General features: G+C 65.9%; 55 protein-coding genes, 4 tRNA genes and 1 pseudogene (1 of these 60 only partly in view). 42 read left to right on the top strand and 18 right to left on the bottom strand.

Translation table 11 applies throughout. The features are described from left to right. The 10 genes in view from ACFWP0_RS09095 to ACFWP0_RS09050 are tightly spaced (at most 40 nt apart) and all read left to right on the top strand, a layout consistent with a single transcriptional unit that may run on beyond the window. Positions 1-670, top strand: partial view of a phage tail tape measure protein gene (locus ACFWP0_RS09095; protein WP_377841362.1) — the 3' end only. The gene continues 947 nt to the left of window position 1, outside the view; only the last 670 of its 1,617 coding nucleotides appear in the window; its start codon lies off the left edge, out of view; it ends in the stop codon at positions 668-670. After that, a complete protein-coding gene (locus ACFWP0_RS09090) occupies positions 670-1,212 on the top strand; it encodes a phage baseplate protein (protein WP_377841360.1) in 543 nt (180 codons plus the stop codon). Before ACFWP0_RS09095 ends, ACFWP0_RS09090 begins: the two co-directional genes overlap by 1 nt. Continuing rightward, complete coding sequence (locus ACFWP0_RS09085; RefSeq protein WP_377841359.1) at positions 1,209-1,517, top strand: hypothetical protein; 309 nt, start codon at positions 1,209-1,211, stop codon at positions 1,515-1,517. Before ACFWP0_RS09090 ends, ACFWP0_RS09085 begins: the two co-directional genes overlap by 4 nt. A gap of 40 nt (positions 1,518-1,557) precedes the next feature. After that, positions 1,558-2,334 carry a baseplate hub protein gene (locus ACFWP0_RS09080; RefSeq protein WP_377841357.1) on the top strand — a complete coding sequence of 259 codons (777 nt, stop codon included), beginning with the start codon at positions 1,558-1,560 and terminating at the stop codon, positions 2,332-2,334. Continuing rightward, positions 2,319-3,026 (top strand): Gp138 family membrane-puncturing spike protein, encoded by a 708-nt coding sequence (locus tag ACFWP0_RS09075; RefSeq protein ID WP_377841355.1) that lies wholly within the window; start codon positions 2,319-2,321, stop codon positions 3,024-3,026. Before ACFWP0_RS09080 ends, ACFWP0_RS09075 begins: the two co-directional genes overlap by 16 nt. Further along, the gene (locus ACFWP0_RS09070; protein WP_377841353.1) at positions 3,023-3,367 is read left to right on the top strand and encodes a hypothetical protein; all 345 of its coding nucleotides are present in this window, start codon (positions 3,023-3,025) and stop codon (positions 3,365-3,367) included. The genes ACFWP0_RS09075 and ACFWP0_RS09070 overlap by 4 nt, the downstream gene beginning before the upstream one ends. Further along, positions 3,360-4,550 carry a baseplate J/gp47 family protein gene (locus ACFWP0_RS09065; protein WP_377841351.1) on the top strand — a complete coding sequence of 397 codons (1,191 nt, stop codon included), beginning with the start codon at positions 3,360-3,362 and terminating at the stop codon, positions 4,548-4,550. Before ACFWP0_RS09070 ends, ACFWP0_RS09065 begins: the two co-directional genes overlap by 8 nt. Beyond that, positions 4,547-5,197, top strand: a complete 651-nt coding sequence (locus tag ACFWP0_RS09060; protein ID WP_377841349.1) for a DUF2612 domain-containing protein — start codon at positions 4,547-4,549, stop codon at positions 5,195-5,197. The genes ACFWP0_RS09065 and ACFWP0_RS09060 overlap by 4 nt, the downstream gene beginning before the upstream one ends. Then, the gene (locus ACFWP0_RS09055) at positions 5,198-6,172 is read left to right on the top strand and encodes a hypothetical protein (protein ID WP_377841347.1); all 975 of its coding nucleotides are present in this window, start codon (positions 5,198-5,200) and stop codon (positions 6,170-6,172) included. It begins immediately after the preceding gene. A 2-nt stretch (positions 6,173-6,174) separates the two neighbouring features. Then, positions 6,175-6,576: a tail fiber assembly protein gene (locus tag ACFWP0_RS09050; RefSeq protein ID WP_377841345.1), complete on the top strand. Its 402-nt coding sequence runs from the start codon at positions 6,175-6,177 to the stop codon at positions 6,574-6,576. A 12-nt stretch (positions 6,577-6,588) separates the two neighbouring features. Here the strand turns inward: ACFWP0_RS09050 and ACFWP0_RS09045 are convergent, their stop codons facing one another. Together ACFWP0_RS09045 and ACFWP0_RS09040 are read right to left on the bottom strand one after the other, a co-directional pair. Continuing rightward, positions 6,589-7,506 (bottom strand): SGNH hydrolase domain-containing protein, encoded by a 918-nt coding sequence (locus ACFWP0_RS09045; RefSeq protein WP_377841859.1) that lies wholly within the window; start codon positions 7,504-7,506, stop codon positions 6,589-6,591. Between the two features lie 78 nt (positions 7,507-7,584). Then, positions 7,585-8,625 (bottom strand): annotated as a pseudogene (locus ACFWP0_RS09040) (acyltransferase family protein); the annotation flags it as partial. Between the two features lie 148 nt (positions 8,626-8,773). Between ACFWP0_RS09040 and ACFWP0_RS09035 the strand changes: the two are divergent. From ACFWP0_RS09035 to ACFWP0_RS09025, 3 genes are read left to right on the top strand one after another with little or no spacing between them, the layout of a single operon-like run. Next, on the top strand, positions 8,774-9,058 hold the full coding sequence (locus tag ACFWP0_RS09035; RefSeq protein ID WP_104145880.1) for a hypothetical protein: 285 nt from the start codon (positions 8,774-8,776) through the stop codon (positions 9,056-9,058). Beyond that, positions 9,055-9,549 (top strand): lysozyme, encoded by a 495-nt coding sequence (locus tag ACFWP0_RS09030; protein ID WP_377841343.1) that lies wholly within the window; start codon positions 9,055-9,057, stop codon positions 9,547-9,549. The genes ACFWP0_RS09035 and ACFWP0_RS09030 overlap by 4 nt, the downstream gene beginning before the upstream one ends. After that, the gene (locus ACFWP0_RS09025; protein ID WP_377841342.1) at positions 9,528-10,010 is read left to right on the top strand and encodes a hypothetical protein; all 483 of its coding nucleotides are present in this window, start codon (positions 9,528-9,530) and stop codon (positions 10,008-10,010) included. The genes ACFWP0_RS09030 and ACFWP0_RS09025 overlap by 22 nt, the downstream gene beginning before the upstream one ends. Here ACFWP0_RS09025 and ACFWP0_RS09020 read toward each other — a convergent pair. From ACFWP0_RS09020 to egtD, 4 genes are all read right to left on the bottom strand, one after another. Further along, positions 10,007-10,225, bottom strand: a complete 219-nt coding sequence (locus ACFWP0_RS09020) for a hypothetical protein (protein WP_377841341.1) — start codon at positions 10,223-10,225, stop codon at positions 10,007-10,009. The genes ACFWP0_RS09025 and ACFWP0_RS09020 overlap by 4 nt on opposite strands. 203 nt (positions 10,226-10,428) lie before the next feature. Next, positions 10,429-10,505, bottom strand: a tRNA-Met gene (locus ACFWP0_RS09015). 148 nt (positions 10,506-10,653) lie between these two features. Beyond that, positions 10,654-11,970: an ergothioneine biosynthesis protein EgtB gene (gene egtB, locus ACFWP0_RS09010; RefSeq protein ID WP_377841339.1), complete on the bottom strand. Its 1,317-nt coding sequence runs from the start codon at positions 11,968-11,970 to the stop codon at positions 10,654-10,656. Positions 11,971-12,005: 35 nt separating this feature from the next. After that, the gene (gene egtD / locus ACFWP0_RS09005; protein WP_377841338.1) at positions 12,006-12,983 is read right to left on the bottom strand and encodes an L-histidine N(alpha)-methyltransferase; all 978 of its coding nucleotides are present in this window, start codon (positions 12,981-12,983) and stop codon (positions 12,006-12,008) included. A 362-nt stretch (positions 12,984-13,345) separates the two neighbouring features. Here egtD and ACFWP0_RS09000 point away from each other — a divergent pair, with 362 nt between their 5' ends. After that, positions 13,346-13,681: a YqjD family protein gene (locus ACFWP0_RS09000; protein WP_377841336.1), complete on the top strand. Its 336-nt coding sequence runs from the start codon at positions 13,346-13,348 to the stop codon at positions 13,679-13,681. A 54-nt stretch (positions 13,682-13,735) separates the two neighbouring features. Continuing rightward, positions 13,736-15,184, top strand: coding sequence for a phosphatidylserine/phosphatidylglycerophosphate/cardiolipin synthase family protein (locus ACFWP0_RS08995; RefSeq protein WP_377841857.1), 1,449 nt, complete (start codon positions 13,736-13,738; stop codon positions 15,182-15,184). A 19-nt stretch (positions 15,185-15,203) separates the two neighbouring features. Here the strand turns inward: ACFWP0_RS08995 and ACFWP0_RS08990 are convergent, their stop codons facing one another. The 5 genes from ACFWP0_RS08990 to ACFWP0_RS08970 form a co-directional block, all read right to left on the bottom strand. Further along, the gene (locus ACFWP0_RS08990; protein WP_377841334.1) at positions 15,204-16,868 is read right to left on the bottom strand and encodes an FMN-binding glutamate synthase family protein; all 1,665 of its coding nucleotides are present in this window, start codon (positions 16,866-16,868) and stop codon (positions 15,204-15,206) included. A gap of 102 nt (positions 16,869-16,970) precedes the next feature. Next, positions 16,971-18,194 (bottom strand): YeeE/YedE family protein, encoded by a 1,224-nt coding sequence (locus ACFWP0_RS08985; protein WP_377841333.1) that lies wholly within the window; start codon positions 18,192-18,194, stop codon positions 16,971-16,973. Positions 18,195-18,350: 156 nt separating this feature from the next. Continuing rightward, a complete protein-coding gene (locus tag ACFWP0_RS08980; protein WP_377841855.1) occupies positions 18,351-19,631 on the bottom strand; it encodes an arsenic transporter in 1,281 nt (426 codons plus the stop codon). Positions 19,632-19,640: 9 nt separating this feature from the next. After that, complete coding sequence (locus ACFWP0_RS08975) at positions 19,641-20,585, bottom strand: AEC family transporter (RefSeq protein WP_377841332.1); 945 nt, start codon at positions 20,583-20,585, stop codon at positions 19,641-19,643. Between the two features lie 33 nt (positions 20,586-20,618). Continuing rightward, positions 20,619-21,512, bottom strand: coding sequence for a DMT family transporter (locus ACFWP0_RS08970; protein ID WP_377841330.1), 894 nt, complete (start codon positions 21,510-21,512; stop codon positions 20,619-20,621). Between the two features lie 118 nt (positions 21,513-21,630). Here ACFWP0_RS08970 and ACFWP0_RS08965 point away from each other — a divergent pair, with 118 nt between their 5' ends. Continuing rightward, on the top strand, positions 21,631-22,074 hold the full coding sequence (locus ACFWP0_RS08965; protein ID WP_377841329.1) for a GNAT family N-acetyltransferase: 444 nt from the start codon (positions 21,631-21,633) through the stop codon (positions 22,072-22,074). Between the two features lie 138 nt (positions 22,075-22,212). Here ACFWP0_RS08965 and ACFWP0_RS08960 read toward each other — a convergent pair. Continuing rightward, a tRNA-Leu gene (locus ACFWP0_RS08960) sits at positions 22,213-22,297 on the bottom strand. Between the two features lie 150 nt (positions 22,298-22,447). Here ACFWP0_RS08960 and ACFWP0_RS08955 point away from each other — a divergent pair. After that, positions 22,448-23,059 carry a tRNA-uridine aminocarboxypropyltransferase gene (locus ACFWP0_RS08955; protein WP_377841327.1) on the top strand — a complete coding sequence of 204 codons (612 nt, stop codon included), beginning with the start codon at positions 22,448-22,450 and terminating at the stop codon, positions 23,057-23,059. A gap of 193 nt (positions 23,060-23,252) precedes the next feature. On the opposite strand, the gene ACFWP0_RS08950 is transcribed toward ACFWP0_RS08955, so the two are convergent. After that, positions 23,253-23,337 (bottom strand) — tRNA-Leu (locus tag ACFWP0_RS08950). 211 nt (positions 23,338-23,548) lie between these two features. Between ACFWP0_RS08950 and rnr the strand changes: the two genes are divergently transcribed. The 12 genes from rnr (at position 23,549) to ACFWP0_RS08890 (ending at position 36,160) form a co-directional block, all read left to right on the top strand. Then, entirely contained in the window at positions 23,549-26,014 is a 2,466-nt protein-coding gene (rnr, locus tag ACFWP0_RS08945; RefSeq protein WP_377841325.1) for a ribonuclease R, read from the top strand. 140 nt (positions 26,015-26,154) lie between these two features. Next, the gene (gene rlmB / locus ACFWP0_RS08940; protein WP_377841323.1) at positions 26,155-26,892 is read left to right on the top strand and encodes a 23S rRNA (guanosine(2251)-2'-O)-methyltransferase RlmB; all 738 of its coding nucleotides are present in this window, start codon (positions 26,155-26,157) and stop codon (positions 26,890-26,892) included. A gap of 51 nt (positions 26,893-26,943) precedes the next feature. After that, positions 26,944-28,188 carry a cystathionine gamma-synthase family protein gene (locus tag ACFWP0_RS08935; protein ID WP_377841321.1) on the top strand — a complete coding sequence of 415 codons (1,245 nt, stop codon included), beginning with the start codon at positions 26,944-26,946 and terminating at the stop codon, positions 28,186-28,188. Between the two features lie 58 nt (positions 28,189-28,246). Beyond that, the gene (locus ACFWP0_RS08930) at positions 28,247-28,927 is read left to right on the top strand and encodes a Fe2+-dependent dioxygenase (protein WP_377841320.1); all 681 of its coding nucleotides are present in this window, start codon (positions 28,247-28,249) and stop codon (positions 28,925-28,927) included. Positions 28,928-29,283: 356 nt separating this feature from the next. Next, complete coding sequence (locus tag ACFWP0_RS08925; protein WP_003812968.1) at positions 29,284-29,556, top strand: HU family DNA-binding protein; 273 nt, start codon at positions 29,284-29,286, stop codon at positions 29,554-29,556. 143 nt (positions 29,557-29,699) lie between these two features. Further along, a tRNA-Val gene (locus tag ACFWP0_RS08920) sits at positions 29,700-29,775 on the top strand. A gap of 267 nt (positions 29,776-30,042) precedes the next feature. Then, positions 30,043-30,840 (top strand): energy transducer TonB, encoded by a 798-nt coding sequence (locus ACFWP0_RS08915; protein WP_377841319.1) that lies wholly within the window; start codon positions 30,043-30,045, stop codon positions 30,838-30,840. A 1-nt stretch (position 30,841) separates the two neighbouring features. Next, the gene (locus ACFWP0_RS08910; RefSeq protein ID WP_377841317.1) at positions 30,842-31,825 is read left to right on the top strand and encodes a MotA/TolQ/ExbB proton channel family protein; all 984 of its coding nucleotides are present in this window, start codon (positions 30,842-30,844) and stop codon (positions 31,823-31,825) included. After that, positions 31,825-32,319 carry an ExbD/TolR family protein gene (locus tag ACFWP0_RS08905; RefSeq protein WP_377841316.1) on the top strand — a complete coding sequence of 165 codons (495 nt, stop codon included), beginning with the start codon at positions 31,825-31,827 and terminating at the stop codon, positions 32,317-32,319. The genes ACFWP0_RS08910 and ACFWP0_RS08905 overlap by 1 nt, the downstream gene beginning before the upstream one ends. A gap of 65 nt (positions 32,320-32,384) precedes the next feature. Beyond that, on the top strand, positions 32,385-33,056 hold the full coding sequence (locus ACFWP0_RS08900; RefSeq protein WP_377841315.1) for a response regulator transcription factor: 672 nt from the start codon (positions 32,385-32,387) through the stop codon (positions 33,054-33,056). A 66-nt stretch (positions 33,057-33,122) separates the two neighbouring features. After that, positions 33,123-34,235: a sensor histidine kinase gene (locus tag ACFWP0_RS08895; protein ID WP_377841313.1), complete on the top strand. Its 1,113-nt coding sequence runs from the start codon at positions 33,123-33,125 to the stop codon at positions 34,233-34,235. Next, the gene (locus ACFWP0_RS08890) at positions 34,232-36,160 is read left to right on the top strand and encodes a potassium transporter Kup (protein ID WP_377841312.1); all 1,929 of its coding nucleotides are present in this window, start codon (positions 34,232-34,234) and stop codon (positions 36,158-36,160) included. Before ACFWP0_RS08895 ends, ACFWP0_RS08890 begins: the two co-directional genes overlap by 4 nt. 227 nt (positions 36,161-36,387) lie before the next feature. Here ACFWP0_RS08890 and argG read toward each other — a convergent pair whose 3' ends face one another. Together argG and ACFWP0_RS08880 are read right to left on the bottom strand one after the other, a co-directional pair. Then, a complete protein-coding gene (gene argG / locus ACFWP0_RS08885; protein WP_171663195.1) occupies positions 36,388-37,728 on the bottom strand; it encodes an argininosuccinate synthase in 1,341 nt (446 codons plus the stop codon). 65 nt (positions 37,729-37,793) lie between these two features. Then, positions 37,794-38,726, bottom strand: a complete 933-nt coding sequence (locus ACFWP0_RS08880) for a LysR substrate-binding domain-containing protein (protein WP_377841310.1) — start codon at positions 38,724-38,726, stop codon at positions 37,794-37,796. A 97-nt stretch (positions 38,727-38,823) separates the two neighbouring features. Between ACFWP0_RS08880 and ACFWP0_RS08875 the strand changes: the two genes are divergently transcribed. From ACFWP0_RS08875 to ACFWP0_RS08860, 4 genes are all read left to right on the top strand, one after another. Further along, positions 38,824-39,690, top strand: a complete 867-nt coding sequence (locus tag ACFWP0_RS08875; protein ID WP_377841308.1) for an amidohydrolase family protein — start codon at positions 38,824-38,826, stop codon at positions 39,688-39,690. Positions 39,691-39,761: 71 nt separating this feature from the next. Further along, entirely contained in the window at positions 39,762-40,715 is a 954-nt protein-coding gene (locus ACFWP0_RS08870) for a Bug family tripartite tricarboxylate transporter substrate binding protein (RefSeq protein WP_377841307.1), read from the top strand. A gap of 2 nt (positions 40,716-40,717) precedes the next feature. Further along, on the top strand, positions 40,718-41,248 hold the full coding sequence (locus ACFWP0_RS08865) for a carboxymuconolactone decarboxylase family protein (RefSeq protein WP_377841305.1): 531 nt from the start codon (positions 40,718-40,720) through the stop codon (positions 41,246-41,248). Positions 41,249-41,260: 12 nt separating this feature from the next. Beyond that, positions 41,261-41,821, top strand: coding sequence for a hypothetical protein (locus ACFWP0_RS08860; RefSeq protein WP_377841304.1), 561 nt, complete (start codon positions 41,261-41,263; stop codon positions 41,819-41,821). Between the two features lie 90 nt (positions 41,822-41,911). On the opposite strand, the gene argF is transcribed toward ACFWP0_RS08860, so the two are convergent. Both argF and ACFWP0_RS08850 read right to left on the bottom strand, forming a co-directional pair. Further along, complete coding sequence (argF, locus tag ACFWP0_RS08855; protein WP_377841302.1) at positions 41,912-42,853, bottom strand: ornithine carbamoyltransferase; 942 nt, start codon at positions 42,851-42,853, stop codon at positions 41,912-41,914. Between the two features lie 56 nt (positions 42,854-42,909). Beyond that, positions 42,910-44,091 (bottom strand): aspartate aminotransferase family protein, encoded by a 1,182-nt coding sequence (locus ACFWP0_RS08850; RefSeq protein WP_377841300.1) that lies wholly within the window; start codon positions 44,089-44,091, stop codon positions 42,910-42,912. 180 nt (positions 44,092-44,271) lie between these two features. Here ACFWP0_RS08850 and ACFWP0_RS08845 point away from each other — a divergent pair, with 180 nt between their 5' ends. Next, positions 44,272-44,562 (top strand): DUF3579 domain-containing protein, encoded by a 291-nt coding sequence (locus ACFWP0_RS08845; protein WP_013392635.1) that lies wholly within the window; start codon positions 44,272-44,274, stop codon positions 44,560-44,562. A gap of 81 nt (positions 44,563-44,643) precedes the next feature. Here ACFWP0_RS08845 and ACFWP0_RS08840 read toward each other — a convergent pair whose 3' ends face one another. Beyond that, on the bottom strand, positions 44,644-45,363 hold the full coding sequence (locus tag ACFWP0_RS08840) for a GntR family transcriptional regulator (protein ID WP_377841298.1): 720 nt from the start codon (positions 45,361-45,363) through the stop codon (positions 44,644-44,646). Positions 45,364-45,611: 248 nt separating this feature from the next. Between ACFWP0_RS08840 and ACFWP0_RS08835 the strand changes: the two genes are divergently transcribed. From ACFWP0_RS08835 to ACFWP0_RS08800, 8 genes are all read left to right on the top strand, one after another. Beyond that, complete coding sequence (locus ACFWP0_RS08835) at positions 45,612-46,349, top strand: aspartate/glutamate racemase family protein (RefSeq protein ID WP_377841296.1); 738 nt, start codon at positions 45,612-45,614, stop codon at positions 46,347-46,349. 86 nt (positions 46,350-46,435) lie between these two features. Further along, positions 46,436-48,013: an ABC transporter substrate-binding protein gene (locus tag ACFWP0_RS08830; protein WP_377841295.1), complete on the top strand. Its 1,578-nt coding sequence runs from the start codon at positions 46,436-46,438 to the stop codon at positions 48,011-48,013. An 81-nt stretch (positions 48,014-48,094) separates the two neighbouring features. After that, positions 48,095-49,087 carry an ABC transporter permease gene (locus tag ACFWP0_RS08825; RefSeq protein WP_377841293.1) on the top strand — a complete coding sequence of 331 codons (993 nt, stop codon included), beginning with the start codon at positions 48,095-48,097 and terminating at the stop codon, positions 49,085-49,087. After that, positions 49,077-50,018: an ABC transporter permease gene (locus ACFWP0_RS08820; protein ID WP_377841292.1), complete on the top strand. Its 942-nt coding sequence runs from the start codon at positions 49,077-49,079 to the stop codon at positions 50,016-50,018. The genes ACFWP0_RS08825 and ACFWP0_RS08820 overlap by 11 nt, the downstream gene beginning before the upstream one ends. 31 nt (positions 50,019-50,049) lie before the next feature. Further along, positions 50,050-51,243: an amidohydrolase family protein gene (locus ACFWP0_RS08815; protein ID WP_377841290.1), complete on the top strand. Its 1,194-nt coding sequence runs from the start codon at positions 50,050-50,052 to the stop codon at positions 51,241-51,243. Beyond that, entirely contained in the window at positions 51,243-52,730 is a 1,488-nt protein-coding gene (locus tag ACFWP0_RS08810) for an amidohydrolase family protein (RefSeq protein ID WP_377841288.1), read from the top strand. Before ACFWP0_RS08815 ends, ACFWP0_RS08810 begins: the two co-directional genes overlap by 1 nt. Next, positions 52,727-53,755, top strand: coding sequence for an ABC transporter ATP-binding protein (locus ACFWP0_RS08805; protein WP_377841286.1), 1,029 nt, complete (start codon positions 52,727-52,729; stop codon positions 53,753-53,755). Before ACFWP0_RS08810 ends, ACFWP0_RS08805 begins: the two co-directional genes overlap by 4 nt. Then, the gene (locus ACFWP0_RS08800; protein WP_377841284.1) at positions 53,745-54,725 is read left to right on the top strand and encodes an ABC transporter ATP-binding protein; all 981 of its coding nucleotides are present in this window, start codon (positions 53,745-53,747) and stop codon (positions 54,723-54,725) included. Before ACFWP0_RS08805 ends, ACFWP0_RS08800 begins: the two co-directional genes overlap by 11 nt. Positions 54,726-54,739 lie beyond the last annotated feature (14 nt).

Below are 54,739 nucleotides of genomic sequence, written 5' to 3'. Positions count from 1 at the left end.
CGTGGCGCTCTTCGCGCTGCTGTACGACGACGTGATGAACTTCCTGGAAGGGAACGATTCACTCATCGGGCAGATCTCGGAGAAGTATCCGATCGTCGGGGAGACGGTCAAGGCGATGGCGCAGGCCGTAACGGCCGCATTCGACTGGGTCAAGGAAGCCTTGGCCGGCGCCTATGACTCGGTCAAGGTGTTCGCGTCGGGCGCGGTGAATTCTTTTGCCGTCATGGGTAAGTCGATAGGCGCCATCTTCCAGGGCGTCGTCGGCGTCGTGAAAAGCGCCTGGACATACATCAGCGGGGTATTCGACAGCGTCTCGTCGGTCATTTCAAGGATTGGGAAGTGGCTGGGATTCGGCAGCGGCGACGACATCGAGGTTTCGGCGTCGACTGTCTCCAAGGGCGTATCGGACGCCGAGGCCAAGGCGGCCGAGAACATGAAGGCGGCGCAGGCGCAGCTTGACCAGGCGTCGGCGAACCCCATGAACTCGATCACGTCGAACGCGATCTCGAACGCCAGCAACACGCACACCGAGACGAACGTCCAGGTCGGCCAGGTCACCGTACAGACGCAGGCAACCGACGCCCAAGGCATCAGCCAGTCGATCGGCGGCGGGTTGAAGGACGAACTCAAGAACTTGCAGGCTGATTCTGCCAGCGGGGTGAAACGGTAATGCAGCTATCAGACAGCCTGTCGACATCCACCCAGCAGCAGGTGACGATCCTCGATGCTGAGAGCTTTGAGACCCTGTTTGCGTCCGCCCATCCGATGCGGGTGGCGGTGAGGGAGGCAAAGCGGGCGACCAAGTTCGCGGTCGAGGATGGCAGCGAGCGGTCGGACCACGTCGTGCGCGAGTTGGTGGAGATCCAGATCGATTTCCTGCTGACCGACGACACGCGCAACCAGTTCGAATCCCTGCGGCAGGCGTTTGACCAGAACAAGCTTCTGACGGTCCAGACGAAGGTCGAGTCCTACGAAAGCATGCTGATCGTGGAGATGCCGCATGACGAGACGCCAGAGCTGGGCATGGCCATCAATGTGCCGGTGCGGCTGCAGGAGTGGCTCGAGGTCAAGCCAGAGTTCGGCGAGCTGCCGCCGGCGAAGGTGGAAAACAAGAGCCAGTCCAGCACGGTTAAGCGGGGCCAGCAGACGTCGGAAGAGTCCGGCGCCAGCACCGAGCGGAAGGGCAGCGTCTTGAGCGGGGTGTTCAAGTGAGAGACATCACCTTGTTGGCGGTGCCGAACCAGACATTCTCGGCCACGATCAATGGCGTCTTGTGGGAGCTGGCCATTAAGGTCGCGCGCGGAACGATGCTGGCTGACGTCCGGCGCGATGGCGTGGACTTGGTCCTGGGCCAGCGAATCATCGCTGAATACCCAATCCTGCCTTACCGCTACCTCAGCCACCAGGGCAACTTCGCCATCCTGACCCGGGACGGTGAACTGCCATGGTGGGAGGAGTTCGGGCGGTCGCAGTCGTTGATCTACCTGGAACCGGCGGAGGTCGGCATCGATGATTGACCTACGCGCTATCCGAATCGGGATCGAAGTATCTGGCCGGATGAACTACTACAGCGCCGCAGATGGCATGCGGATCAAGGCCAGCGGCACCAAGTACGCCAACGCGACGCAGAACGAGTGCAGCGTGACCATCTCGAACCTGCGGCGCGAGACGCGTGACTTCCTGCTGACCGAGACGAGCCCGTTCAACAAGAACCGGACGCCGAAGCGGCTGGTCGTGGAAGTTGGCCGCGTTTCGACGGGGTTGTTCAAGGTCTACACGGGCGACATCATCAGCGCGGAGCCGAGTAGCCCGCCGGACGTGGACATCGTCCTGAAATCCAAGACGGGAAATGCGGCGAACGGCTTGGTGGTGTCCAAGAGCGCGCAGGCAACGTCGAGACTGTCGGCGATCGCCGCGGCGGTGGCCACGGACATTGGCGCCACGCTCGTCTTCCAGGCGCTGGACAAGCTCATCGGCAATTACACCTATACCGGCGGCGCGCTGGGGCAGGTGAACCGCCTGGCCGAGGCTGGTGGGGTCCGGGCCTTTGTGGACGACACCCGGCTGATCGTGCAGGACTTTGACAAGGCGGTCAGCGGCCGGGTCAAGATCCTGAACATGAACAGCGGCATGGTGGGCATCCCGAAGGCGACGGAAAAGGGCGTGGAGGTGACCTACCTGATCGACGGCGAGTCGGTCCTGGGCGGCACGCTGCGCCTGGAGAGCAAGTTCAACCGGTCGCTGAACGGCGACTACAAGATCGATCAACTGAAGTTCGACGTGGCAAGCCACGAAGACCCCTTTTTCTATCAAGCGACATGCAGCCGACTGTAGCCCCCGATATCGACGGCGCCGACGATGGAAGCCTGTCGGGCGTCCTGAAGTCGTGGATCCGTTCGTTCATTCGCGAGAACCTGGATGACATGCTGCCCGCGCAGGTTGTGTCCTATGACGACGCCTCGAACCGGGCGGTAATCAAGCCGCTCATCATGGTCGGCACGACGGACGGGCGCAAGATCGCGCGCGGGAGCATCCCGAACATCCCGGTCTTTCGCTTCGGCGGCGGGGGTTTCTTCATGCGGTTCCCGATCAAGCCGGGCGATTTCGGGTGGCTGAAGGCGAACGACCGCGACGTGTCCCTGATGTTCCAGCGGGGCGGCAGGGAAGACTGGCCGAACACGGAGCGGCTGCATTCGTTCTCGGACGCCATGTTCTTTCCTGACACCATCAAGGACTGGGCGATCGCCGGGGAGAACGCCGACGCCCTGGTGCTGCAATCCCTGGATGGCTCGGTCTGCATCTCGCTGCACGCGGGCGAGGTCCGGATCAAGGCGCCCAAGGCGAAAGTGGAGATACCCGAGACGGAATGGATCGGGAACATAGAGTTCAAGGGGAACGTCGCCACCAGCGGCGGGAACGTGGCGATGGCCGGCGGCACGCTCACACACAACGGCAAGAACATCGGCAGCACGCACACGCATAGCGGCGTGCAGACCGGTGGCGGCAACTCGGGAGCGCCGAATTGATCTCGTTCCAAACTGATGACGACAACGATTTCGTGACGCTGCCCAATGGCAACCTGGCGCTGGTGACGGATCGAGACGCCGTGGCTCAGGAAGCCAAGCATTTCGCGGCCACGGCGCGCGCGGAGATGATCCACGCCTACGACGAGGGCATCCCATTCCTGCGGGAAGCATTCAGCAAACAGCCGAACCTGGCGCAGTTCGAAGCGTCCTTGCGCCGGCGGCTTCTGGGCGCGCCGGACGTCACGGGCATCGTTAGCCTGACCACCCAAATCGAAGGCGAGACGCTGAAGTACACGGCGACGCTCCAAACCACATACGGCACGGTAACGATCAATGGCTGATTACAGTTTCATCGCGAACCGCGGCGTCATCGTCGTGGACACGGCCACCACTCGGGGCCAGGTGGAAGCCGAGTTTCGGGCGGTGTTCGGTGAGGACATGCCGACGGATCCGGCGACGCCACAGGGCATGCTGATCACCCGCATCACCGAGGAGCGGGACGCGATCGCCCGGAACAACGCCGAGCTGGCCAACCAGATCAACCCGAATCTGGCCGGCGGCGTGTTTCTGGACTCTCTCGTCGCGCTGACCGGTGGCAGGCGCCGTAGCAGCGTGAGGTCGCTGATCGTCGGCGCGCTGCTCGGTGGAATCCCCGGCACGAACGTGCCCGCCGGCTCGCTCGCCGAGACCGCGCAGGGAGAGCAGTTCGAACTGGTCACGACGGTCGTGCTGGATTCGGCCGGCGCCGCCTCGGGCAATCTGCGCGCGCTGCAGGACGGCGAGATCGTAGTGCCACCTGGCGGCCTGAACACGGTCGCGTCGAGCGTTCTGGGGTGGGAGACGATCACCAACCCCGTGGCAGCGATTCCGGGGCAGGTGGAGGAGAACGATGTTCTCTTGCGGCGCCGGCGCGCGCAAACGCTGGCGCTGCAGACGACATCGATCAACGAGGCGATCGTGTCGCGGCTCTACAGCATCGAGGCGGTTCGCTCCTGCTACTACCTGGAGAACTACGCCGACTTCGATCAGGTGATCGACGGTATCCCCATGCGCAAGCACAGTATCTGGGCATGCGTGGAGGGTGGCACGGATCAAGAGGTGGCGCAGGCGCTGTTCGAGACCAAGACCGTCGGCGGCGGCTACAACGGCGCGGTCGTTGTCCAGGTTCCGGATCCGGTGAACGGCCGGCTGTACGAGGTGAAGTTCGACCGGCCTGAGGAAATCGCCCTTTTGATCCGGGTGACCGTTCGGGACAGCTCTCTGGACGTCCAGCAGCTGATCCCGGACTTGATCATGAACTACGTCAACGGCGACATCGAGGGCGATGTCAGTTTCGTTGTCGGTAGCGACGTCTCGACGTTCGAACTGGCCAGCGCTATCAACCAGCAGGAACCGACCATCTTTGTGAAGAAGGTAGAACTGTCGGTCGTCGGCTCAGGCACCTGGTCGCCAGACACGATGGAAATCGCGCCCAACGAGATCGCGCGCACGCAGCGAAGTTCCATCCAGGTGGTGATTGCATGAGCGGAACCCAACAATTCGACTTCTCAGTCGACCTAATGCGGTCCATCCTCTGGCAGTACGAAGGCGCCCCGCGCGCTGTCGCGCTGGCGCGGAACGACCAGGTGTGGATCGATGACCACCAGTCAGAGTTCTGGAGAAACTGGCACCGGGACGTCTTCGACCTGGACACGGCGAACGAATTCGGACTTTCAGTCTGGGCCCGGATCCTCGGCGTGTCGCTTGAGATCGGTGCACCGCGGCGGGTGGAAGGTGTGTTCGGGTTCGGGGTGAACAATGCGAACTTCGAGAACGGCAACTTTGGGCGGGCCAGCGACGGCCAGGTAAGCCTCGACATTGAGTCTGCCCGAAAGCTGCTGAAGCTCCGATGGTTCCAACTGACCATGCGGCCAACGGCGCCGAACATCAACCGTGCGTTGGAAAGCGTTTTCGGGATCGGGTCCGCCTTCGTGGCGGATAGCTATGACATGAGCTTGGTGACCTTCTTCTTCTCCCAAGCGCCCGACTACAGGCTGCGGCGCCTGCTTGAGAGGACCGACATCTTGCCGCGGCCCTCAACGGTGGGAGTTGGTTGGAAGGTGCAGATCAAACCGTCGTGGGGCTTCGGCCCCGCACACCTCAATTTCGAAAACGGAAACTTCGGAGCATAAATGGCTACCCGCATCTACAAAACCCCGTTCGCCGCAACTGGCGACAAAGAGGCGCTAGCGACGGCGGACCAACCTGATGGGAAGGTCTCGCTGCAGGCGGGCTGGACGCCCGACTACGAGTTGCCCAACGACAACCCGAACTATCGCCCCGTTGGTCGGGCGGAGATGAACGGCGTCATCAACGAGTTGACGCTTGCTCTTGGTGAAATGCAACTGCATGGCTTCGCCAAATGGCAGACGATCGATGGTGGTTGGCCCTTGGCGGCATACGTGAGCCACAACGGCGTTGTGTACCGTTCCACGGCGGACAGCAATACCGTTGAACCCGCGCCCGGGATTTCGGCATGGTCTCCGTTGCCCACGCGGTCCGGCGCCGCGATGCTGGCCTCCTACGCCACGGCGGGCACCTTCTCGTTCACTGTCCCTGCTGGTGTCTATCGGATCCTGGCTGAGGGCTGGGGTGGTGGCGGTGGCGGCGGCGCCGGTGGCGGGCTCAGCTCCGGCAACGGGGCTGGCTCGGGTGCCTACGGTCTGAAGTGGATCGATGTCACCCCTGGCCAAGTCATTAGCATCGTCGTTGGTGCTGCCGGGGCTGCCGGCCCGTCGGCCGGCATCGGCGGAGGCGCGGGCGGGGCGTCGTCGGTCGGCGCGTTTATGTCCATTCCGGGCGGCGCGGGTGGTGCTGGTGGAGGCACGGGTGGCGGAATCGGCGGCGCTGCCGCGACGGGCGCGGATTTCACCATCCCGGGCAACAACGGCGTGGGCCCGTCAATCTCGAACGCCTCCGGAACGCTCGTCTACGGATGGCCGGGAGGGTCCGCGCCTCGCGGAGCCAGCAACGCACCCGGCCCGGGCATCGCCGTCGGACAGCAAGGGCGCGGTGCGGGCTGCGGTGGCGGCGGTGGCGCGGGTGGATCTTCGACGCAATCGATCGGCGGCGCGGGTGTCGCCGGCCAAGTTCTGATCTGGGGCTGAGTATGCGAACCTATGCGAGAGTCAGTGAAGGCCTTGTCGTTGAGCTGTTCAGCACCGATCAGGAAATGGCCGAGTTATTTCATCCGGCGCTGGTATGGGTAGATGTGAGCGACCTGGCTCCTAAACCCGCAGAGGGCTGGTCCTACGAGGGCGCTCGATTTCTCTCGCCGCCTCCGCTTGGCGAAGAGGCCGTCGCTGCTCAGGTCGACGCCACGAAGTCGGCTCTGATGAGCATGGCCGCGTCGGCTATCGCTCCGCTGCAGGACGCGGTGGATCTGGGGATTGCGACCGAAGAGGAAGCGGAGTTGTTGCGTCAGTGGAAGACGTACCGCGTGCTACTGAACAGAGCAGCGGAGCAAGAGGGGTATCCAGGCGAGGTAAAGTGGCCTGTGTCCCCCTCTTAACACGGCTCTAATTCACCGAGCGGCGACACCGTGGGAGACGTTGGAAAAGATCTGTTGAGCAACTATGGACGAGCCGAACACAGAAAGATGGTCGTCATCTCGGTAGGCTAGTTTTCCGTCTCTCATGGCCCAGCAATATTCATCGTCGCATAGGATCCGGCTCGGGTCGACGACCTTCACTGTCGGGAAGCTTGCGGCGACTTTTTCGACTATGGCTCGATAGGCGGTATTCCGCAGATCGTATTCAGACCTTGGGATAGCGCACGGGTCCTTAGGTTTTCCCGTAATTGACCATGGTCGGGCGGGCACGCAAGCGCGAGGGTTAAATCCCATTTCTGGAACGTCAATCACGAATATGATCGTCTTTCCGGACTTCGATAGGCGTGAGAATGTCTTGCGCATACCGGCTTCAAACACCTCGCTGAAGTTGGCCGCATTGGGTGCGTCTGGCGAAGTCAGCACCCAATCATATCCCTCGTTATAGCCCTTCCCCGTGATGTATAAGGGCCCCCGAGAAGACAGGACTATCGTTCGGACAGAGGGATGGTTTTCGCTAAATTCCAACGCGCGATTCGTATAGTCCGCGCAGTAGTCCGTCTTGCCCCGCTCGAAAGAGGACACGTCGAAGAACGGGGTGCAACCACCCCTGGCGAAATTGACCACCACGTCGTCGTTGGAATCCGCAGCCTGGGCGAGCCCGGGATAGAGGGCGTTGCTATGCGAGTCCCCCAAAAGGGCGATCGTCGGTTCGGCGCGCTTCGAGAGATTGCAGTGCTCGCCGGCCAATTGGGGAAAAGCATTGGCGCAATCTTGGTTGAAGATCAGACCATCCCATCCGAACTGTAAATTGGCTTCAATGAGTCGCTCTTGCCTGAAGCTGAACCCATTATTGAGATTGGTCGAGTAGCCCACACCAGCGATAACGATCATCAGGCCGCAAAGTGCCGGTGTGGCAAACGACTGACGATCGCCGTAACGGATTGGCCGCTCGACGAAGCGATAGGTCACCCACGCAAGTGCAATAGCGATGGCAACCGCGCTCGCCCTGATGGTTGGGCTGGGTGTGGATGATTCAACGATGCGGGCAAATGAAAGTAGGGGCCAGTGCCAAAGGTACAACGGGTAGCTGATCAATCCGAAGAACACGGCGACCCGGTGCGATAGTATTTTCCTGTTGACCCACGCTCGAGGGCCAGCGGCAATTAGGAGAAAGGCGCCCGCAACCGGCGGTACAGCCCACCACCCCGGAAACAGAACCTGTTTGCTTACCGCGCCCGCGGCGGCGAGGATGAGGAAGAGCCCCGCCAGCGATGCGACGTCATTGAGGCGGTTCCCTTGAAGACTCACCGGTGCACGATCCCGACAGGTTTGCACGAACTTCGCAGTGCTCGATTGCGAAAAGACCTGGATATAGCTCAGGATGCACCCTGCCATGATTTCCCAGAATCGATATTGAGGCGAGAAAAATACCCGAACCGAATCAGTGGAGATGGTCGTGACATTGAGAACAAAAGACACTAAAGCGATCGTGGTGATGCTGATCAACAGGTTTATGCGGACCCGCCATAGAAGCCAGATCAGGATCGGATAGACGATATAGAACTGCTCTTCTACGGCAAGCGACCAAAGGTGCATCAGCGGCTTGAGTTCGGATACCGTGTTGAAGTAGCCGTCTTCAAACCACAGGGCAAAATTCTGGATGAATCCGGCTCCTGTGGCGATGTGTTTGCCGAGCTGCGTGAACTCTTAGGGTAACAGCACAAACCAGCCCGCGGCGAACGAAGCGGCCAGCACCAGAAGCAATGCCGGGAAAATCCGCTTAACCCGGTGGCCATAAAAGGTCGCAAAGCTGAAATTCCCATTCTGCAGCCCGCGGAAGATGATTCCGGAAATCAGGTATCCGGAGATGACGAAAAACACATCCACGCCGACGAAGCCTCCTCGGAGGAAGTCGGGGAAGGCGTGAAAGACTACAACGGCAAGTACGGCCACCGCCCGGAGGCCGTCGATATCGGCTCGGTATTCTCGTTTTTGTTGTGGTAAAGCCATTACAGACCAGCTCCTACGCTCTGTGCGACGGGTCAGAAAATTGTCACGATCCGGAATTGTAAGAGAACTTCGAAAAACCCAAAGCCCGCTTCGGCGGGCTTTTTCACGTCTATAGGGGACGCGATGTTGTCGCTTCAAAGGAATTTCCATGGCTGACGAGCATCTGTCCGACGCCTTTATCAAGTCGCTGCACGCGCGCGTCGTGCAAATGGAGCAAGACATGGCCCACAACGCGGAAGCCACGGCGCGGAACACATCGTCAATCGAGACGATCCGGCAGAACACGCAGGACATCGTCGACACGTTCCAGGCGCTGTCTGGCGGGTTCAAGGTCTTGCAGGGCCTGGGCAGGGTGGCGAAGCCGCTGGCCTACATCGTGGGCCTGGGCACAGCAATCATCACGGCCTATTCGGCATGGAGGGGAATCAAATGATTTTGGGCAGCCTGAAACGGAAGCTGCTGGCGGCCGGCAGCGCCGGCGCGATTGCCATCGCGGGCGTGCTGGTCGCACACTTCGAGCCGGGCAAGGTGCGCGGCAAACCCTACATCGACCCGGTGGGTGTGCTCACCGTATGCGACGGACACACTGGGGCGGACATCGACCCGAAGCGGATCTACACGGATGCCGAATGCGACGCCTGGCGCGACGCAGATCTGGCCGAGGCCGACGCGGCGGTGCGGCGTCTGATCACGGTGCCGCTGAACGAGTGGCAGCGCGCGGCGCTGATCGACTTCACCTACAACCTCGGCGCAGGCAATCTGGCCTCGTCCACCATGCGGCGCAAGTTCAACGCGCGCGACTATGTCGGCGGGTGCGCCGAGCTGAACCGCTGGGTCAAAGGACGTCAGGGCGGCGTGCTTGTCACGTTGCCGGGCCTGGTTACGCGCCGGGAGGCAAACACATGGGTCTGCTTGCAGCAATGACGGGCTGGAAGGGCTACGCAGCAGCCGCAGTGCTCGGCGTGCTGCTGTTTGGGGCCGTAGTGGTGGAGCGCCAGTGGTACGGCGCCCAGCAGTACCAGGCCGGCGCCGACGCGAAGCAGGCGGAAATTGAAAAGCGCCAGGCCGCCATTGAGCGCGCGTGGCAGGAGGAAAGGGATCGTGCTGATGCCAAACACCGCGGCGCCGTCCTGGCGCGAGAGGCTGCTGAAAAGACTGTTGTCGCTCAGCGTGGTCGCATTGACGGGCTGCTGCGCCAGCTCGCCCAGCGGCGCACCGAGGCTACCGGAACCGGCGGCGGACCTGATGCAGCCGGCCCCGACTGGATCGGAATTATTGGATCGTGTGTCGGACGATATGAGCAGCTGGGAAAAGATGCTGCACGATGGGCTGACCAAGTGAACGGCCTGCAGGGCTATATCAGGGGGCTGGGCGCTGCGCCCTAGACCGCGTCCGCCCGGCTGGCACGCCAGAACCAATGGCTGAACTTTCCGCGCTTGGCCTTCTGTTTGCGGAAGGTGAGCCGCACGCGCCCGGCGTGGCCAGCGTCGACCTCGGCGAAGTGGTCGCGATCCTCTGCCGTTTCGGCCGGCGGCAGCGTCTTGATGGCCTCGGCCACGTACTGGCCCTGCACCTGTTCCAGGATTCCGTTGTCGTTCATGGCTCGTTATGTACTGGTTGAGCATCCAGTATATTCCCGCATTAAATGGGGGTTGATTGCCGGGCGTTTGAACGATGCGGCCGCACATTTGGGGTTCTCCGCAGGTACTGTATGACCTACTGGATATTAGATGCTGTCTAATAATCCGTCCAAAACGCCCCAAAGAAAAAAGCCCCCACTTACGTGGAGGCCCTTGAATTCTTTGGTGGCGCATCCCTGATTCGAACAGGGGACCTGCGGATTATGATTCCGTCGCTCTAACCGGCTGAGCTAATGCGCCATCGCTTCGTTGTTTTGCCCGAGTTTTGATCGGGTTTTTCTTCACACATCGCTTTGCGTTGCAACGGGTGGCTAACGAAGAACGAAATTCTAGCATGAAATTTTTGGGGCGCGCAAGCGGGCCAAACCGCGAAATTCAGGGGCGCATTTCAGGCGTCGCGCGCAAGCCGGATACCGGAGAACTGCCAGCGCGCCTCCGGCGGGAAAAAATTGCGGTAGGTGGCTCGGATGTGGTCGCGCGGCGTCACGCATGAGCCCCCGCGCAGCACGTATTGATTGCACATGAACTTGCCGTTGTATTCGCCCACGGCGCCGGCGTCGGGCCGGAAGCCGGGGTACGCGTCGTAGGCGCTGGAAGTCCATTCCCAGGCGTCGCCAAAAAGCTGCACCGGGCCGCCCGAGCCATTGCGGGCGGGCGCGGGGCGCGGGTCCAGGTGGCCGTTTTCCAGCATATTGGCGCGGGCTGAGAATGTACCGTCCGCCAACTGCCGGGCCGCGTGCTCCCATTCGGCTTCGCGCGGCAGGCGCACGCGGGCCCAGCGGGCGTAGGCGTCGGCCTCGAAATAGCTGAGGTGGGTCACTGGCGCCTGCAATTCCAGGTCTTGCATGCCGCGCAGCGTGAAGACGCGCCATTGGTCGCGTTCGCCCTCCCAGTAGAGCGGCGCGCGCCAGCCTTGGGCGCAGGCGAGTTCCCATCCCAGGGACAGCCAGAGTTCGGGCCGCTTGTAGCCGCCGTCGCGGATGAAGGCCAGGTATTCGAGCTGCGTCACCAGGCGGTCGGCCAGGTAAAACGGAACCAGCAGCACCTCATGGGCGGGGCCTTCGTTGTCGAAGCCGAAGTCTTGCCCGTCGTGGCCGATGCGCGCGATGCCACCGTCGTAGCGGGTCCAGCCTACGGGCGTCGCGGGAGGCAGGGCGGGCGAGCCTGTCGCCACGTAGGCGGGCTTGAGCGGGTTGCACGAGAGCATGTGCTTGATATCGGTCAGGATCAGTTCCTGGTGCTGCTGCTCGTGGTTCAGGCCGAGTTCAAGCAGCGCGTCGAAGGCCGGGTCGTTGCCGCCCAGGCGCGAGATCAGCGCGTGCATGGCGTCGTCGACGTGCTGCCGGTAGCGCTGCACGTCGGCCAGCGCCGGGCGCGACAGCAGGCCCCGCTGAGGGCGCGGGTGCTTGGCGCCGATGGCGTTGTAATAGGAATTGAACAGCATGCGGTACTGCGGATGGAACGCCGCGCAGGACGGATCGAAACGCGAGATCAGGAAGGTCTCGAAGAACCAGGTGGTGTGCGCCAGATGCCATTTGACGGGACTGCAGTCGGGCATGGACTGCACCTGGCAGTCCTCCGGACTGAGGGGGGCCGCCAGGGCCGTGCTGGTGGAGCGCACGGCGTCGTACCGGTCGTGCTGCCCGGCTTGTCCCGTGGCGTACGGCCCGATGGCGGGATGAGTCAGCAGGCAGGCAGGTTCCATGGCGATCCTCCAGTGGCGTTGTGGGTGGTTCCGCGTCAGGCGCGGGCGCTGAAAACCGAAAACCAGCCGCGCGTATCCGACCAGTGCGCCACATCGCGATAGCCCGCGCTTTGGAGCAGGTCGCTGAATGCCAGCGGGGTGAACTTGTAGGAATTCTCCGTGTGGATGCGTTCGCCGGCGCTGAACTCGCGCTCGCCGCCCGGCCAGGCCACGCGCAACGCGCGCCGCGCTTCCAGGTGCATTTCGATGCGGGACCTTGCACTGTTGAAGATCGCCACGTGGCGCCAGTCGTCCACATCGAAGTCGGCGGCCAGCACACTGTTCACGTGCCGCAGCAGGTTCAGGTTGAACGCCGCCGTCAGATGCAGCGCATCGTCGTAGGCGGGTTCCAGCACTTGCCTGGACTTGACCCGGTCCACGCCCACCAGCAGCCCTCCGCCCGGGCAGGCCTCGCGGATCCGCCGCAGCATTTCGTAGGCGTCGTCAGGGCCCAGGTTGCCGATGCTGGACCCGGGGTAGAAGAACAGCCGCTGTTCGTGGGGGATGCCGTCGGGCAGCGCAAGCGTGTGGGAAAAGTCCTGGCCGACGGCGGTGATGCTCAGGTCGGGATAAGAGAGCTTCAGCCTGCGCACCGCGGCCTGCAGGTAATCGGCCGAGATGTCGACGGGCACGTAATGGCTGGGCCGCAGGCTGGGAAACAGCCGTTCCGCCTTGACGCAATCGCCCGCGCCCAGGTCGATCAGCGCCTGCACCGGGCCGATGTGGCGCGCGATGTCGCCGCCATGGCGCTGGAAGATTTCGGCTTCGCAGCGCGTGGGGTAGTACTCGGGCAGCTGCGTGATGGCGGTAAAGAGCGATGAGCCCAGCGCGTCGTACAGGAACTTGGGATCGATGTGGGCAGGTTGGTCCATCAGCCCGTCGCGCAATTCGATCTGCTCGGCGCTGGGGCGTTGAAGCTGCCGCGCAAGGAATTCCGGCGCGACGGGGGCAAGAAGTGCAGAGGGGGAAACCATGCGTTCAGTTCCTTTTCGGGGCGGTTGAAGCGCATTGCAAAGGCTTATTGTGGCGGTTGAAGGGGTTCAGGTGTCAAGCGCTAAGCCACTGAATGCAATGGACTTTTACGAAATCGGAGATGCGCGCCGGGCCGTGCCGGGGGCGCATCCGGCGTATGCCGGCCCACGGCCGGCCAGGACTCCCAGCAAGTTTCGGTCCGCTGAAATATAGGTTTACGGCTGGTTGCGAAAGCTCGGGCGCGGCAGCCCAATGATGGTCACAATGGGCTTCGGTCGAACGAGGCAGCGCCTCGGGCTGGCGCGATGTTGCATTGCGTCAGACAGGCCTACGCCGCCAGGCCCAACAAGCACAAGGAGCGACTATGAATCGAAAGCATCAACGCGCTGAGATGGCTTTGCATCGTGAACGGGTAAACGACAGCCTGCATGAGCTGCTTGCCGGGACGGAAGACCTGCTGCGTTCGACGGCTTCGTACACGGGCTCCGAAATCGAGGCGGCGCGTGCTCGCCTGAAGCGCCAATTGGCCGACGCGCGGGAATCCGCGGGCGATTGGGAAGGCATCGCCCGAGAGCGCGCGCGTCGCGCAACCGCCTATGCCGACGAGTATGTCCACGAGCACGCCTGGAAGTCGGTGGGCGTTGCCGCATTGATAGGCGCCGTGCTCGGCTGCTGCCTGTTGGCGGGCACCCGGCGCTAAAGGGCCATCATGAGGCCGCCTCCGGCCTGCGGCCGGGTCGGGCCGCGTCCGGACATGCCGCATTGGGCGTCCGGCGCGCGCCGGTGGGCGCGCGCGCTGCTGCTTGCCTGCGCCGCGTCCTTGCTGGCCGCTTGCGCCCGCGTGCCGGACGCGCAGGAGCGCCACGCCCGCGCGACGCAGGCGGGCCTGTCCGCCGACGCGGCTCGCGACAGCTATCGCCGCGGGCAGGGCATCGTGGCGGATGCGCGAACGCCCAAGGACGATTTCCTTGCGCGCCATCTGGCCGTGGAGCAGGCGGTCAGCGGCGCGCCGCTGGTGCCCGGCAACCGCGTGCGCCTGCTGGCGGACGGCCCCAGCACGTATAAGGCCATGCTGCAGTCCATCGGACAGGCGCGCCGATACGTCCACATGGAAACCTATATCTTCGACGACGATGCCGAAGGGGCGCGATTCGCCGAGGCGCTGATCGCGGCGCGCAACCGCGGCGCCGAGGTGTCCCTGATGGTCGATGCGGTCGGCACGCTCAAGACGCCCGACGCCTTGTTCGAGCGCTTGCGCGTAGCCGGGGTGCAGGTCGCGGTGTTCAACCCGGTGAACCCGGTCAGCGGCCGCGCCGGGTGGTCGCCCAACCAGCGCAACCACCGCAAGGTGCTGGTGGTGGACGGCAAGGTGGGCTACCTGGGCGGGATCAACGTCAGCAGCGTCTACCAGTCCTCGTCCTTGTCAGGGGGCGGGTCCGGCAGCGGGTCCGGGTCCGGAATCGGGTCCGGCGCGGGCAAGCCCGATGCGCAGCCTGCCGGCGACGCCAAGGGCGCGCCGTGGCGCGACACGCATCTGCGCATCGAGGGCCCGGCGGTGGCGCAGCTCGAGCAGATCATCCAGGCAGGGTGGGAGTCGCAGGCCAAGGAGCCGATCAAGGGCGGCGGCGCGCATGTGGCGCCGCCGATGGGAGATACAAGCGTGCGCATCCTGGCCAACCAGCCCGATCGCAGCGACGGATACACCGTCTATCTCACCCTGATGTCCGCTTTTGAAAGCGCGCAGAAGTCCATACACATCACCATGGCGTACTTCGTGCCGGATCCGGCCTTCATCGAAGTGCTGGCGGCTGCCGCGCGGCGCGGCGTGGACGTCGTGCTGGTGCTGCCGGGCTTTAGCGATTCGTCGCTGGTGTTCAATGCCGGACGCTCCCATTACACCGACCTGCTGCGCGCCGGCGTCAAGATCCACGAGCGGCGCGACGCGCTGCTGCACGCCAAGACGGCGGTGGTCGATGGCGTCTGGTCCACGGTGGGATCCAGCAACATGGACTGGCGCAGCTTCGCGTTGAACTACGAGGTCAACGCTGTGGTGCTGGGGCCGGAGTTCGCGGGCGAAATGGAAGCGCTGTTCCAGCGCGACGTGGCCGATTCGGTGCAGATCACGCCCGAGGCCTGGAAGGACCGGGGCGTGGATGACCGCTTCATGGAGTTCTTTTCGCGCATGTTCGAGCGCTGGCTGTAGCGCCCCGGCCGCAGCCGCTTCAGGCGTGGCCGGGCGCGGCTTGCGCGGCGTGTTCCCGCGCCAGGGCAGTGGTGATGTCATGCGTGGGCTGGAACGACTGGGCTTGCGCCATCGCCCAGCCTGCGCGGAACACCTGATGGCGGAATTCTCCGCGCAGCAGCTCGCCCGGCGCGAGTTCGGGGAACAGCGCGGACAGCAGGCGAATTTCGCTGGAAGAGATGCGGCGCGCGATATGGTGCGGACGCAATTGGCCGGGATGGGTCAGTCCGGCCGCCGCCAGCAGTTCGGCCAGCGCATGCAGGGTGTTCTTATGGAAGTTGGCGACGCGCTGCGCCTTGTCGGGCACGACCAGCGCGCGTTGGCGCAAGGGGTCCTGCGTGGTGACGCCGGTGGGGCACTTGCCGGTGTGGCAGGCCTGGGCCTGGATGCAGCCGATGGCGAACATGAAGCCGCGCGCGGCATTGCACCAGTCGGCGCCCATGGCCATGACGCGGGCCATGTCGAAGGCGGTGATGATCTTGCCGGACGCGCCCAGCTTGATGCGGTCCCGCAGGTTTACGCCGATCAGCGTGTTGTGGACCAGCCTGAGCGCTTCGCGCAACGGCGTGCCGACGTGGTCGACGAACTCCACGGGGGCGGCGCCCGTGCCGCCTTCCGCGCCGTCCACCACGATGAAATCCGGCGTGATGCCGGTCTCCAGCATGGCCTTGACGATCGCGAACCACTCCCACGGGTGGCCCACGCAGAACTTGAAGCCTACCGGCTTGCCGCCCGACAGTTCGCGCAGGCGCGCCACGAATTTCATCAGGCCGATGGGCGTATCGAAGGCGGAGTGGCTGGCCGGCGAGTTGCAGTCCTGCCAGGCGGCGACGCCGCGCGCCTCGGCGATCTCGGGCGTCACCTTGCCCGCGGGCAGGATGCCGCCGTGGCCGGGCTTGGCGCCCTGCGACAGCTTGATTTCGATCATCTTGACCTGCGGCGTACAGGCGTTCTTGACGAAGGCCTCCTCGGAGAACGCGCCGTGCTCGTCGCGGCAGCCGAAGTAGCCCGAGCCGATGTTCCACACCAGGCTGCCGCCCGGCTGGCGATGATAGCGGCTGATGCCGCCTTCGCCGGTGTCGTGCGCGAAGTCGCCCTGGCGGGCGCCTTCATTCAATGCCAGGACGGCATTGGCCGACAGCGCGCCAAAGCTCATGGCCGACACGTTGAAAGCCGACATGGAATAGGGCTGCTTGCACTCGGGGCCGCCCACGGTCACACGGAAGTCCGTGTCGTTGATGTGCGAGGGCGACATCGAATGGTTGATCCATTCGTAGCTGTCGCCGTAGACGTCTTCCTGCGTGCCGAAGGGGCGCTTGTCGATCTCGCGCTTGGCGCGCTGGTAGACGATGGAGCGCTGCGCGCGCGAGAACGGCGAGGCTTGCGTGTCGTCTTCCAGGAAGTACTGGCGAATCTCGGGCCGGATGAATTCGAACAGGAAGCGCAGGTTGCCCAGCACCGGGTAGTTGCGCCGGATGGCGTGCCGGGTCTGGATCAGGTCGTAGACGCCCAGCGCGCTCAGCAGCGCCAGCGGCACGGCGGCCGCCAGCCACCACAGCGAGCTTGCCGCGGCCAGGACGGCCGTGACTGCGGCGCCCGCCAGGGTCAAGAAAAAGGCCGAGTACCGGCCGGCAATCCAGTTCATGTCCATCTCCGTGTTGCGGAATGGAGCAACCATACACCAGCGAAGATGGCGAGCCGCCAAAAGAAAGGCCCCTCAGGGGGGCCTTTCTTGGAACACTGTTTCTCAGCAGCTGGATGCCGGCGGCGTCTTTTCGACGGCCAGGCCGAACAGCGGGCGCAGATGGACGCCCAGCGCGCTGCCGGCGAACGCCGCCGGCAGCCACAGCCACGCATGCAGGCTGCCCGACAGGATGCCGCTGAAGTAGGCGCCGATATTGCAGCCGAAGGCCAGGCGCGCGCCATAGCCCAGCAACAGGCCGCCGATGACGGCGCCAGCCAGCGAACGGGCGGGCACCTTCCAGATGGGCGCGAACTTGCCGGCGGCGCTGGCGGCGGCCAGCGCGCCCAGCATCAGGCCGATGTCCATGACGGTCGTGACGTCCTGGCGCAGCGGCGCGGCCAGCGACGGCTGCTTGCTCCAGTAGGCCCAGGTGGCCACGTCGCCGCCCACCGCGTCCAGCGCCTTGGCGCCCCACAGCGCGAAGGCGGACGTGATGCCCCATGGCCGTCCGGCCAGCGCCAGCGTGGCGAAGTTCAGCGCCACCAGCGCCACGCCGCCCCAGATCAGCGGCCACGGGCCTTGCAGCAGCGAGGCGGGCCGCGCGGTGCGCGAGGCGAATGAGATCACATGCCCGTGACGGCGCTTTTCCAGCGCCGTGGCGGCCCAGGCGATCAGCGCGAAGACCGCGAGGTTGGCGATGAGCGCGGGCGCCAGGCCCCAGGTCTTGATGAGCGAGGTGGGCGCCAGCGCGGGCAGGCTGGACCACCAGCCGAAGTTGGCGGTGGCGATCACCGAGCCCACGATGAAGAACAGCAGCGTGACCAGCATGCGGGTATTGCCGCCGCCAACGGCGAACAGCGTGCCTGATGCGCAGCCGCCGCCCAGTTGCATGCCGATGCCGAACAGGAAGGCGCCCAGCAGGACCGACACGCCCGGGGGCGACACGAAGCCGCTGACGGGCTGGCCGAACAGCGTGCCCGCGGCCAGGAAGGGAAAGAACAGCAGCACGCCGACGCCCAGCATGAACATCTGCGCGCGCAGGCCCGCGCCGCGCCGATCCGACACGAACACGCGCCAGGCCTGGGTGAAGCCGAACGAAGCGTGGTACAGGGTGACGCCGAGCAGGGCGCCGATCACCCACAGCGCGCCCTGGCGCCAGCTGACGGTCTGGTTCAGGTACAGCGCGCCGGCCAGCACCAGCAGGAGCGCGATCCAGAGCGGCTTGCGGTTGATCTGTATGGGCGGCAGGGCCGAGGGCAGGGGCAGGGAGGAAGCGTTGGCGCTCATGGGGAGTCCCGGGGGAATCAAAAACGTAAAAGCAAACGGGTGCGTAGCCGCACCCGTGGGGATAGCCGCCAGTCTAGAACGGCGGTCAAATATCTCAAAACATCAATTCATGATTGAATAATAACTAGAAGTTATATAAAGGGGAGGTCTCCCGGCTCATTGCAGCCGCCACACCAGCGCCGCCAGCGTCAGCAGCAGCACGGGCAGCGTCAGCACGATGCCCACCTTGAAGTAGTAGCCCCAGGTGATGCGCAGGCCCTTGCGCGCCAGCACATGCAGCCAGAGCAGCGTGGCCAGGCTGCCGATCGGCGTGATCTTGGGGCCGAGGTCGCTGCCGATGATGTTGGCATAGATCATCGCGTCTCTTACCGGACCCGTGGCGCTGGTGTCCGCGATGGACAAGGCGCCTATCAGCACGGTCGGCAGATTGTTCATGATGGACGACAGGAAGGCGGTGATGAGGCCGGTGCCCATTGCCGCGCCCCACAAGCCGTATTCCGCGAAATGGTCCAGCACGCGCGCCAGATGGGCCGTCAGGCCGGCATTGCGCAGGCCATACACCACCAGGTACATGCCGAGCGAGAAGATCACGATATGCCAGGGGGCCTCGCGCATGATGCGGCGGGTGCCGACCACATGCTGGCGGCCCGCGATCAGCAGCAGGCCCAGCGCGCCGGCGGCGGCGATGGCGCTGACGGGGATGCCCAGCGGCTCCAGGATGAAAAAGCCCGCCAGCAGCAGGCCCAGCACCACCCAGCCGGCGCGGAACGTGATCCGGTCGCGTATGGCCGAGGCGGGCGCCGGCAGTTGGCTCACGTCGTAGCGCGGCGGGATGCTGCGGTGAAAGAACAGCAGCAGCACGGCGAGCGTGGAGCCGACGGCCATCAGGTTCACGGGCAGCATCACCGAGGCGTATTCGCCGAAACCGATGCCGAAGAAGTCCGCCGACACGATGTTCACCAGGTTGGACACGATCAGCGCGATGCTGCCGGTGTCCGCGATGAAGCCCGCGGCCATCACGAAGGCCAGCGAGGCGCCCGGACCGAATCCCAGGGCCAGCAGCATCTCCATGACGATAGGCGTCAGGATCAGCGCGGCTCCGTCATTGGCGAACAGCGCGGAAACGGCGGCGCCCAGCAGGACGATCAGCACGAACAGCAGCCGTCCGCGTCCGCCGCCCCAGCGCGCCACGTGCAGCGCGGACCATTCGAAGAAGCCCGCTTCGTCCAGGATCAGGCTGGTGACGATGATGGCGATGAAGGTGGCGGTGGCGTTCCAGACGATGCGCCAGACGTCGGCGATGTCGGCCAGGTGAACCACGCCTGTGGCCAGCGCAAGGCCCGCGCCGATCACGGCGCTCCAGCCGATGGAAAGGCCTTTGGGCTGCCAGATGACCAGCGTGATGGTGAGCACGAAAATGGCGATGGCGAGCAGCATGGTCATGAATCAGGAAATGGGGTGGGCGCTGATCCAGGCCACCAGCAGGCTGACGGTCAGCACCGAAGCCACGGTGGAGACCAGGATGGCGCGCGAGGTCACGCGGGCATCGCGCCCGTACATCTTGGCCAGCATGAAGGGGCCGGTGCCGATCGGCAGCGCGCTCATCAGCACGGCGGTCCAGGCCCACAGCGGGGGCATGGGGAATATGTAGAAGGCCAGCACCGCCGTCACGGCTGGCTGCAGCAGGAGCTTGCCCGTCACCAGGCGCAGCACGCCGGGTCCCGCGCTGGAGGTTTCCGTTTGCGCCAGGAACAGGCCGATGGTCACCAGCGCGCAGGGGCTGGCGGAGGCGCCCAGCAAGGACACGTAGCGGTCCAGGCCTTCGGGCAGGGCCAGTCCGGTGGCGGCCCAGGCCAGGCCCAGCACCGGCGCGACCAGCAGGGGATTGCGCATCAGGGCGCGGCCGACCTTGAGCAGGGTTGCCGGCAGGTTGGGCGTCTGCTGGCGGTCGAACTCGATGAGCGCGATGGCAAAGCCGAACAGCACGCTGGCGGTGAGCAGCGTGGTGAAGGTGGCGGGCGCCAGGCTTTCCGCGCCAAATAGCGCCAGGCACAGCGGAATGCCCATGTAGCCGGCGTTGGCGTAGGACGCGGCCAGGCCCTCGATGCTGCGGTCGGTCAGCGCATGGGGGGCGCGCTTGCGCGGCAGGAAGGACACGAGGAAGGTGACGGCGATGCCGCCCGCGAACGCGCCGACGAACCCCCAGTGCGCCATGTGCGCCAGGTCCACCTGCGTCATGGCGCGAAACAGCAGCGCCGGCAAGGACAGGTAGACCACGTAGCGGTTCAGCGCGTCGGTGGCGCCGGGCCCTAGCACGCGCCACCGGGCGGCCAGCCAGCCGGTCAGGATCAGCGCAAAGACCGGCAGGGCGGCGGTGACAACGGCGTTCATGGGCGGGAGGGCGGGGGCGGGAAGGCGCCCATTCTACTTGGGCGCGCCGCGTGCCGTGCGCGTGACCAGCAGGATGCCCAGCGCGGCCAGCGCCATGCCCGGCCAGGCCAGGACGGGTATCGGCTCGTCCAGGACCAGCAGGGCGATGACGGCCGTGCACGGCGGAACCAGGAAGAACAGCGCGGACACGCGCGAGGCTTCGCCGTGGCGGATCATGGTCAGCAGCAGGGTGATTGCCACCAGGGAGTTGCCCACCACCAGATAGGCGAGCGAACCCAGCAGGGCGCCGGTCCATTCGATGTGCAGCGGCTCCAGCCAGAACGCCAGCGGCGCCGTGACGCCAAGCCCCACGCTGTATTGCACCAGGTTGGAGGTGACGGGATGGGTCTGCGAGCCGAAGCGTTTTTCGTACAGGGTGCCGCCGGTGATGCAAAGCAGGGCGCTCACCCCGAACAGCAGCCCCAGCGGCGCCAGCACATCGATCGAGGCCTTGGCGACGATGACCAGCGCGGCGCCCGAAACGCCGAGCGCGAGGCCCGCCCAGCGCCTGGCGTCGACCCGCTCATGCGCGATCGCCGGCGCCAGCAGGCCGATCAGAATGGGTTGCAGCGAGGTGATCAGCGCCAGCGCGCCCGCCGACATGCCTTGCTTGAGCGACAGGTAGGTGAAGCAGAAGTAGCCTGCCTGCAACAGCAGGCCGACCATCGCCAGGTGGCCCCAGGCGCTGGCGCCGGCAGGCAGGGGCGGACGCAGCACGAGCAGGAACGGCGCCAGAATGAGCACGACGCAGGCGTAGCGCAGCGCCAGGAACGTCAACGGATCGGCATAGGCCAGCCCCACCTTGAGCACGACGAAGCCGCTGGACCACAGAAGCAGGAAAAGCGCGGGCGCGGCTTTCAACCAGGCGGGAGGAGCGGCAGGCGGCATGGCGGAGCATGGGCGACGTGGGCAAGCCGCGATCGTACCCCTTTTCGTACTTCCTTCATCCCTGCGAGAATGCGGCGTAGGATTCTTTTATTCATTTGCTGCACGCGAGGGGAAGGACATGTCGACCAACAAACAAGCAACGGTGCGTATCGCTCTGGGGACCTGGGACCGCCTGCGGGAAGACGCCTATTCGGTTCGCCACGAGGTATTCGTGGTGGAGCAGAACGTGCCGCCCGAGGTCGAACTGGATGACGACGACGCAGTGTCCGTGCATGCCGTGGCCTATGGGCCCGACGGCACGCCGATGGGCACGGGGCGCCTGCTGCCCGACGGCCACATCGGCCGCATGGCCGTGCACAAGCGGGCGCGCGGCATGGGCGTGGGCAGCCAATTGCTGGACGCGCTGATCGGCCAGGGCCACGGCGACGGCCACCGCATGCTGGTGCTGCATGCGCAGACGCATGCGGCGGGCTTCTACGAGGCGCACGGCTTCACGGTGGAAGGCGAGGAATTCGTCGAGGCCGGCATTCCGCACGTGGTCATGACGCGCGTGCTGAAGTAGGGCGGGGCGTGTCGCCTTTGGGGGCGCCGGCTGGCCGGCCGGCCCTGAGGCGGCAGCCGGAAAAGAAAAAACCCCGGACGCTTTCGCGTACGGGGTTTTTCTTGGCGCATCACGACAGGTACCTCGTGATGTAATAATTGGTGCCCAGGAGAGGACTCGAACCTCCACACCTTGCGGCACACGGACCTGAACCGTGCGCGTCTACCAATTCCGCCACCTGGGCGCTGGTGCTTTACATTTTGCTTCGCTTTCGCGTTGTTTCGTGTTCAGCAGCAGAGGAACGAGATTATGCATACTTTTTTTAAAGTGTGCAAGTCGTCGCGCGTTTTTTTCACTTTTTTTTGTTCGGGCCGCTTTCGATATAGTGTCGCCCATGTCTCGTACCCTCTGCACGCGTTGCCTGCGTCCTCAATCGCACTGCCTTTGCGCCCTGATCCCCGCGCTTTCCTGCGCCACCCGCGTGGTGGTGCTGCAGCATCCCAGCGAGGCGCGCCACGCCTTGAACACGGCCAGGCTTGCGGTGCTTGGCCTGGCGGGGGCGCGCCGGGTGGTGGGCGAATATTTTTCCGAAAGCGATTTGGCGGCGCCTGGTCTTGCGCCGCGCCTGCTGTTTCCCGGCGATGGGGCCGAGGTGCTGGAACCGGGCTACGGGCAGGACCTGGGCCTGCCCATCCAGCTGATCGTGCCGGACGGCACTTGGGGGCATGCGCGCAAGCTGCTGCATATCAATCCCGCGCTTGCCGCCTTGCCGCGGGTGATGCTGCCCCCCGGCCTGTCCACGCGCTATCGGGTGCGCCACGCCGATGTGCCGGGCGCCTTGTCCACCATCGAGGCGGTGACGCATGCGTTAAACGCCATCGAGGCCCCGCGCAACTTCGACGCGCTGCTCAAGCCTTTTGAAGCCCTGATCGACGGGCAGATCGACGGCATGGGCGCGGATCTGTATGCGCGCCATCATTTGAATCGCAAGGTTCCCTGGCGTTGAGGAAAGGGAATTTTGGCGCGCCGGGATAATCCGGGGCGGGGCGCAAGCCCAACTTGGACCCGTTTGGATAATATGGACGGCGCGCGATCCTGGTTTAACCGCGCAAAGCAAAAGCCCCGAAAATCTTTCGATTTCCGGGGCTTTTTAGCCTTTGCTCTCAGGGCAATCGAAGATTGCCCTGATTAGAATTCCGTGGTGCCCAGGAGAGGACTCGAACCTCCACACCTTGCGGCACACGGACCTGAACCGTGCGCGTCTACCAATTCCGCCACCTGGGCACTGAGAGATACTGTCAGAACTATGTGCTACGCTGCCGCTCTAGTTGCATCGCTTGGTTCAACATTTAACTAAACTGTTGAACTAAAACATGCGTCCCGAGCGCAGTTGGTTTTACAATGGGTCTATTCAACCCCTCTGACCATTTTCTGCTTCAGTGTTCAGCCTTGGGCGAACCACAGAAGCTGCGCATTATATACGGAAATTTTAGCTTTGGCAAAACGATCGAATAACGAATCGAATAACAACAGATCAACACCCTTGCCCGAAGCGCCGCCGGACTTCGACCCTGATGTCCCGTCCCGTGAAGCCATCCTGACGGCGCTGCGCGCCGCGGGTTCGCCGTTGTCTCCGGTTGAACTGGCCGAGCGCATGGGCGTGGAGCGTGCGGCGACGATGGTGGGGTTTGAGCGCCGCCTGGGCGCCATGGAGCGCGACGGGCAATTGATGCCCAACCGCAAGGGCGTGCTGCTGCTGGCTACCAAGCTGGACTTCGTCGCCGGCAAGGTGCTGGGCCACCGCGACGGCTTCGGCTTCCTGCTGCGCGACGACGGCGGGCCCGATCTGTTCCTGTCCCCGCGCGAAATGCTCAAGGTGCTGCACGGCGACCGCGTGCTGGTCAAGCCGACGGGCGAATACCGGGGCAAGCCGGAAGGCACCATTGTCGAAGTCATCGAACGCCGCACCAACAAGCTGGTGGGGCGCTTCCTGCACGAGCACGGCCTGTCCATCGTCGCGCCCGAGGACCAGCGCATCAAGCACGACATCCTGATTCCGCCCAGCGACACCAATGGCGCCCAGCACGGGCAGGTCGTCGCGGTGGAAATCATGGCGCAGCCCACGCGCCATACGCAGCCGCTGGGCCGCGTGGCCGAGGTGCTTGGCGAGATCGACGATCCCGGCATGGAGATCGAGATCGCGGTGCGCAAGTTCGACGTGCCGGTCGAGTTTTCGGAAGCCGCCCGCAAGCAGGCCGCGCGCCTGCCCGACGTGGTGACGAAGGCCGACCTGAAGGGCCGGGTGGACTTGCGCGACGTGCCGCTCATCACCATTGACGGCGAAGACGCGCGCGACTTCGACGATGCGGTGTATTGCGAACCGGTGGAGCTTGGCACCGGCCAGCGCAAGCGTCCCGGCTGGCGCCTGCTGGTGGCCATTGCCGACGTCAGCCACTACGTGCGTCCGGGCGATGCGCTGGACGACGACGCCATCGAGCGCGGCACCAGCGTGTACTTCCCGCGCCGCGTCATCCCCATGCTGCCCGAGTCGCTGTCCAACGGCCTGTGCTCGCTGAATCCTGACGTTGACCGCCTGGTGCTGGTGTGCGACATGGTCATCCCCGCCACGGGCGCCAAGGCCGGCACGGTCACGGCCTACCAGTTCTATAACGCGGTCATGCACTCGCATGCGCGGACCACCTACACGAATATCTGGGCCGCCCTGCAGCAGCCCGGCGGTCCGGCCGCGCACGCGATGCGCAGCGTCATGCCCCACGTCCAGCATCTGTACGAGCTCTTCCAGTTGCTGTCGCAGGGGCGCAAGAAGCGCGGCGCCATCGACTTCGACACCGTCGAGACCAAGATCGTCTGCAACGAACTGGGACGCATCGAACAGATCGTGCCGTCCGTGCGCAACGATGCGCACAAGCTGATCGAAGAGTGCATGCTGGCCGCCAACACCTGCGCGGCCGACTTCATGACGCGCAGCAAGCATCCCGGCCTGTACCGCATCCATGAAGGCCCGACGCCGGAACGCCTGCTGTCGCTGCGCGAGTTCCTGCGCACGATGGGGCTGTCGCTGGGAGGGGGCGATGCGCCCACGGCCAAGGATTACGGCGAGTTCCTCGATTCGGTGCGGGGCCGCCCCGACTATCAGCTGCTGCAGTCCATGTGCCTGCGCTCCATGCAGCAGGCCGTCTACAGCCCGGACAACATGGGCCACTTCGGCCTGTCCTATCCGGGCTACAGCCACTTCACGTCGCCGATCCGCCGCTATCCCGACCTGCTCACGCACCGCGTGATCAAGGCCCTGCTGGCCGGGCAGCGCTATGTGCCCAGCCTGGACGACCACGCCGTGGTCATCGGCCGCACGCAGCGCGAGCATGAGCACGCCATCTGGGAAAAGATGGGCCTGGTGCTGTCGGCCACCGAGCGCCGCGCGGACGAGGCGTCGCGCGATGTCGAGGCCTGGCTCAAGTGCTGGTTCGTCAAGGAGCGCGTGGGCGAGGATTTCAGCGGCACCGTCACCGGCGTGGCCAGCTTCGGCATCTTCGTCACGCTGGACACGCTGCACGTCGAGGGCCTGGTGCACGTCTCGGAGCTGGGCGGCGAGTACTTCCAGTTCAACGACGGCCTGCACGAGCTTCGCGGCGAGCGCACGGGCATGCGCTACCGCCTGACCGACAAGGTGCAGGTGCAGGTGTCGCGCGTGGATCTCGAAGCGCGCCGCATCGAATTCCGCCTGGTGCAGGGCACCAGCTTCGACGCATTGCGCAAGGCGGCCGCCCGCGGGCCCGACGAGCCGGTGCGCCGCGTGAAGAAAGCGGCATCGCCCAAGCCCGCCGCCCTGAAGGGCCAGACCGCCAAGGAAAGGCGCGCCGAGGCCAAGAAGGCCAGCAAGCCGCCCAAGGCGGCCAAGCGCGCCGCGCCGGCCAAGAAGGCTGTCCACAAGCGGCACTGACGCGCGATTCACGTTCCTTATGGCCATGCCGTCGTTTGGCGGCGCGGCCTTAAGGGGTAACATTGCGGTTATGGCCGGCTTGGTCCGGTGGCCCGCCCCGCTCTGGGGCGGGTATTCGTTTATCTAAAGGTATTGCATTTATGGCGTCGACCCAAGTTCTGGCCGGGTTTCACGCGGTGGTCGCGCGGCTGCGCCACGCGCCCGAGTCGATCAAGGAAATCTATGTCGAGGCCTCGCGCCGCGACAAGCGCATGCAGACGCTCATCGAACAGGCGGAAAAGGCGGGGTGCCGCTTGCATCCGGTCCCGATGGAGCGCCTGGACGGCCTGTCGCGCGGCACGCGCCACCAGGGCGTCGTGGCGCTGGCCGATGAGCGCCAGCTCGCGGTCGATGTCGACGAGGTGCTCGACGTGATCGAGGGGCCGCCTCTGCTGCTGATTCTTGACGGCGTGACCGACCCCCACAACCTGGGCGCCTGCCTGCGCACCGCGGATGCCGCGGGCGTGCACGCCGTGATCGCGCCGCGCGACCGGGCCGTCGGCCTGAACGCGACCGTGCAGCGCGTGGCTTGCGGCGCGGCGGACACCGTGCCCTACCTGATGGTGACCAACCTGGCGCGCACCATGCGCAGCCTGAAGGACCGCGGGGTATGGCTGGTGGGCACCGACGACCAGGCCACCGGCAGCATGCACCAGATCGATGCGCGCCAGCCGATGGGGTGGGTCATGGGCGCCGAAGGCGAGGGCATGCGCCGCCTGACGCGCGAAACCTGCGACCAGCTCGTGAACATTCCCATGCTGGGTTCGGTTGAAAGCCTGAACGTCAGCGTGGCCAGCGCCGTCTGCCTGTACGAAACCGTGCGCCAGCGCCAGGCGTAATTTGTCCGCCGCCCTTATTTTGTAGATTCCCTTTTTTCGCGTCAGCCCATCATGCACCAGAACGGCTTTACCACCACGATCCTCCATTCCGACCGCAATCAATCCGTCGAGCACGGAGCGGTGCACAAGCCGATGCATCCGTCGTCGGAGTTCGCGTACGACGATGCGCGCGAGCTGGCCGCGGTATTCCAGGGCAAGGCGGGCTTCACCTACGCGCGCCAGGGCACGCCCACGACCACCGCGCTGGAAGCCAAGATCAACCAGATGGAAGGCGGCAAGGGTACGGTCAGCTTCGCGACCGGCATGGCCGCGCTGTCGGCCATTTTCACGACGCTGCTGCGCCGCGGCGATCATCTGGTGTCGAGCCAGTTCGTGTTCGGCAATACGAACAGCCTGTTCGGCACGCTGCAGGAGCTGGGCGTGGAGATCACCTTCGTGGATGCGACGGATTCGTCGCAGGTGCGCGCGGCGATCCAGCCCAATACGCGCATGGTCTTCACCGAGACGATCGCCAACCCGGGCACGCAGGTCGCCGACCTGGCCGTGATCGGCGGGATCTGCCGCGAGAAGGGGCTGGTCTACGTCGTGGACAACACGCTGACCTCGCCGTGGATGTTCCGTCCCTCGACGGTCGGCGCGTCGCTCGTGATGAATTCGCTGTCCAAGTACATCGGCGGACATGGCAACGCCTTGGGCGGAGCCGTGACGGATACCGGCCTGCATGACTGGGCCGGCGACGGCAACATCCATGAAGCCTATCGCAAGGGCCCGTCCACCGGCTGGGGCCTGACGCAGATCAAGAAGAAGGGGCTGCGCGACATGGGCGGCACGCTGGCCGCGGAGCCGGCGCACCGCATCGCGGTGGGCGCCGAGACGCTGGCCCTGCGCATGGCCAAGCACTGCGCGAACGCGCTGGCCCTGGCGCGCTTTCTTGAAGAGCACCCCGGCGTGGCCAAGGTGCATTACCCGGGCCTTGCCGGCCACCCGCAGCACGCGCGTGCGGCGGCGCTGTTCGGTTCGCGCTTTGGCGGGCTGCTGGGCGTGGAGCTGGCAGACGGCGTGGATTGCTTCGATTTCCTGAACCGCCTGCGCATCGTGCTGATGGCGACCCATCTGGGCGACACGCGCAGCCTTGCGCTGCCCGCCGCCCACACCATCTATTACGAGATGGGCGCCGAACGCCGCAAGCAGATGGGCATTGCGGACAGCCTGATCCGCGTGTCGGTGGGCATCGAGGACGAAGCGGATCTGCTGTTTGATTTCGATCAGGCCCTCAATGGTTGCCTGAAGGGATAATCCGGCACGTGCGCGCCTGGCCGATGGGCGCGCGGGCAACGCAATCGGGGTAGGACCCATGCTCATACAGATCGCAGAAGTATTCACGCAGCAGGAGGCGGCTGATATCCGGCGCCGGCTGGACGCCGCCGATTGGGTGGATGGCAAGGTCACCGCGGGCTACCAGTCGGCCGAAGTGAAGCGCAACCGCCAGCTGCCGGAGCAGCATCCCTTGGCGCAGGAGCTGGGCGGCCTGATCCTGCAGCGCCTTGCGGGCAACAATCTGTTCATGTCGGCCGCCTTGCCGCGCAAGATTTTCCCGCCGCTGTTCAACCGCTACGAAGGCGGCGAGGCCTTCGGCTATCACGTGGACAATGCCGTGCGTGGCATCGCGGGCACGGCGGAACGCATGCGCACCGACTTGTCGGCCACGCTGTTCTTCTCCGATCCCGATTCGTACGACGGCGGCGAACTCGTCATCGACGACACCTACGGCCCGCGCGCGGTGAAGCTGCCGGCGGGGCATATGGTGCTGTACCCGGGCACCAGCCTGCACAAGGTCAATCCGGTGACTCGCGGCGCGCGCGTCAGTTCGTTTTTCTGGATGCAAAGCCTGGTGCGCGAAGACAGCCAGCGCGCCTTGCTGCTGGACATGGACGTGGCCATACAGCGTCTGAACCAGGACGTGGCGGGGCATGCATCCATCGTGCAGCTCACGGGCATCTATCACAACCTGCTGCGCCGCTGGGCCGATGTTTGATGAAGCTTAAAGTGTTTTCTCAGGGTGTCGCGCAAACCCCTAAATGCGCGTTTTTGTTTATTGCGAAAACGCCTAAAAGCTAGTATTGACGCGGGTTACGGTGAGGTTTTCGCTTGACAGCCGCTCCACGCCAAGGCCTAATACATGTCTGCGTCGCTGACGGTTTGAAGGCATTTATGCCATCGAAACCTAAGCGGCGCAGCAGTTTAAAAGTTGTGCTTTGCAGCGCAAGAAAATAGTTTATCCACTGTCTGTTCGTCGTTTGTCGGGTCTCTGCGTCTCTTTGTGGCGTTCAATCATGACAGCCATGAACTGCACTCCCGGCAGACTCAATACCTTGTGAGGGGTACTCCTGAATGAACAAAACCGAACTCATCGATCACATCGCCAGCAAGGCCGATATCTCCAAGGCTGCAGCCGGCCGCTCGCTCGACGCCCTGATCGGTGCCGTCAAGACCACCCTGAAGAAGGGCGGTACGGTCACGCTGGTTGGCTTTGGCACCTTTGCCGTGTCGGCTCGCGCCGCGCGCACCGGCCGTAACCCGCGCACCGGCGAGACCATCAAGATCAAGAAGGCCAAAGTGCCGAAGTTCCGTCCGGGCAAGGCCCTGAAGGACGCCGTCAACTGATAGGCGGCAGGCGGATCGCAGGGCTTGTCCCGCGATTTGCCGACAAGTACGCGGTCCGGTATACTCCGGCCCGCGTATTGCTTTTGAGTGCCCTAGTTGGCAGTTGCCTTGCACGAATTTTCGTCTTGCAGCTGCACCGAAACGGGTGCTTAGCTCAGTTGGTAGAGCGGCGCCTTTACACGGCGTAGGTCACAGGTTCGACCCCTGTAGCACCCACCAAAAGCACATCAGCCAGCAGCACCCCGAATCGCTTCAGAAGCGTATTTCCGCATACAAACCCGCACACGGCGCCGTGGCGGGTTTTTTGTTTTGTCGCTTCTGGTTTGATTCTGATCAGGGGTGTTACGCTGTCCCAGACGAAATACAACGTGCGAATCATTCGCATTTAAGATATTATGACGGGCTTGTACCGGTCAGCCGGCGTCGCTTTCTTGTGCGCGTCATTTCCCTGGCTGGCCGGAAAAGTCAATGCACCCTGGCTGATTCATGCCTAGTCTTCAACGCGGTTGGAATTCTTCTTCGCGGTCTTCTTTTGGTATACGCGCAGGCGCTGGCCTCGCGGTTGTCGCGCTTCACGCGGCGGTGATCGGCGCCATCTTCATGGCGCCGGAAAGTCGTCCTGAACTGGAGGAACCCGAGGCAATCATGGTGAGCGTGGTGGACGCCCCCATTCCCCAGATCGCCAAAGCCGAACCCACTCCTGAAGTGCCGCAGCCGGTGACGGAAACGCCGCCCGAGCCCCAGCCCGAGATCGAGCCCGAACCGGAGCCCGAACCCGAATTGAAGCCCGAGCCGGAACCTGAGCCCGAGCCGGTGGTTGAGAAGCCGCCGATGCCGGCGCCCAAGCCCAAGCCCAAGCCGAAACCCAAGCCCCAGCCCAAGCAGGAAGTCAAACCCCAGCCCAAGCTGGAGACGCCGCCCCAGCAGACGCCGCCCAGCGGCGCGCCGGAAGGCACGCAGGCGCCGCAGGGGCCGCAGCAAGGGCCGCCGCCTGATCAGCCCGTGTTGGTCTCCAGCATCGAGTTCCAGGGCGCGCGCCCCATGCCGAATTACCCGATGGCGTCGCGCCGCATGCGGGAAGAGGGCCGCGTGGTGGTGCTGGTGGAAATCAATACCCAGGGGCTGGTCGAGCGGGCAACCATCGATGCGTCCTCAGGCTTTCCCCGCCTGGACGAATCGGCTCTGGCCGCCGCCCGCAAGGGGCGTTTCAAGCCGTATACCCGTAATGGCGTGGCCTACGCCGCCAAAGCCAAAATTCCGTTCGATTTCGTAATGAGGAACTGAGATGTCCAACGCACTGCATAGCGCCACCCTGGTGGCGCAGGCGACCACCAGCCCGGCAGCCCCGGCTGCCGCCGCCGCTGCGCCTGCCGCTGCCGCTGCCGCGGCCGCGCCCGCAGCTCAACAGGCCGCCACGGCTGCTGGCGGCGTCGCCCAGCAAGCCGCCGGCGCCGTTTCCCAATCGGCCGACGCGCTGCACAGCGCCGCCGCCGCGCTGCCCGCGGCTCCGGCTCCGGCAGCCGTTCCCGACATGGGCTTCCTGCACTTCGTCGCCCAGAGCGACGTCGTCGGCAAGAGCCTGTTCATCATCCTGATCCTCATGTCGCTGGTGACCTGGTACCTGATCCTGGTCAAGGCCGGCAGCAACGTCAGCATGCGCAAGCGCTCGGCCGACTTCCTGAACAAGTTCTGGAACGCCAGCTCGCTTGAGCAGGTCGAGCACGAGATCAGCACGCACGGCGCGCGCGACCCGTTCTCGCATCTGGCCAGCCATGCCATGCACGCCCAGGCGCACCACAACAAGTTCGGCGCGACCAAGCTGGAAGAGTCGGGCAGCAATTCCGACTTCGTCACGCGCACCATGCGCAAGGTGATCGACGAAGAAACCGCCAAGCTGGAAAACGGCCTGACGGTGCTGGCTTCGGTGGGTTCGACGGCGCCGTTCGTGGGCCTGTTCGGCACGGTCTGGGGCGTGTACCACGCCCTGGTCGGCATCGGCCTGTCCGACGGCGTGACCATCAACCGCATCGCCGGTCCGGTGGGCGAGGCGCTGATCATGACGGGCCTGGGCCTGGCGGTGGCAATTCCCGCCGTGCTGGCGTACAACACCTTTGTGCGCAACAACCGCGTGTACTTGTCGCGCTTGGATGCGTTCGCGCATGATCTGTTTGCGTTCCTGACCACCGGCCAGCAAGTGACGCTGTCCGACGGCAAGGTGCGCGCGCTGCGCCGCCAGAACGGCGTCGCGGTCCAACGCGGGAGCGAATAATGGCCTTTGGCAGCTTTGAGGGTAAAGGATCCGGGAGCCACGCGGTTTCCGAGATCAACATGGTGCCCCTGATCGACGTCATGCTGGTGCTGCTGGTGATCTTCATCATCACGGCGCCGCTGCTGGCGCATTCGATCAAGATCAACATGCCCCAGGTGGCCGCCGAGCAGATCGAGGAAGAACCCAAGACCGTGGACCTGGCCATCGATGCCGGCGGCGCGCTGTTCTGGGACGAGAAGCCGGTCAACATCGACGACCTGCCCAATCGCTTCAAGTCGATCGCCGGCACCAAGCCGCAACCCGAGATCCGCATTCGCGCCGATCAGAACACCCGCTACGAAACGCTGGCCAAGGTCATGGCCTCGGCTCGCCGCTCGGGTATGACGCGCATCGGGTTCGTCACCACGCCGCCCTCGGGCGGCTCCCCGGCAGCCGGCGCGGAGGCGGGCGGCGCGGCCGCTCCGGCTCCCGCCGCGGCCCCGTCCGGCAGGTGAACGATTCCCGGGAAAGGGGGCGCATTTCGCGCCCCTTTTTTTCGGGATCGCGCTAGAATCGCGGCATGCGAGTTCTGGTAATCGAAGACGACACCACCCTGGGCCATGCGCTCCAGGAATTTCTGGCCGACCAGGGGTATGCGGTCGACTGGCTGACCGAAGGCGACCGGGTTCTGGGCGCGTTGGCGGGCCAGCCCTATGACCTCATGCTGCTCGACCTAAACCTTCCCGGCATGAGCGGGCTGGATGTCCTGCGGCAGTTGCGCCAGGACTGCAACCAGGTCCCCGTGCTGATTCTCACCGCCCGCGATGGCATCGAAGACCGCGTTGCCGGCCTGGATGCGGGGGCGGACGACTACGTTACCAAGCCTTTCGAACTGCCCGAGCTGGCGGCGCGCGTGCGCGCCTTCGGCCGCCGCCGCGCCGGACAGGCTCAGCCGCTGATCGAAGTGGGCCCGCTGGTGTTCGACACGGTCGGTCGCGAAGTCCGCGCCAATGGCCAGCGCCTGTCGCTGTCCGTGCGCGAACTTTCCGTCCTGGAAATGCTGATGGCCCGCGTTGGCCGCGTCGTGACCAAGCGCCAGATCGTCAATTCGCTGTCCGCCTGGGACGCGGATTTCAGCGAAAACGCGGTCGAAGTCTACGTGTACCGCTTGCGCAAGCGCCTGGAAGGCACGGGCGCCAGCATCCAGACGGTGCGCGGCTTCGGCTACATGCTGGATGTGGAAACGGCCTGACGGGCCGGCCGCGGCAGGCTCGCACCCGCCGCGCGCATCCATCCACCCAAGCGAGGGCTTCGCGTCATGACGCAACGCATACCTCCCGCATTTCCTGCTCCGCGACCCTTGCTCCCTTCCCGTTCGCTTGCCCGGCATCTGGTTATCCGGCTGATGCCCCCCATCCTGCTGCTCGTCCTGCTGGACCTGGCGGCGACCTGGGTCATCACGCACAAGATCGACATGTCGCTCTGGATGCTGGAGGACTTCTTCTGGCTGATGGTCGTGGGGCAGGTGGCGCTGATCGCGCTGTTCACCTGGGTGGTGGTGCAGGGCGTGCGGTCCGGCCTGCGTTCGGTGAACCATTTGTCCGAGGAAATCCGCCAACGCTCCATCGACGACATGCAGCCGCTGGAAGTGGCGGGCGTGCCCGTGGAGATCGAGCCGCTGGTGACCCATACCAATGACCTGCTGCTGCGGCTGGACGCGTCGCTGGCGGCGCAACGGCGCTTCATCGGCCATGCGGCGCATCAGTTGCGCACGCCGCTGTCCGGCCTGCGGCTGGAATCCGAGCTGATGCTGGCGCGCCCCTTGCCCGACGACGTGCGGGCGCGGGCGGAGCGCATCAAGGCGGTCAGCGACCGCATGATCCGGCTGGGCCAGCAGCTGCTGGTGCTGGCGCGCGCCGATCCCAATGCCCGCCCGCAAGACAGCTTTGTGCGCATCGACCTGTGCGAATGGGTGCGGGTGCATGGCGCCGAGTGGTTCCCGCGCGTGCGGGAAGCCCATTATGAATTGGACCTGGCGGCGCCGGACACGCCCATCTGGATCGACGCCGATCCCTTGCTGCTGGCGGAGCTGCTGGGCAACCTGATCGACAACGCGCTGCGCTACGGCAACCCCACGGGCCGCATCACGCTGATCGTCGGCGCCAATCCGCCGTCGCTGACAGTGGAAGACGACGGGCCCGGTATTCCCCCCGAGGAACGGGACCGCGTCTTCGAAGCCTTCTACCGGTCGCCCACCGCCACGGCGGGGGGATCGGGGTTGGGCCTGGCCATCGTGCGCGAGATCGCGCATGCGCATGGCGCCTGGTGGAAGCTCACCAGCCGCCCGGATTTCTCCGGCACACGGCTTTCCGTCGTGTTTCCCGGCCCCCGCAAAGGGGCTCAACTCACTCGTCAAGAACCCACATCATGAGCCAGGGTACGGTTAGCGCTCCTTCCTCGTCCGTAGGCCTGGCAGGCGGCGCGCATGCGCCCTCGTCGCGCGCGGCCCTTATTCTTGGGGCGCTGGGCGTGGTGTACGGCGATATCGGCACCAGCCCCTTGTACACGCTGCGGGCCTGCCTGACCGGCCTGAGCGTGCATACGGACCTGGAGCCGGCCCACCTGCTGGGCGTGCTGTCCATCCTGTTCTGGATGCTGATGGTGGTGGTTTCCTTGAAGTACGTGACCCTGGTGCTGCGCGCGGACAACCGGGGCGAGGGCGGCACGCTGGCGCTGCTGGAACTGGCGGTGCGCGCGCGGGAGGGCAAGATGCGCTGGGTGCTGATCGTGCTGGGGATTTTCGGCGCGGCGCTGTTCTACGGCGACAGCATGATCACGCCGGCCATTTCGGTGCTGTCGGCGTTGGAGGGGATCGGCATCGTGTCGCACCAGCTGGACGCCTGGGTGGTGCCGATCGCCCTGGTGGTGCTGGTGGCGCTGTTTGCGATCCAGTCGCACGGCACGGGCGCGATGGGCAAGCTGTTCGGTCCGGTGATGCTGCTGTGGTTCGGCACGCTGGCCGCCCTGGGCGCCTGGCAGATCTGGCAGACGCCCGAGGTGCTGGCGGCGTTGAACCCGATGTATGGCCTGCGCTTCATCATTGAGTTCCCCTGGATCAGCTTCGTGCTGCTGGGCGCGGTGGTGCTGGCGCTGACGGGCGCCGAGGCGCTGTACGCCGACATGGGCCACTTCGGCCGCCCGGCCATCCGCGGCGCCTGGTTCAGCATGGTGCTGCCGGCGCTGACCTTGTGCTATTTCGGCCAGGGCGCGCTGTTGCTGCGCGACCCCACGGCGATCCGCAATCCGTTCTTCCTGATGGCCCCCGAATGGGGGCTGGCGCCGCTGGTGGCGCTGGCCACCATCGCGACGATCGTGGCCTCGCAGGCGGTGATTTCCGGCGCGTATTCGGTGACGCGCCAGGCGGTGCAGCTGGGTTTCTGGCCGCGCATGCAGATCCTGCACACGTCGGCGGTCGAGAAGGGCCAGATCTATCTGCCCCAGGTCAACGCGTTGCTGCTGTGCGCGGTGCTGGTCCTGGTGCTGTGGTTCCAGAGTTCGGACAACCTGGCGGCGGCCTACGGATTCGCCGTGACGGGCACCATGCTGACGACGTCGGTGCTGGCGTTCGCGGTGCTGCCGCGCGGCAGCGCCGGGGTCAAGCGCGTGCTGTGGTTCACGGTGCTGGGCCTACTGCTGCTGCTCGATGTGCTGCTGTTTTCGGCCAACGTCTTCAAGATCCATGAAGGCGGCTGGCTGCCGCTGGTGGTGGCGATCGTGGTGTTCACGCTGATGATGACGTGGCGCCGCGGCCGCCATCTGCTGTCCGATATGCAGCAGCGGGACCGCCAGCCGCTCAAGGAGTTCATGGAGCAGCTCGAGGAATACCCGCCGTCGCGCGTGCCGGGCACCGCCATCTTCATGACGATGAATTCGGGCAACGTGCCGCCGGCGCTGCTGCACAATCTGAAGCACAACAAGGTGCTGCATGACCATGTGCTGTTCCTGACGATCCTGGTGGCGGATGTGCCGTACATTTCGCCGGAAGAGCGTTTTGTCGTGCAGAAGCTGAGCGCATCGAGCTGGACGGCGACGGTCAATTACGGCTTCAAGGAAGATCCCGACGTGCCGGAGGCGCTGCGGCTGGTGGCCGAGGCGTATCCGGAGCTGGACCTGGAGCCGATGCGTACGTCTTATTTCCTGTCGCGCCAGACGGTGGTGGCGGCGAAGAAGCCGGCGCTGTCGCGGTGGCGGCGGACGGTGTTTTCATTCATGGCGCGGAACTCGACGCGGAGCACGAAGTTCTTCAAGATTCCGGCGAACCGGGTTGTGGAGATGGGGATGCAGGTCGAGTTGTAGTTTTTTTGGGCTCCGCCGGCTGAGGCATGACGGCCGCTGGGACGGCTTGCTAGGGTTCTCGCCTGCTGCGGGATGGTGGCTGAAGGTCTTGCGGGCGTCGCCCCAGGCCGGCCGCGCGGGCGGCCTTTTGGGGCTTTTGCGGTGTCTTGCGGTGGTGCGATGGTTGATGTCGCGCCCAATAAAAAACCCCTCGGCTTTCCGAGGGGTTTTTTGTTGGCCTTGAAGAATTACTTCTTCTTGGCTGCGTCCGTCAGCTGGGGCAGCGACGTGCCGCTGGAGGACAGCAGGCCGGTCTTCACGTAGGTGAAGAGCTTTTCGCGGGTGTCGACGATGTCGAGGTTGCGCATGGTCAGCTGGCCGATGCGGTCTGCCGGCGTGAAGGGGGCGTTTTCCACCTTCTCCATGGACAGGCGCTCGGGCGCGTACGTGAGGTTGGCCGATTCGGTGTTCAGCAGCGAATAGTCGTTGCCGCGGCGCAGTTCGATAGTGACTTCGCCGGTGATGGCGCGGGCGACCCAGCGCTGGGCGGTTTCGCGCAGCATGATGGCCTGCGGGTCGAACCAGCGGCCCTGGTACAGCAGGCGGCCCAGCTTGCGGCCGTTTTCGCGGTACTGCTCGATGGTGTCTTCGTTGTGGATGCCGGTGACCAGGCGTTCGTAGGCGATGAAGAGCAGGGCCAGGCCCGGGGCTTCGTAGATGCCGCGGCTCTTGGCTTCGATGATGCGGTTTTCGATCTGGTCGCTCATGCCCAGGCCGTGGCGGCCGCCGATGCGGTTGGCTTCCAGCAGCAGTTCGACGGGGTCGCTGTATTCAACGCCGTTCAGGGCGACCGGCTGGCCTTCCTCGAAGCGGACCGTGACTTCCTCGGCCTTGACGGCCACATCGTCGCGCCAGAACGCCACGCCCATGATGGGCTTGACGATGCGGATGCCGGAGTTCAGCTGTTCCAGGTCCTTGGCTTCGTGGGTGGCGCCCAGCAGGTTCGAGTCGGTCGAGTAGGCTTTTTCGGCCGACATCTTGTAGTCGAAGCCGGCTTGGCGCATGTATTCGGACATTTCCGAACGGCCGCCCAGTTCGTCGATGAAGCGCTGGTCCAGCCAGGGCTTGTAGATCTTCAGTTCCGGGTTGGTGAGCAGGCCGTAGCGGTAGAAGCGCTCGATGTCGTTGCCCTTGAAGGTGCTGCCGTCGCCCCAGATGTTGACGTTGTCTTCCTTCATGGCGGCCACCAGCATCGTGCCGGTGACGGCGCGGCCGATGGGCGTCGTGTTGAAGTACGTGATGCCGGCGGTCGAGATGTGGAACGCGCCCGCTTGCAGGGCGGCGATGCCTTCGGCGACCAGCTGCTGGCGGCAGTCGATCAGGCGGGCGTTTTCGGCGCCGTAGGCCATGGCCTTGCGGGGGATCTCGTCGTAGTCGGACTCGTCGGGCTGGCCCAGGTTCGCGGTATAGGCGTACGGGATGGCGCCGTTGTTGCGCATCCACAGGAGCGCCGCGCTGGTGTCGAGGCCGCCGGAAAAGGCGATGCCGACCTTCTGGCCGGTGGGAAGGTTCGGGAGGATAGTGGTCATTGTTTGAGGTGAGACGCCAACAGGACTTTGACAGCAACGAGCCGCCAAACAAGAAATATAGCCGCTTATTTTAACTCTTTTGAGGGGGGCTGGCCGGGCGGGGCGAACAGCTCGGCAAGCCGGAGCCCCCGTATAAGCTGCCCGGTGGCCGTGGCCAGCCGCGTGGCGGGCCGGTGGCGGGCGCTGGCCAGCACCAGGTTGTTGGTGATCGTGGGCGAGCAGATGTCGCACAGGGACAGCTCGTGTTCCGCGGCCGGGCCGCGCGCGGCCGAGCGGGGGAGGATGGCGTAGGCGTCGCCTTGCGCGGCCAGTTCCACGATGGTCTGCACGGCGTCCACCTCGGCCGCTACCTTGAGGCGCACGCCCTGGGCGCGGCATACGCTTTCGACCAGGGTGCGGATGGCGTTGGGCAGGCTGGGCAGCACCAGCGGATAGTCGCCCAGCCGCGCCACCGCCACGCGGGCGGGCAGGGGCGGCTGATGGCCGGCGGCGGCGGCCAGGACCAGGTCTTCGCGGAACAGCGACTCGTAGGCCAGTTGCGGCGACGGCGCGGGATCGTAGAGCAGGGCCAGGTCCACCCGGCCCGCCAGCAGCCACTCGCGCACCTGCGCGCTCAGGCCTTCGGCCACGGCGATGGAGGCGTCGGGAAACTGGCGGCGAAAGGCCTGCACGAGCGGGGGCGTCAGCACGCGCGCGATGCGCGGCGGCAGGCCGACGACAACTTTGCCGGTGGGCGTTTCCCGCAGGGTCTGCAGATCTTCCTTGGCGCGGTCGGCCAGGGTCAGCAGGGCGCGGGCGTGTTCCAGGAAACGCAGGCCGGCCTCGGTGGGCTCGGCCCCGCGGCCGTTGCGGTAGAGCAGGTGCTGGCCCAGTTCCAGCTCCAGCAACCGGACCTGCCGGCTGAGCGTGGGCTGCGCCACGTCCAGCATTTCGGCGGCGCGCGAGAAGCTGCGCCGTTCGGCGACGCGCACAAAGTACTCGATCTGCTTGAGATCCATAAGATATTTAATTTATGTATATCTGAAATCAAAGATATAGCATTGTTGGCCGACCCGCAATCCGGGACCATGACGCTTTTGCCGCAGGAAGCCGCCCGTGCCCGATTGCCGTCCCCCGCTTGCGTCCCCGTCCCGTCCCCGCCACGCGCTGCCGCCTGGCGCCTGCGACACGCATTGCCATGTCTTCGGGCCGGGCGACGTGTTCCCGTACGCGCAGGGCCGGTCGTATACGCCGCCGGACGCGCCCTACGCGAGGATGGCGGCGCTGCATGCGCATCTGGGGGTGGAGCGGGCGGTGGTGGTGCAGGCCAATTGCCATGGCTCGGACCACGCCGCCTTGCTGGACGCGCTGGCGCAAAGCGGCGGCCGCTATCGCGGCGTGGCTTTGCTGGGCGCCGAGGCGACCGAAGCCGGCGTCAGGGCGCTGCACGAGGGCGGCGTGCGCGCGGCCCGCTTCAATTTCGTGCCGCACCTGGGCGGCGCGCCCGACCCCGCCGTCTTCGATCGCGTGGCGACGCTGATCGCGCCGCTGGGCTGGCATCTGTGCCTGCATGTGGACGGGGCGATGCTGCCCGAGCTGCTGCCGCGCCTGCTGGCGTTGCCGGTGCCGTTCGTCGTGGATCACATGGGGCGCCTGAAGGCGGCCGACGGGCTGGAGTCGCCCGCGATGCGGGCCTTGCTGAGCCTGGCCGATGTGCCGCAGGCCTGGGTCAAGGTGTCCGGCATCGACCGCATTGCGTCCGGCCGGCGTCCGTTCGCCGAAGGCATCCCGTTTGTGCGCGCGCTGGTCGAGGCCATGCCGGACCGCGCCTTGTGGGGCACGGACTGGCCGCACCCGAATGTGGCGGGCGACATGCCTGATGACGGCGAATTGGTGGATGCGCTCTTCGAGGCGTGTCCCGATGCCGCGCTGCGCCAGCGCGTGCTGGTGGACAACCCGGCGAGGCTGTACGGATTTCAGTAGTCGCAATGCACCCGGCCGCCGTCCGGCGACGCATGGGCCAACAAGAAAATTCCATTCAACGAGGAGACATCATGTTCAAGAAAATACTGTCGGCGGGCTTGCTGAGCCTGGCCGCCGTGGGCGCCGCGCAGGCGGACGGTCCGGTCCGCCTGATCATCGCTTTCCCGCCGGGCGGCCCGGTGGACCTGGTGGGACGCGTGGTGGCCGAGCAATTGGGCAAGGAGCTCAAGCAGCAGGTCATCGTCGAGAACAAGGCCGGGGCCAACGGCAATATTGCCGCGGCCTATGTGGCCAAGGCGCCCGCCGACGGGTCGGTGCTGTTCTTGACCAGCGTGGGCGCGGTTGCGATCAGCCCGGCGCTGTACAAGGACCTGCCGTACGACCCGGCGCGCGACTTCGCGCCCGTGTCGCGGGTCGTGAACAACGCCACGGTGTTCGTGGTGAATCCGTCCAACCCCGCGGCCGACGCGACCGACTTCGTCAAGAAGTCGCAGGCCGCCACGCAATCCGTGGCCATCGGTTCGTCGGGCATCGGCAGCATCCCGCACCTGACCCTGGAAATGTTCGCCGACGCCAGCAAGGCCAACGTGCTGCATGTGCCGTACAAGGGCGCGGCGCCGGTCATCAACGACGTGATGGGCAACCAGGTGTCGGGCTTTTTCGGCGATGTGCCGGGCCTGATCGGCCACATCCAGGGCGGCAAGCTCAAGCCCCTGGGCATTGCCGCGCCGACCCGCCATCCGCTGCTGCCCGACGTGAAGACGCTGGCCGAGCAGGGCATCGCCGGCGTGGAGTCCAACAACTGGTACGGCATCGTGGCGCCCGCGGCGACGCCCGCCGCCACCGTGGACAAGCTGAACCAGGCCTTGCGCGCCGCGCTGGGCAACGAGGCCGTGCGCGCGCGGCTGGAGAAGTTCGGCGCGCAGGCCGCGCCCAGCAGTCCGCAGGAACTGGCCGCGCTGATCGCGTCCGACCGCGAGAAGTGGACCGCGCTGATCCAGCGCAAGAACATTCGCCCGGAGTGATCATGAGCGCCAGCCGAGTCGCACCCGTAGTGCCTGGCGCCCGCCAGGAACTGGCCACGCTTGAGGCGCGCATCGCCGCCGCGCGGGGCCGGATATCGCCGCTGTACCAGGTGCTGCTGAACAGCCCCGCCGTGGTGGAAGGCTGGGAGGCCATGCTGACCGCCATCCGGCAGAAGACCTCGCTGCCGCCGCGCCTGCGCGAACTGATCATCCTGCGCGTGGCGACGCTGAACAATGCGCCGTATGAGTTCGACGCGCACGTGCCGCACGCGCTGGCGGGCGGCATGCCCCAGGAGGTCATCGACGCCTTGCGCGGCAATCCCGCCCCGGACCAGGTGCAGGGGCTGGCGCCGGGAGAAGCCGAGGTGCTGGCGCTGACCGACGCGATGACGCGCGACATCGAGGTGCCGGACGCGGTGTTCGCGCCGCTGCGCGAGCGCTACGATGACACGCAGCTGGTCGAGCTGGCGGCAACGGTGGGCGCGTACAACATGGTGTCGCGCTTTCTGGTGGCCTTGCGCGTCGGACATTGAAAGGAGATGGCTGTGCGGGAAACGATATTGCTGGTGTCGCTGGGCGAGCGCTTCGATGCGGCGCGCGCGCGGGATCTGGCCGGGCGCCTGACGGACGGCCTGGCAGGCGTGGCGGTCAGCGCGTTCGCCGCGCTGGAAGCCGAGGACACCTATGTGTATGTGAGCGGGGGCAAGGCGCTGCCCGAGATCCGGGCCCGCCTGGCCGAGCTGGCGCCGGGCGCCCATGTCCGGCTGCTGCACCGGACGCTGGATCTGCCCGGGGCGTCCGCCGGGCAGGACGCGCCGTGGCACTACATCGTCGAAACCGATGTGCTGCCCGAAGCAGACGCCGACCTGAATGCCTGGTACGACCAGGAACACCTGCCCGGCTTGGCGTCGGTGCCCGGCACGGTGCGCGCGCAGCGCTATGAATGCCGCGACGAGTCGCCGCGCTACCTGGCCTGCTACGACCTGCAGACGCAGGAGACCTTTGGCAGCCCGCCCTGGCTGGCCGTGCGCGCGAGCGACTGGAGCAGCCGCGTGCGGCCGTCGTTCCGCAATACGCGGCGCACGATGTTCAGGAAGATCCTGTAGCGCCGGCACGCTGGCTTGGGACGGCCCCGCGACAAAAAAGGGCCCGGGCATCGCACGATGCCCGGGCCCTTTTTACGGTGCGCGAGAGATTTACTCGACCTGGCCCAGCAGCAGGAATTCCATCAGCGCCTTCTGCACGTGCAGGCGGTTCTCGGCTTCGTCCCAGACCACGCTCTGCGGGCCGTCGATGACTTCACCGGTGACTTCCTCGCCGCGGTGGGCGGGCAGGCAGTGCATGAACACGGCTTGCGGGTCGGCCGCGGCCATCATTTCGGCGTCCACGCACCAGTCGGCGAACGCCGCGCGGCGCTCTTCGTTTTCCGCTTCGTAGCCCATGCTGGTCCAGACGTCGGTCGTGACCAGGTGCGCGCCTTTGCAGGCTTCCATCGGGTCCTTGAACTGGCGCAGCACCTTGTCCGAGGGCGAGCCGATGCGCGAGGCTTCGAGCTCGTAGCCGGCCGGCGTGGACACGTGCAGCGTGAAGCCGAGCATTTCGGCGGCATGCAGCCACGTGTAGGCCATGTTGTTGGCGTCGCCCACCCAGGCCACCGTCTTGCCGGCGATGGGGCCGCGGTGCTCGATGTAGGTGAAGATGTCCGCCAGGATCTGGCAGGGGTGGAATTCGTTGGTCAGGCCGTTGATCACGGGCACGCGCGAGTGCGAGGCGAAGCGCTCGATGCGGGTCTGCTCGAACGTGCGGATCATGACGATGTCGACCATGCGCGAAATGACGCGCGCGGTGTCTTCGATGGGCTCGGAGCGGCCCAGCTGCGAATCGTTGGAGGTCAGGTTGATGACCGATCCGCCCATCTGGTACATGCCGGCCTCGAAGGAGACGCGGGTGCGGGTGCTGGCCTTCTCGAACACCATCGCCAGCGTGCGGTCGTGCAGCGGCATGTGGGGTTCATAGCGCTTGAACTTTTCCTTGATCAGGCGCGCGCGCTCCAGCACGTAGGCGATCTCGGCGGACGAAAAGTCCTTGAACTGTAGAAAGTGCCGCAACGGGCCGTTTTGAGTCGTGGGAGGAGTCATGGTGATGTCGCAGGTCATTGGGCCCGGCCAGGCTCGTGGCCCGGGCGGGACGTTGATTATGGTTTTTCGGCCAGGAACTGTTGGATGAGCGGAACCAGGATGGAGACGATCTGGTCGGCCTCTTCCTTGGTCAGAATCAGCGGCGGCAGCATGCGGATGACGCGGTCGCGCGTGACGTTGATGAGCAGGCCAGCCTCCATGGCGCGCATGGCAAGGACGCCGCAGGGGCGGGCCAGCTCGATCCCCAGCATCAGGCCGCGGCCGCGGATCTCGGCGACGCCGGGGGTGCCGGCCAACGCGCCGGCCAGCGTATCTTTCAGGTGCTTGCCCACGGTGTGGGCGTTGTCCAGCAGGTGTTCGGATTCCAGGGCGTCCAGCACCGCCAGCCCGGCCGCGCACACCAGCGGGCCGCCGCCAAAGGTGGTGCCGTGGCTGCCGGGGGTGAACACGCCCGCGGCGGGGCCGGCCGCCAGCATCGCGCCGATCGGGACGCCGCCCGCCAGGCCCTTGGCCAGCGTCATGACGTCGGGCACGATGTCCGCCCACTGGTGGGCGAACCATTTGCCGGTGCGGCCGATGCCGGACTGCACTTCGTCGATCATCAGCAGCCAGCCGCGCTCGGTGCACAGGCGGCGCACTTCCTGCAGGTAGGCGATGTCGGATTGGCGGATGCCGCCTTCGCCTTGCAGCACTTCAAGCAGCACGGCGGCGGTGCGCGGTTCGGCGTCGCCGGCGGCGCGCACCGCGTCCAGGTTGTTGTAGGGGACCTGGATGAAGCCGCTGGGCAGGGGCTCGAAGCCCTTGCGCGCCTTGTCGCTGCCGGTGGCCGCCAGCGTGGCCAGCGTGCGGCCATGCCAGGACGAGTCCATGGTGATGATGTGGGCGTGCTGGTTGCCGCGCTGGTAGGCGTAGTAGCGGGCCAGCTTGATGGCCGCTTCGTTGGCCTCGGAGCCGCTGTTGTTGAACGCGACTTCCTGCATGCCGGACAGTTCCGTCAGGCGGGCGGCCAGCGCCGTCTGCTGGGGAACTTCGTAGATGTTCGAGGTATGGATGACGCGCGCGGCCTGCTCGCTGATGGCGGCCACCAGCTTCGGGTGGGCATGGCCCAGGCAGGAAACGCCGATGCCGGCCAGGGCGTCCAGGTACTTGCGGCCCAGGGCATCCCACAGCCATACGCCCTGGCCGTGCGTGAACGACACCGGCAGCCGGGCATAGATGTTGGCCAGAGGCGAGCTCATCGCGGATCCTCCTGGGGGATAACCAAAAAAGCATGCCCTGTTTGCAGCCGCCGATCCGGGGCGAATCGTCTTTCGAAAGAGGGCAAAGGATCAATCATATACAATTCGCGGCGCAGGGCGCATGTTTGATCACGCCGAAGATCCGGCTTTCGTGAAAGGCGCCCTGTAGTGAAAGAACTCATGGCAACTCGCGTCAGACAATTCGTAATTCATGGCGTTACCGAAAGCGGTAGCCGATTCCGCCCCAGCGATTGGGCGGAGCGGCTCGCCGGCGTAATGGCACAGTTCCGGCCCGCCGGCTGTGCTGGTAACCACCTCACTTATTCGCCCTATGTGCTTCCCGTCGTGATCGACGGCGTGCGCGGGATCGTGGTCGACCTTCGCTTGCGCGACCTGGAACCGCTGGCGTACAAGTTCGTGGTGGATTTCGCCCGCGACAACAACCTCAAGACGGAAGAACGCGAAATCTAGGTCTCCTGAACGAAAAAGCGCCCCGACCGGGCGCTTTTCTCATTCGGAGCGACGACGCGCGCCCATCGGGCGGGCCCCGTCCTACGTGCCGTAACGATCCAGGATCTTGCGGATGTCGCGCACGCCCGAACCGTCCGTCGTCAGCAGGGCACGGGCGGTCACGGCTTCAAGGTGGTGCTCCAGCAGGTGCAGCACGTGCTTCTCGTCGCGCGCCCGCAGGCCGGCCACGATCTCCATATGCTCGCTCACCGCGCATTCGCTTGAGTGCGGACGGCCATAAAGCGCCAGGATCAGCGAGCAGCGCGACACGATTTCATTCACGTAGCGCGCATACACCGCATTGCCCGACAGTTCGGCCATCAGGATATGGAATTCGCCCGAGAGCCGGATGGATTCGTTCGTGCTGTTGCGCTTGCGGGCTTCTTCTTCCTGCGCCACGTGCTGCTCCAGACGCGCCAGCCCCGCTTCGGTGATGTGCTGCAGCAGTCGGCGGGCCACGTCGCGCTCCAGGCAGCGGCGCGCTTCGAAGATGTCGTGCGCCTCTTCCAAACTGGGGCGGGCCACCGCGGCGCCGCGATTGGGCCGCAAATCCACCAGCCCTTCGCTGAACAGGCGCGTCAGCACGGCGCGCACAATCGTCCGGCTGACGCCGAAACGTTCTCCGATCACGTCCTCGGGGAGCTTGTCGCCCGGCAGTAGCGCCTGTTCGATGATGGCGCGTCGCAAATTTTTGTATACGATTTCGTTGCGGCTTATGTCTTTCTTGGCGGGCTCATTGGCCGGCGGCGCGAGGGTCTTCATGTTTTTGTTGGCTCCTGTGCATGCGCGTTTTCATTGTATTGGAATATGTCCGGCCGACGGGGGCCGCGCGCATTTGCGGGGTGGGACAGGCATAGTACACCGGCGCTAAGGGTTAGCGATAGCTTGAAGGCAGGTTGGAAGCGGGTACATTGTCGACGTAAATCGTATACAAACATTTATACAAAACCAGATCTATTCGGCCGGTTTGAGCTTTCTGTTTGTATACAAATCTACCGAGGCCTGTTTTCATGTCCGCTGCACCCGACGTCCGCTCCCTTATTCAGCCCGTCTCCCCGGCCTGCCGCCTGCTGGTGGTCAACGGCAACACCACCGCCGCCTTGACCGACAGCCTGGCCAGCCAGGCGCACGCCTTCTTCGGCGCAGCCGCCCATGTCCATGCCGTTACCGCGCCGTTCGGCCCCGCCTATGTCGCCAGCCGGGCGGAAGCGGCCGTTTCCGCCCATGCCGTGCTGGCCACGGTGGAGCGCGAGACGGCGCAGGCGGCGGCGCCGTTCGACGCCTGCGTGCTGGCCTGTTTCGGCGAGCCGGGCATCGGCGCCGTGCGCGAGCGCCTGGACGTGCCCGTGGTGGGCATGGCCGAGGCTTCCATCCTGACCGCGCTGCAGCGCGGCGACCGCTACGCCATCGTCACGGTCGGGCAGCGCTGGCCCGGCATGCTGCGCGAACAGATCCGCCAGCTGGGGCTGGAATCCCGCTGCGCCGGCATCCTCGCCGTGCCCGGCAACGCGCTGGACTACGTGTCCCGTTCGGCCGAGTCGGCGGCCCTGGTCGGCCGCGCGCTGGACGCGGCGGTGGAGCAGGGCGCCGACGTCGTGATCGTGGCCGGGGCCGCGCTGGCGGGCTATCTGCCCAGCCTGCCGAGACTGCCGGCCGTGCCCCTTATCGATTCCTACCGCGCCGCGCTGGCGCAGGCGCAGGCGCTGGCGTCCCTGGAGCGGGCCCAGCGCCTGTCGCTGGGCCGCTGAGCCGCCGCCGGACCCGTTTGCCTTCACCACCGCGCCGGGCCCGATCCCGGCGGATTCATACCAATAGACAAGGGAGAGTTGCAGCCATGAAGAGTTTGTTCAGATGGACCCTGGGCGCCGCGATCGCGCTGTCGGCTATGACCGCGGCATCCGCCGCCAACACGCTGAAATGGGGCGCCGCGCGCGACCTGGATTCGCTGGACCCGTATTCCTACGGCAGCACCTTCAACCTGGCGTTCCTGAACCATGTGTATGAGGCGCTGATCCGCTACGACGACAAATTCAACATCACGCCCGCGCTGGCGGAGTCGTGGGAGAACACGTCGCCGACGGTGCTGCGCTTTCGCCTGCGGCAAGGCGTGAAGTTCCACAACGGCGCGCCGTTCACGGCGGACGACGTGGTGGCGTCCATGACCCGCGTATCGGACGAGGCATCGCCGCTGAAGGGCAACCTGCCCGCCTTCAAGGCCGTGCGCAAGGTCGACGACTACACGGTCGACATCGAGATGACGCATCCCTATCCGCTGATGCTCAACGACCTGACCAACATCTTCATCTTCAACCGCCAGTGGCTGGTGGACAACAACAGCACCAAGCCCACCGACGCCGCCAAGAAGATAGAAGGCTATGCCACGCACAACGCCAACGGCACCGGCCCCTTCAAAGTCGAGTCGTACCGGCCGGACACGCGCACCGTGCTGGTCGTGAACCCCGGCTGGTGGGACAAGCCCCGCCACAACCTGGACCGCATCGAGTTCACGCCGATTGCCTCGGCGCCGACCCGGGTGGCGGCCCTGCTGTCGGGCGACATCAATTTCACCGAGAACGCGCCGCTGCAGGACCTGGACCGCCTGCGCGCCGCGCCCAACGTGAAGGTGCTGGCGGCGACGGAGCTGCGCACGCTCTACTTCGGCTTCAACCTGGGCGATAAGCTCGTGGGCTCCAACATCGCCGACAAGAATCCGCTGAAGGATCTGCGGGTGCGCCAGGCGCTGTACATGGCCCTGTCGCCGGATTTGCTGCAAAAGCGCGTGATGCGCGGGCTGTCGCGCACCACGGGCGCGCTGGTGGCCCCGTCCATTCCCGGCTACGAGGCCCGCCAGGAAGAGCGCCTGCCCTTCGATGCGGCCAAGGCCAAGAAGCTGCTGGCCGACGCCGGCTACCCCGACGGCTTCACCTTGTCGCTGCTGTGCTCCAACGACATGTTCGTCAACGAGGAAGAGCTCTGCCAGGCCGCCGCCTCCATGTGGGCGCGCATCGGCGTGAAGGCGTCGCTGGCCAGCGGCCCGCGGTCCCTGCAGAACCCCAAGCGGTCGCGCGGCGAGTTCGACATCACCATCCACGGCTGGGCCAACGAGCCGCAGATCGACGCGTTGTCCATCCTGCTGCAGGTGATGCACAGCCGCACCGGCCCGGCCGGCGTCTTCAACTGGGGGCAATGGGGCGACGCGGCGCTGGACGCCAGGATCGATGCAGCGGCGGCCGAGATGGACCGGGACAAGCGCATCCAGATGATGGCCGGCGTCCTGCAGACCCTGCATCACGACGTGCGTTTCCTGCCGCTGCATCAGCAGCCCATGGCCTGGGCCGTGGGCGCCAAGGTGGGCGAGGTGCTGCAGATGCCGGACAACAAGGCCCGCCTGTGGAACGTGCGCATGCAGTGATGCGCGCGGTGTTGCGTGGATTGCCGCGCCCGTCGCGGGCGCGGCGGTCCTGGGTCTGGTGGTGTCTGAAGGGAGCCGCACATGCTGGCGTTCATTGTTAGACGGGTCTTCAACGCGGTTGGCGTCATGCTGGCGGTGGCGTTGCTGGCATTCGTGATTTTCCGTTTCGTCGGCGACCCCGTCGACATGATGCTCAACGAACAGGCCTCGCAGACGCAGCGCGACGAGTTGCGCGAGCGGCTGGGGCTCAATGCCTCGGTGGGCATGCAGTTCGTGCACTTCGTCGCCAACGCGGCGCAGGGCGAATTCGGTATTTCTTACCGCAACCAGCAGGATGTGTTCTCGCTGGTGGCCGAGCGCTTTCCGGCCACGTTCGAGCTGGTCCTGATGGCGACGCTGCTGTCGCTCGTCATCGGCGTGCCGCTGGGCGTGCTGACCGCCATCTACCGCAAGTCCCGCCTCGCGCAGGCCCTGCAGTTCGTGTCCATCCTGGGCATTTCGCTGCCCAGCTTCGTGGTGGGGATCATGCTGATCCTGATCTTCTCGGTGCAGCTGGGCTGGCTGCCCGGCTTTGGCCGCGGCGAGACGGTGAAGATCGGCGGCTGGTCCACGGGGCTGCTGACGCCGTCGGGGCGCGCGGCGCTGGTGCTGCCGTCCATCACGCTGGCGCTGTTCCAGATCACCCTGATCATGCGTCTGGTGCGCGCCGAGATGCTGGAGACGCTGCGCACCGAGTTCATCAAGTTTGCCCGCGCGCGCGGCCTGCCCGACCGGGTGGTGCATTTCCGCCTGGCGCTGCGCAATTGCCTGATGCCCGTCATCACCGTGACCGGCATGCAGATCGGCAACCTGATCGCGTTTGCGCTGATCACCGAAACAGTCTTCCAGTGGCCGGGCATGGGGCTGCTGTTCATTCAATCGGTCATGTTCGTGGATATTCCCGTCATGGCCGCCTACCTGGTGATCGTGTCCTTCATCTTCGTGGCGCTCAACACGCTGGTGGACATGATGTACGGCGTGGTGGATCCGCGCCTGCGCAGCCAGCACGTCAAAGGAGGCGCCAATGCTCACTAAACCCTTTTCCGGGACGGGCCAGAGCCGCGTCGCCCGCTTCCTGCGCAGCGACCTGTGGTGGAGCCTGCGGCAGGACTACGTGGCGATGGGGGCGGGCGTCGTGCTGATCGCGGTGGCGCTGCTGGCGGTGTTCGCTCCCTGGATCGCGCCGCAGAACCCCTACGACCTGGCGCAGCTGGATCTTCTTAACGCCGAGCTGCCGCCGGCCTGGGAGGCCGGGTCCGACCCGCAGTTCCTGCTGGGCACCGACACGCAGGGCCGCGACGTCTGGTCCGCCATTCTGTATGGCTCGCGCATGTCGCTGGTGATCGGGCTGGCGACGGTGGTGCTGTCCCTGGCGATCGGACTGCTGGTCGGGCTGGCGGCGGGCTACTTCGGCGGCTGGATCGACAACGCGCTGATGCGGGTGGGCGATACCTTGCTGAGCATCCCGACCATCCTGGTCGCCATCCTGGTGACGGCGGTGTTTCGCCAGATCCTGCCGCCCGACCTGCGGGAAACCTTGTCAGCGGTGATCCTGATCCTGGCCATCTCCATGACCAACTGGGTGCAGTACGCCCGGACCGTGCGGGCCTCGGCGCTGGTGGAGCGCGGCAAGGAGTACGTCCAGGCGGCGCGGCTGATCCGGGTCGGTTCCCTGCGCATCATGCTGACCCACATCCTGCCCAACACGCTGACGCCCGTCATGGTGACCGCCACGCTGAACCTGGGGCTGGCCATCCTGATCGAGGCCACCCTCAGTTTCCTGGGCGTGGGCATGCCGCCCACGGAGCCCTCGCTGGGCACCTTGATCCGCCTGGGCAACCAGTTCCTGTTTTCGGGGCAGTGGTGGGTGGTGGTCTTTCCCGCGCTGTACCTGAGCCTGATCGTGCTGGTGGTGAACCTGCTGGGCGACTGGCTGCGCGATGCCCTGAACCCCCGCCTGCGCTGAGCGCGGCCCGACTGAAGCGACGAGTACAACCATGAATGACGCAACGCTGTTTACCCAAGTCCGCCCGGCCGGCGGCGAACCGACCTCGGTGCTGGTGCGCGACGGCCGCATCCATGAGGTGGGCGGGACCGCGCCGCAGGGCGTGCCGGTGGTGGAGGGCGGCGGCGCCCTGCTGCTGCCGGGGCTGATCGACGCCCACGCGCATCTGGACAAGACGATGTACGGCATGCCCTGGTACCGCAACGAGGTGGGGCCGCGCCTGATCGACAAGATCGAGAACGAGCGCGCCGAGAAAAAGCGCCTGGGCATCGATCCATACCGCCAGTCCGCGCGCCAGATCGTGATGTCGATCGCGGACGGCACCAGCCATATCCGCAGCCACGTGGACGTGGACACGGACATCGGCCTGGCCGCCATCGAGGGGGTGATGCGCGCCCGCGAGCAGTACCGCGACCAGATCGACGTGGAGATCGTTGCATTCCCGCAAAGCGGGCTGCTGATCCGCCCGGGCACGCTGGCGCTGATGGACGAGGCGCTGCGCATGGGCGCGGAAGTGGTGGGCGGGCTGGACCCGGCCGGCATGGACCGCGATCCCAAGGGCCATCTGGACGCCATCTTCGGCCTGGCGGACAAGCACGGCAAGCCGATAGACATCCACCTGCACGAAGCCGGCGAACTTGGCGCGTTCTCCATGCAGATGACCATAGACCGGGTGCGGGCGCTGGGCATGCAGGGCAAGGTCACCCTGTCGCATTCCTTCTGCCTGGGCATGCCCGACGCGCAGGCCGTGCAGGCGCTGACCGACGGGCTGCTGGAGGCGGGCGTGCACATCATGACGACGGGCTCCGCGTCGCGGCCGGTGCCCAGCGTGGCTCGGCTGCATGCGGCCGGCGTGGTTGTCTGTACGGGCAACGACGGCATGCGCGACACCTGGGGCCCCTACGGCAAGCCCGACATGCTGGAGCGCGCGATGCTGGTGGGCCTGCGCAACAATTTCCGCCGCGACGACGAACTGGCGCTGGCGCTGCACGTGGCCACATACGGCAACGCCCGCGTCATGGGCCTGGCCGATTACGGGCTGGAGCCGGGCTGCCGCGCCGACTTTGTCCTGGTGGACGCGGAAACGGTGGGCGAGGCCATCGTGTCGCGCCCGGTGCGCAAGCTGGTCGTCAAGCGCGGCCGCGTCGTGGCCCGCGATGGCCGCGCATTGGTGCAGGCCCCGTGATGCGGTCCCCGGAAGGTCCCATCCTGCTGACCGCGCGCTGGGTGGTCGGCCACGAGAACGGCCGGCATTGCCTGTACGAGAACGGCGAGGTCGTGTTCGAGGGCGATCGCATCGTCTACGCGGGCCACCGCTATCCGGGGCCGGTCGCGCAACGCCGCGACTATGGCCGGGCGTTGATCGGGCCGGGCTTCGTGGACCTGGACGCGCTGTCCGACCTGGACACCACGATCCTGGGCTTTGACAATTCGCCGGCCTGGAAGAAGGGCCGCATCTGGCCGGAAACCTATATGCGGCGGGGGCCCTACGAGATGTACACCCCCGAGGAACTGGCTTTCCAGAAGCGCTATGCCTTCGCCCAGCTGATCCGCAACGGCATCACGACCGCGCTGCCGATCGCCTCGCTGTTCTACCGCGTGTGGGGCGAGACCCGCGAGGAATTCCTGTCGGCGGCGGATGCCGCCGGCGAACTGGGCCTGCGCGTCTACCTGGGGCCCGCGTACCGCAGCGGCCACACCTATGTGGACGACGCCGGGGCCATCCGCTGCCATTACGATGAAGCGCGCGGCATGGCCGGCCTGGCGCAGGCCCTGGCCTTCTGCGACGAGGTCGAGGGCCGCCACGGCGGCCGCGTGCGCGCCATGCTGTCGCCGGACCGCATCGAGACCTGCACGCCGGACCTGCTGCTCGCGTCCGCCGCCGCGTCGCGCGAGCGCAGCCTGCCGGTCCGCCTGCATTGCTGCCAGTCCCGGCTGGAATACGAACTGGTGCTGGCGCAGCACGGCATGAGCCCGCCGGAGTGGCTGCAAAGCCTGGATTTCCTGTCCGAGCGCGCCTTGCTGCCGCACGGCACCTATGTGTCGGGCTCCAGCCATATCGACCGGCCCGGGCGCGACATCGAAATCATCCGCGACTCGGGCGCCAGCATCGTCCATTGCCCGCTGGTGTCCGGACGCCATGGCGCCACGCTGGAGTCCTTCGCGCGGTATCGCAAGATGGGCGTGAACATCGGCATGGGCACGGACACCTGGCCGCCCGACATGGTGCTGAACATGCAGGTGGGCATGATGCTGTGCCGCGTGGCCGAACGCTCCGCCGAGGCCGTGCGCGCCGAAGACTACTACGACGCCGCCACCGTCGGCGGGGCCGATGCGCTGGGCCGGGGGGACCTGGGCCGGCTGGCGGCGGGCGCCAAGGCCGACATTGTGGTGTTCGATTTTTCCCATGACCGCAACGGCCAGATGATCGATCCGATCCAGACCCTGATGGTGAGCGGCAGCGGCCGCGACGTGTCGCAGGTCGTCATCGACGGACGCTTCGTCATGGTGGACGGCCGCATCCCGGGCTTTGACGCCGTCCAGGCTCAGGCCCAGGCTCAGGCGCAGTTCGACGGCCTGGCGGCCCGCTACCCCGACCGCACCTGGGGGCATCCCCCGGCGGGCGAGATCTTTTCTTCCAGCTATCCGCGTCCCGCAAGGAGTCCGTCATGATGGCAGCCTTACCCAGCGCCGGCCAGCCGGCGCCCGCCAGCGAGCCGACCTTGTCGGTGCGCGGCCTGTCCGTCGAGTTCCCGACCCGCCATGGCGTGCTGGTGGCCACGCGCGACATCAGTTTCGACATCCATCCGGGCGAGATCCTGGGCATGGTGGGCGAGTCCGGCGCGGGCAAGTCGCTGACCGGCATGGCCGTGATCGGCCTGCTGGAGCCGCCGGGGCGCCTGGGCGGCGGAGAGATCCGGCTGGCCGGGCGCCGCATCGACAACCTGCCGCCCAAGGCGCGCCAGCGCCTGCGCGGCAAGGAGATCGGCGCGATCTTCCAGGACCCGCTGACCAGCCTGCATCCCTTGTTCACCGTGGGAGACCAGCTGGTCGAGACCATTCGCCACCACGACAAGGTGTCGGCCGCGGCCGCGCGCCAGCGGGCGCTGGAGCTGCTGCTGGCCGTGGGCATCCCCGCGGCGGACAAGCGCATCGACCACTACCCGCACCAGTTCTCCGGCGGCATGCGCCAGCGCGTCGTGATCGCGCTGGCGCTGGCCGCCCGGCCCGCGCTGATCATCGCCGACGAGCCGACGACCGCGCTGGACGTGTCCGTGCAGGCGCAGATCACGGCGCTGCTGCGCCGCCTGTGCCGGGAGCAGGGCACGTCGGTCCTGCTGGTTACGCACGACATGGGCGTGATCGCCGAGACCGCCGACCGCGTGGCCGTGATGTACGCGGGGCGCATCGTCGAGATCGGGCCGGTGCTGGATGTGCTGCGCCGCCCCGGCCACCCCTATACCCAAGGCCTGATGAACGCCATTCCCGGCCTGCGCCAGCGCGCGGCGCGGCTGAACCAGATCGACGGCGCCATGCCGCGCCTGCACGCCATGCCGGACGGCTGCGCGTTCCATCCGCGCTGCGCCATGGCGGGACCGCGCTGCGGCCAGGCCCGTCCGCCGCTGGCCGCCTCGCCCGCCGGCGCCACCGTCAGCGCCTGCTGGCTGCATCAAGGAGGAGTCGCTCATGCCGCGTAACGATGATGTGCTGTTGCAGGCCGATGACCTGGCCTGCTGGTTCGACGTGTCGCCGCCCTGGCTGGAACGCACGCTCTCGCGCCAGCCCGCCCAGACGCTGAAGGCGGTGGACGGCGTGTCGCTGTCGGTGCCCCGCGGCACGACGCTCAGCATCGTGGGCGAATCTGGCTGCGGCAAGTCCACGCTCGCCAAGCTGCTGGTGGGCCTGGCGCCGCCTACGCGCGGCGCCCTGCATTACGGCCGCAACCGCAAGGGCGGCGCGCTGCATCCGCAGATGATCTTCCAGGACCCCTATGCCAGCCTGAATCCGCGCTGGCGGGTGGGCAACATCGTGGCCGAGCCCATCATCACGCTGGGCCTGCGCGCCACGCCGGCCGAAACGCGGCGCCGCGTGGACGAGCTGCTGGAGCTGGTGGGCCTGTCCGCCAGCGACGCGGGCCGCTTTCCGCATGAGTTCTCGGGCGGCCAGCGCCAGCGCATCTCGATTGCGCGGGCCCTGGCGACGGAGGCGGAGTTCCTGGTGTGCGACGAGCCGACCTCGGCGCTGGACGTGTCGGTGCAGGCGCAGATCCTGAACCTGATGGGCGACCTGCAGCAGGAGTTCGGGCTGACGTATGTGTTCATCAGCCACAACCTGTCGGTGGTGCGGCATGTGTCGGACAGCGTGGCGGTGATGTACCTGGGAAGGATCGTGGAGCAGGCGCCGGCGGATCAGTTGTTCGAGTCGCCGCAGCATCCGTATACGCGGATGCTCCTGGACACCATTCCCGATCTGGATAATCCGCGGCGGGACCGGGAGCCCTTGGGCGGAGAGGTGCCGAATCCGATCCAGCCGCCTTCAGGCTGCACGTTTCATCCGCGCTGCGGACTGGCGCGGGAACAGTGCCGGGGGGAGGAGCCGGTGGCTATGGGGGTGGGGGGGAGGCAGTTGCGGTGTCATGCCGCGGGTTGGGAGAGGGCGGCGGCTTGAGGTTTTTTGGCAAC

It is taken from the genome of Achromobacter sp. NPDC058515, assembly GCF_042721735.1.
Taxonomy (GTDB): Bacteria; Pseudomonadota; Gammaproteobacteria; order Burkholderiales; family Burkholderiaceae_B; genus Achromobacter.
This window is presented reverse-complemented; position numbering and strand designations above follow the sequence as displayed.

Excerpts from the sequence above, each read along its gene's own strand:
- ACFWP0_RS09090 (WP_377841360.1), top strand. The coding sequence starts at position 670 with ATGCAGCTATCAGACAGCCTGTCGACATCCACCCAGCAGCAGGTGACG.
- ACFWP0_RS09080 (WP_377841357.1), top strand. The coding sequence starts at position 1,558 with ATGAACTACTACAGCGCCGCAGATGGCATGCGGATCAAGGCCAGCGGC.
- ACFWP0_RS09075 (WP_377841355.1), top strand. The coding sequence starts at position 2,319 with ATGCAGCCGACTGTAGCCCCCGATATCGACGGCGCCGACGATGGAAGC.
- ACFWP0_RS09065 (WP_377841351.1), top strand. The coding sequence starts at position 3,360 with ATGGCTGATTACAGTTTCATCGCGAACCGCGGCGTCATCGTCGTGGAC.
- ACFWP0_RS09060 (WP_377841349.1), top strand. The coding sequence starts at position 4,547 with ATGAGCGGAACCCAACAATTCGACTTCTCAGTCGACCTAATGCGGTCC.
- ACFWP0_RS09055 (WP_377841347.1), top strand. The coding sequence starts at position 5,198 with ATGGCTACCCGCATCTACAAAACCCCGTTCGCCGCAACTGGCGACAAA.
- ACFWP0_RS09050 (WP_377841345.1), top strand. The coding sequence starts at position 6,175 with ATGCGAACCTATGCGAGAGTCAGTGAAGGCCTTGTCGTTGAGCTGTTC.
- ACFWP0_RS09045 (WP_377841859.1), bottom strand. The coding sequence starts at position 7,506 with ATGATCGTTATCGCTGGTGTGGGCTACTCGACCAATCTCAATAATGGG.
- ACFWP0_RS09035 (WP_104145880.1), top strand. The coding sequence starts at position 8,774 with ATGGCTGACGAGCATCTGTCCGACGCCTTTATCAAGTCGCTGCACGCG.
- ACFWP0_RS09030 (WP_377841343.1), top strand. The coding sequence starts at position 9,055 with ATGATTTTGGGCAGCCTGAAACGGAAGCTGCTGGCGGCCGGCAGCGCC.
- ACFWP0_RS09025 (WP_377841342.1), top strand. The coding sequence starts at position 9,528 with ATGGGTCTGCTTGCAGCAATGACGGGCTGGAAGGGCTACGCAGCAGCC.
- ACFWP0_RS09020 (WP_377841341.1), bottom strand. The coding sequence starts at position 10,225 with ATGAACGACAACGGAATCCTGGAACAGGTGCAGGGCCAGTACGTGGCC.
- egtB (WP_377841339.1), bottom strand. The coding sequence starts at position 11,970 with ATGGAACCTGCCTGCCTGCTGACTCATCCCGCCATCGGGCCGTACGCC.
- egtD (WP_377841338.1), bottom strand. The coding sequence starts at position 12,983 with ATGGTTTCCCCCTCTGCACTTCTTGCCCCCGTCGCGCCGGAATTCCTT.
- ACFWP0_RS09000 (WP_377841336.1), top strand. The coding sequence starts at position 13,346 with ATGAATCGAAAGCATCAACGCGCTGAGATGGCTTTGCATCGTGAACGG.
- ACFWP0_RS08995 (WP_377841857.1), top strand. The coding sequence starts at position 13,736 with ATGCCGCATTGGGCGTCCGGCGCGCGCCGGTGGGCGCGCGCGCTGCTG.
- ACFWP0_RS08990 (WP_377841334.1), bottom strand. The coding sequence starts at position 16,868 with ATGAACTGGATTGCCGGCCGGTACTCGGCCTTTTTCTTGACCCTGGCG.
- ACFWP0_RS08985 (WP_377841333.1), bottom strand. The coding sequence starts at position 18,194 with ATGAGCGCCAACGCTTCCTCCCTGCCCCTGCCCTCGGCCCTGCCGCCC.
- ACFWP0_RS08980 (WP_377841855.1), bottom strand. The coding sequence starts at position 19,631 with ATGCTGCTCGCCATCGCCATTTTCGTGCTCACCATCACGCTGGTCATC.
- ACFWP0_RS08975 (WP_377841332.1), bottom strand. The coding sequence starts at position 20,585 with ATGAACGCCGTTGTCACCGCCGCCCTGCCGGTCTTTGCGCTGATCCTG.
- ACFWP0_RS08970 (WP_377841330.1), bottom strand. The coding sequence starts at position 21,512 with ATGCCGCCTGCCGCTCCTCCCGCCTGGTTGAAAGCCGCGCCCGCGCTT.
- ACFWP0_RS08965 (WP_377841329.1), top strand. The coding sequence starts at position 21,631 with ATGTCGACCAACAAACAAGCAACGGTGCGTATCGCTCTGGGGACCTGG.
- ACFWP0_RS08955 (WP_377841327.1), top strand. The coding sequence starts at position 22,448 with ATGTCTCGTACCCTCTGCACGCGTTGCCTGCGTCCTCAATCGCACTGC.
- rlmB (WP_377841323.1), top strand. The coding sequence starts at position 26,155 with ATGGCGTCGACCCAAGTTCTGGCCGGGTTTCACGCGGTGGTCGCGCGG.
- ACFWP0_RS08935 (WP_377841321.1), top strand. The coding sequence starts at position 26,944 with ATGCACCAGAACGGCTTTACCACCACGATCCTCCATTCCGACCGCAAT.
- ACFWP0_RS08930 (WP_377841320.1), top strand. The coding sequence starts at position 28,247 with ATGCTCATACAGATCGCAGAAGTATTCACGCAGCAGGAGGCGGCTGAT.
- ACFWP0_RS08925 (WP_003812968.1), top strand. The coding sequence starts at position 29,284 with ATGAACAAAACCGAACTCATCGATCACATCGCCAGCAAGGCCGATATC.
- ACFWP0_RS08915 (WP_377841319.1), top strand. The coding sequence starts at position 30,043 with ATGCCTAGTCTTCAACGCGGTTGGAATTCTTCTTCGCGGTCTTCTTTT.
- ACFWP0_RS08910 (WP_377841317.1), top strand. The coding sequence starts at position 30,842 with ATGTCCAACGCACTGCATAGCGCCACCCTGGTGGCGCAGGCGACCACC.
- ACFWP0_RS08905 (WP_377841316.1), top strand. The coding sequence starts at position 31,825 with ATGGCCTTTGGCAGCTTTGAGGGTAAAGGATCCGGGAGCCACGCGGTT.
- ACFWP0_RS08900 (WP_377841315.1), top strand. The coding sequence starts at position 32,385 with ATGCGAGTTCTGGTAATCGAAGACGACACCACCCTGGGCCATGCGCTC.
- ACFWP0_RS08895 (WP_377841313.1), top strand. The coding sequence starts at position 33,123 with ATGACGCAACGCATACCTCCCGCATTTCCTGCTCCGCGACCCTTGCTC.
- ACFWP0_RS08890 (WP_377841312.1), top strand. The coding sequence starts at position 34,232 with ATGAGCCAGGGTACGGTTAGCGCTCCTTCCTCGTCCGTAGGCCTGGCA.
- argG (WP_171663195.1), bottom strand. The coding sequence starts at position 37,728 with ATGACCACTATCCTCCCGAACCTTCCCACCGGCCAGAAGGTCGGCATC.
- ACFWP0_RS08880 (WP_377841310.1), bottom strand. The coding sequence starts at position 38,726 with ATGGATCTCAAGCAGATCGAGTACTTTGTGCGCGTCGCCGAACGGCGC.
- ACFWP0_RS08870 (WP_377841307.1), top strand. The coding sequence starts at position 39,762 with ATGTTCAAGAAAATACTGTCGGCGGGCTTGCTGAGCCTGGCCGCCGTG.
- ACFWP0_RS08865 (WP_377841305.1), top strand. The coding sequence starts at position 40,718 with ATGAGCGCCAGCCGAGTCGCACCCGTAGTGCCTGGCGCCCGCCAGGAA.
- argF (WP_377841302.1), bottom strand. The coding sequence starts at position 42,853 with ATGACTCCTCCCACGACTCAAAACGGCCCGTTGCGGCACTTTCTACAG.
- ACFWP0_RS08850 (WP_377841300.1), bottom strand. The coding sequence starts at position 44,091 with ATGAGCTCGCCTCTGGCCAACATCTATGCCCGGCTGCCGGTGTCGTTC.
- ACFWP0_RS08845 (WP_013392635.1), top strand. The coding sequence starts at position 44,272 with ATGGCAACTCGCGTCAGACAATTCGTAATTCATGGCGTTACCGAAAGC.
- ACFWP0_RS08840 (WP_377841298.1), bottom strand. The coding sequence starts at position 45,363 with ATGAAGACCCTCGCGCCGCCGGCCAATGAGCCCGCCAAGAAAGACATA.
- ACFWP0_RS08835 (WP_377841296.1), top strand. The coding sequence starts at position 45,612 with ATGTCCGCTGCACCCGACGTCCGCTCCCTTATTCAGCCCGTCTCCCCG.
- ACFWP0_RS08830 (WP_377841295.1), top strand. The coding sequence starts at position 46,436 with ATGAAGAGTTTGTTCAGATGGACCCTGGGCGCCGCGATCGCGCTGTCG.
- ACFWP0_RS08825 (WP_377841293.1), top strand. The coding sequence starts at position 48,095 with ATGCTGGCGTTCATTGTTAGACGGGTCTTCAACGCGGTTGGCGTCATG.
- ACFWP0_RS08820 (WP_377841292.1), top strand. The coding sequence starts at position 49,077 with ATGCTCACTAAACCCTTTTCCGGGACGGGCCAGAGCCGCGTCGCCCGC.
- ACFWP0_RS08815 (WP_377841290.1), top strand. The coding sequence starts at position 50,050 with ATGAATGACGCAACGCTGTTTACCCAAGTCCGCCCGGCCGGCGGCGAA.
- ACFWP0_RS08810 (WP_377841288.1), top strand. The coding sequence starts at position 51,243 with ATGCGGTCCCCGGAAGGTCCCATCCTGCTGACCGCGCGCTGGGTGGTC.
- ACFWP0_RS08805 (WP_377841286.1), top strand. The coding sequence starts at position 52,727 with ATGATGGCAGCCTTACCCAGCGCCGGCCAGCCGGCGCCCGCCAGCGAG.
- ACFWP0_RS08800 (WP_377841284.1), top strand. The coding sequence starts at position 53,745 with ATGCCGCGTAACGATGATGTGCTGTTGCAGGCCGATGACCTGGCCTGC.